The organism is Pseudomonadales bacterium (assembly GCA_024234165.1).
GTDB lineage: Bacteria > Pseudomonadota > Gammaproteobacteria > Pseudomonadales > UBA5518 > UBA5518.
Map to the genome: position 1 here is coordinate 1 of JACKOP010000004.1, position 57,671 is coordinate 57,671.

General features: G+C 63.2%; 43 protein-coding genes (1 of these 43 running past the window's edge). 23 read left to right on the forward strand and 20 right to left on the reverse strand.

The genetic code is table 11. The features are described from left to right. Together H7A12_12910 and H7A12_12915 are read right to left on the reverse strand one after the other, a co-directional pair. On the reverse strand, window positions 1–705 hold a 705-nt coding region (locus H7A12_12910), incomplete at its 3' end, for an NADP-dependent oxidoreductase (GenBank protein ID MCP5321705.1). A 24-nt stretch (window positions 706–729) separates the two neighbouring features. Further along, window positions 730–1,761, reverse strand: a complete 1,032-nt coding sequence (locus H7A12_12915) for a Dabb family protein (protein MCP5321706.1) — start codon at window positions 1,759–1,761, stop codon at window positions 730–732. Window positions 1,762–1,858: 97 nt separating this feature from the next. On the opposite strand from H7A12_12915, the gene H7A12_12920 reads away from it, so the two are divergent. From H7A12_12920 to aceF, 3 genes are all read left to right on the forward strand, one after another. Then, window positions 1,859–2,605, forward strand: coding sequence for a glucose 1-dehydrogenase (locus H7A12_12920; GenBank protein MCP5321707.1), 747 nt, complete (start codon window positions 1,859–1,861; stop codon window positions 2,603–2,605). Between the two features lie 69 nt (window positions 2,606–2,674). After that, complete coding sequence (aceE, locus tag H7A12_12925) at window positions 2,675–5,353, forward strand: pyruvate dehydrogenase (acetyl-transferring), homodimeric type (protein ID MCP5321708.1); 2,679 nt, start codon at window positions 2,675–2,677, stop codon at window positions 5,351–5,353. Window positions 5,354–5,364: 11 nt separating this feature from the next. Then, window positions 5,365–6,714: a dihydrolipoyllysine-residue acetyltransferase gene (aceF, locus tag H7A12_12930; GenBank protein MCP5321709.1), complete on the forward strand. Its 1,350-nt coding sequence runs from the start codon at window positions 5,365–5,367 to the stop codon at window positions 6,712–6,714. 67 nt (window positions 6,715–6,781) lie between these two features. On the opposite strand, the gene H7A12_12935 is transcribed toward aceF, so the two are convergent. Then, window positions 6,782–8,932 (reverse strand): FAD-dependent oxidoreductase, encoded by a 2,151-nt coding sequence (locus tag H7A12_12935; GenBank protein ID MCP5321710.1) that lies wholly within the window; start codon window positions 8,930–8,932, stop codon window positions 6,782–6,784. A gap of 204 nt (window positions 8,933–9,136) precedes the next feature. On the opposite strand from H7A12_12935, the gene H7A12_12940 reads away from it, so the two are divergent. Genes H7A12_12940 through H7A12_12950 form a run of 3 tightly spaced genes read left to right on the forward strand, consistent with a single transcriptional unit; the run spans window position 9,137 to window position 13,119 of the window. Then, on the forward strand, window positions 9,137–10,273 hold the full coding sequence (locus H7A12_12940) for an FAD-dependent oxidoreductase (protein MCP5321711.1): 1,137 nt from the start codon (window positions 9,137–9,139) through the stop codon (window positions 10,271–10,273). 42 nt (window positions 10,274–10,315) lie between these two features. Continuing rightward, on the forward strand, window positions 10,316–12,304 hold the full coding sequence (locus H7A12_12945) for an SDR family oxidoreductase (GenBank protein MCP5321712.1): 1,989 nt from the start codon (window positions 10,316–10,318) through the stop codon (window positions 12,302–12,304). Window positions 12,305–12,363: 59 nt separating this feature from the next. Continuing rightward, window positions 12,364–13,119, forward strand: coding sequence for an SDR family oxidoreductase (locus tag H7A12_12950; GenBank protein MCP5321713.1), 756 nt, complete (start codon window positions 12,364–12,366; stop codon window positions 13,117–13,119). A 13-nt stretch (window positions 13,120–13,132) separates the two neighbouring features. On the opposite strand, the gene H7A12_12955 is transcribed toward H7A12_12950, so the two are convergent. Genes H7A12_12955 through H7A12_12965 form a run of 3 tightly spaced genes read right to left on the reverse strand, consistent with a single transcriptional unit; the run spans window position 13,133 to window position 15,521 of the window. Then, complete coding sequence (locus H7A12_12955; protein MCP5321714.1) at window positions 13,133–13,801, reverse strand: molecular chaperone TorD family protein; 669 nt, start codon at window positions 13,799–13,801, stop codon at window positions 13,133–13,135. Further along, entirely contained in the window at window positions 13,798–14,880 is a 1,083-nt protein-coding gene (locus H7A12_12960; protein ID MCP5321715.1) for a Zn-dependent alcohol dehydrogenase, read from the reverse strand. The genes H7A12_12955 and H7A12_12960 overlap by 4 nt, the downstream gene beginning before the upstream one ends. After that, window positions 14,877–15,521 carry a TetR/AcrR family transcriptional regulator gene (locus H7A12_12965; GenBank protein ID MCP5321716.1) on the reverse strand — a complete coding sequence of 215 codons (645 nt, stop codon included), beginning with the start codon at window positions 15,519–15,521 and terminating at the stop codon, window positions 14,877–14,879. The genes H7A12_12960 and H7A12_12965 overlap by 4 nt, the downstream gene beginning before the upstream one ends. Before the next feature lie 112 nt (window positions 15,522–15,633). Between H7A12_12965 and H7A12_12970 the strand changes: the two genes are divergently transcribed. After that, on the forward strand, window positions 15,634–16,404 hold the full coding sequence (locus H7A12_12970; protein MCP5321717.1) for a glucose 1-dehydrogenase: 771 nt from the start codon (window positions 15,634–15,636) through the stop codon (window positions 16,402–16,404). 32 nt (window positions 16,405–16,436) lie between these two features. Continuing rightward, a complete protein-coding gene (locus H7A12_12975) occupies window positions 16,437–18,224 on the forward strand; it encodes a long-chain-acyl-CoA synthetase (GenBank protein MCP5321718.1) in 1,788 nt (595 codons plus the stop codon). Between the two features lie 514 nt (window positions 18,225–18,738). On the opposite strand, the gene H7A12_12980 is transcribed toward H7A12_12975, so the two are convergent. Continuing rightward, window positions 18,739–19,101, reverse strand: coding sequence for a hypothetical protein (locus H7A12_12980; protein MCP5321719.1), 363 nt, complete (start codon window positions 19,099–19,101; stop codon window positions 18,739–18,741). A 339-nt stretch (window positions 19,102–19,440) separates the two neighbouring features. On the opposite strand from H7A12_12980, the gene H7A12_12985 reads away from it, so the two are divergent. From H7A12_12985 to H7A12_13000, 4 genes are all read left to right on the forward strand, one after another. After that, window positions 19,441–20,259, forward strand: coding sequence for an enoyl-CoA hydratase/isomerase family protein (locus H7A12_12985; GenBank protein MCP5321720.1), 819 nt, complete (start codon window positions 19,441–19,443; stop codon window positions 20,257–20,259). Window positions 20,260–20,457: 198 nt separating this feature from the next. Continuing rightward, window positions 20,458–21,921 (forward strand): MmgE/PrpD family protein, encoded by a 1,464-nt coding sequence (locus H7A12_12990; GenBank protein MCP5321721.1) that lies wholly within the window; start codon window positions 20,458–20,460, stop codon window positions 21,919–21,921. Beyond that, window positions 21,922–23,529 (forward strand): AMP-binding protein, encoded by a 1,608-nt coding sequence (locus tag H7A12_12995; GenBank protein MCP5321722.1) that lies wholly within the window; start codon window positions 21,922–21,924, stop codon window positions 23,527–23,529. A 140-nt stretch (window positions 23,530–23,669) separates the two neighbouring features. After that, window positions 23,670–24,479: an SDR family oxidoreductase gene (locus H7A12_13000; GenBank protein MCP5321723.1), complete on the forward strand. Its 810-nt coding sequence runs from the start codon at window positions 23,670–23,672 to the stop codon at window positions 24,477–24,479. A 78-nt stretch (window positions 24,480–24,557) separates the two neighbouring features. Here H7A12_13000 and H7A12_13005 read toward each other — a convergent pair whose 3' ends face one another. From H7A12_13005 to H7A12_13045, 9 genes are all read right to left on the reverse strand, one after another. Then, on the reverse strand, window positions 24,558–27,092 hold the full coding sequence (locus H7A12_13005) for a TonB-dependent receptor (GenBank protein ID MCP5321724.1): 2,535 nt from the start codon (window positions 27,090–27,092) through the stop codon (window positions 24,558–24,560). Window positions 27,093–27,285: 193 nt separating this feature from the next. Beyond that, entirely contained in the window at window positions 27,286–29,535 is a 2,250-nt protein-coding gene (locus H7A12_13010) for a TonB-dependent receptor (protein MCP5321725.1), read from the reverse strand. Between the two features lie 48 nt (window positions 29,536–29,583). Further along, the gene (locus tag H7A12_13015) at window positions 29,584–29,754 is read right to left on the reverse strand and encodes a hypothetical protein (protein MCP5321726.1); all 171 of its coding nucleotides are present in this window, start codon (window positions 29,752–29,754) and stop codon (window positions 29,584–29,586) included. A 537-nt stretch (window positions 29,755–30,291) separates the two neighbouring features. After that, the gene (locus tag H7A12_13020) at window positions 30,292–31,389 is read right to left on the reverse strand and encodes a DUF1214 domain-containing protein (protein MCP5321727.1); all 1,098 of its coding nucleotides are present in this window, start codon (window positions 31,387–31,389) and stop codon (window positions 30,292–30,294) included. A gap of 35 nt (window positions 31,390–31,424) precedes the next feature. Beyond that, a complete protein-coding gene (locus H7A12_13025) occupies window positions 31,425–32,624 on the reverse strand; it encodes a sulfotransferase (GenBank protein MCP5321728.1) in 1,200 nt (399 codons plus the stop codon). A 29-nt stretch (window positions 32,625–32,653) separates the two neighbouring features. Next, window positions 32,654–35,563 carry a molybdopterin-dependent oxidoreductase gene (locus tag H7A12_13030; protein MCP5321729.1) on the reverse strand — a complete coding sequence of 970 codons (2,910 nt, stop codon included), beginning with the start codon at window positions 35,561–35,563 and terminating at the stop codon, window positions 32,654–32,656. Window positions 35,564–35,585: 22 nt separating this feature from the next. Further along, window positions 35,586–36,587 carry a respiratory nitrate reductase subunit beta gene (locus H7A12_13035; GenBank protein MCP5321730.1) on the reverse strand — a complete coding sequence of 334 codons (1,002 nt, stop codon included), beginning with the start codon at window positions 36,585–36,587 and terminating at the stop codon, window positions 35,586–35,588. An 88-nt stretch (window positions 36,588–36,675) separates the two neighbouring features. Next, entirely contained in the window at window positions 36,676–37,323 is a 648-nt protein-coding gene (locus tag H7A12_13040; GenBank protein MCP5321731.1) for a hypothetical protein, read from the reverse strand. A 179-nt stretch (window positions 37,324–37,502) separates the two neighbouring features. Then, complete coding sequence (locus H7A12_13045; GenBank protein ID MCP5321732.1) at window positions 37,503–39,599, reverse strand: DEAD/DEAH box helicase; 2,097 nt, start codon at window positions 39,597–39,599, stop codon at window positions 37,503–37,505. 259 nt (window positions 39,600–39,858) lie between these two features. On the opposite strand from H7A12_13045, the gene H7A12_13050 reads away from it, so the two are divergent. Next, complete coding sequence (locus H7A12_13050) at window positions 39,859–40,863, forward strand: NAD(P)H-dependent glycerol-3-phosphate dehydrogenase (protein ID MCP5321733.1); 1,005 nt, start codon at window positions 39,859–39,861, stop codon at window positions 40,861–40,863. A 21-nt stretch (window positions 40,864–40,884) separates the two neighbouring features. On the opposite strand, the gene H7A12_13055 is transcribed toward H7A12_13050, so the two are convergent. Further along, window positions 40,885–41,439 carry a cytochrome b gene (locus H7A12_13055; protein ID MCP5321734.1) on the reverse strand — a complete coding sequence of 185 codons (555 nt, stop codon included), beginning with the start codon at window positions 41,437–41,439 and terminating at the stop codon, window positions 40,885–40,887. Window positions 41,440–41,650: 211 nt separating this feature from the next. Between H7A12_13055 and H7A12_13060 the strand changes: the two genes are divergently transcribed. Next, complete coding sequence (locus H7A12_13060) at window positions 41,651–42,946, forward strand: NAD(P)/FAD-dependent oxidoreductase (protein MCP5321735.1); 1,296 nt, start codon at window positions 41,651–41,653, stop codon at window positions 42,944–42,946. Window positions 42,947–43,349: 403 nt separating this feature from the next. Here H7A12_13060 and H7A12_13065 read toward each other — a convergent pair whose 3' ends face one another. Continuing rightward, on the reverse strand, window positions 43,350–43,553 hold the full coding sequence (locus H7A12_13065; protein ID MCP5321736.1) for a DUF2892 domain-containing protein: 204 nt from the start codon (window positions 43,551–43,553) through the stop codon (window positions 43,350–43,352). A gap of 129 nt (window positions 43,554–43,682) precedes the next feature. Here H7A12_13065 and H7A12_13070 point away from each other — a divergent pair, with 129 nt between their 5' ends. Then, on the forward strand, window positions 43,683–44,432 hold the full coding sequence (locus tag H7A12_13070; GenBank protein MCP5321737.1) for an SDR family oxidoreductase: 750 nt from the start codon (window positions 43,683–43,685) through the stop codon (window positions 44,430–44,432). A 47-nt stretch (window positions 44,433–44,479) separates the two neighbouring features. Here the strand turns inward: H7A12_13070 and H7A12_13075 are convergent, their stop codons facing one another. Continuing rightward, the gene (locus tag H7A12_13075; protein ID MCP5321738.1) at window positions 44,480–47,599 is read right to left on the reverse strand and encodes a transglycosylase domain-containing protein; all 3,120 of its coding nucleotides are present in this window, start codon (window positions 47,597–47,599) and stop codon (window positions 44,480–44,482) included. 208 nt (window positions 47,600–47,807) lie between these two features. On the opposite strand from H7A12_13075, the gene H7A12_13080 reads away from it, so the two are divergent. The 4 genes from H7A12_13080 (at window position 47,808) to H7A12_13095 (ending at window position 53,536) form a co-directional block, all read left to right on the forward strand. Continuing rightward, window positions 47,808–49,604, forward strand: a complete 1,797-nt coding sequence (locus H7A12_13080; GenBank protein MCP5321739.1) for an aminopeptidase P family protein — start codon at window positions 47,808–47,810, stop codon at window positions 49,602–49,604. A 10-nt stretch (window positions 49,605–49,614) separates the two neighbouring features. Then, window positions 49,615–50,370 carry a hypothetical protein gene (locus H7A12_13085; protein MCP5321740.1) on the forward strand — a complete coding sequence of 252 codons (756 nt, stop codon included), beginning with the start codon at window positions 49,615–49,617 and terminating at the stop codon, window positions 50,368–50,370. A gap of 21 nt (window positions 50,371–50,391) precedes the next feature. Then, entirely contained in the window at window positions 50,392–52,287 is a 1,896-nt protein-coding gene (locus H7A12_13090; GenBank protein MCP5321741.1) for a potassium transporter Kup, read from the forward strand. Between the two features lie 115 nt (window positions 52,288–52,402). After that, window positions 52,403–53,536, forward strand: coding sequence for a phosphotransferase family protein (locus H7A12_13095; protein ID MCP5321742.1), 1,134 nt, complete (start codon window positions 52,403–52,405; stop codon window positions 53,534–53,536). Between the two features lie 78 nt (window positions 53,537–53,614). Here H7A12_13095 and H7A12_13100 read toward each other — a convergent pair whose 3' ends face one another. Then, complete coding sequence (locus H7A12_13100) at window positions 53,615–54,103, reverse strand: DNA starvation/stationary phase protection protein (protein MCP5321743.1); 489 nt, start codon at window positions 54,101–54,103, stop codon at window positions 53,615–53,617. Window positions 54,104–54,257: 154 nt separating this feature from the next. Here H7A12_13100 and H7A12_13105 point away from each other — a divergent pair, with 154 nt between their 5' ends. The 4 genes from H7A12_13105 to H7A12_13120 all read left to right on the forward strand — a co-directional run. Next, window positions 54,258–55,181, forward strand: coding sequence for a hydrogen peroxide-inducible genes activator (locus tag H7A12_13105; protein MCP5321744.1), 924 nt, complete (start codon window positions 54,258–54,260; stop codon window positions 55,179–55,181). A 142-nt stretch (window positions 55,182–55,323) separates the two neighbouring features. Beyond that, a complete protein-coding gene (locus H7A12_13110; GenBank protein MCP5321745.1) occupies window positions 55,324–56,307 on the forward strand; it encodes a MarR family transcriptional regulator in 984 nt (327 codons plus the stop codon). Then, window positions 56,304–57,431, forward strand: coding sequence for an HlyD family secretion protein (locus tag H7A12_13115; protein ID MCP5321746.1), 1,128 nt, complete (start codon window positions 56,304–56,306; stop codon window positions 57,429–57,431). The genes H7A12_13110 and H7A12_13115 overlap by 4 nt, the downstream gene beginning before the upstream one ends. After that, window positions 57,418–57,671: the start of a DHA2 family efflux MFS transporter permease subunit gene (locus tag H7A12_13120; protein ID MCP5321747.1), read on the forward strand. Its footprint extends 1,342 nt past the window's final position; only the first 254 of its 1,596 coding nucleotides appear in the window; its start codon is at window positions 57,418–57,420; the stop codon falls past the right edge of the window. The genes H7A12_13115 and H7A12_13120 overlap by 14 nt, the downstream gene beginning before the upstream one ends.

Below are 57,671 nucleotides of genomic sequence, written 5' to 3' on the forward strand. Positions count from 1 at the left end.
ACGACGCACCAGCTCGAGTCCGTTCGGCAGCGTGCTCGCGCCCACTGCGTCCATCAGGTAATCAAGCCCGCCGGGTGCCCAGGCCGCCACCGCAGCGGCGATGTTCTCGCTGCGGTAATCGATCACCCGCTCGACGCCGAGTTCACGCAGATAGTCGGCATTGGTGCTGCTGCAGGTCGCAGCGACGTGCGCTCCGGCCAGACGCGCGAACTGTACCGCAAACCCACCGACTCCACCGGCGCCGCCGTGAATCAGCGCGCGCTGCCCTGCCCGGATGTCGGCTCGCTCCATCACGCCTTGCCAGGCGGTCAGTGCCGCGACCGGCAAGGCCGCGGCTTGCGCGAAGTCGATTCCAGCGGGCATGCGCGCCACACGGTCGGTGGCGGCGATCACGAACTCGGCGTAGCTGCCCAGCCCGCCCTGTCCGTGGTTGGTCGGAGTGAACACGTGATCGCCCACCGTGAAATCCTCGACGCCCTCACCGAGCTTGTCGACCACGCCGGCGGCGTCGAACCCGATGATGTATGGAAAGGTGTAGGGCCGGAACGCAGCCAGGTAGCCTTCGCGGTTCTTCCAGTCGGCCGGGTTGACCCCGGCGTAGGCGACACGGATGCGCACTTCACCCGGCCCGGGCTCCGGCGTGGCGATCTCGCCGAGGCGCATCACCTCGGGGCCGCCCGTTTCGTTGATGATCATCGCGAACATGTCGTCGTCTCCTGCCGGCGCGCTTCAGCGCGTGATGATGGCGCATACCAGCGGCGAAAACGCATGGCATAGCGCGGTGTCGATGATCTGCACTCCCGACTCGGGGTCGAACCAGCGGTCGACGTGGGCCCAGTGGTGCGGGTGCGCCATGTAGGCACCGTTGAGACCATCGAGTTCGGCGAACTCCTGTTCCCACACGTAGCTCCACGGCGCAACGTCGCTCATATCCCATGCCAGCGTCACGGCACGGCTGAGGCGCCAGTTGCGAATCGCCGTGATGTACGCCGGCATGTCGAGCAGATCGCGCTCGAAGCGCGCACGGACCTCGGCGTCGACTCCCGGCAACAGACGGAACAGCGCGGTACGCTTCACGCCCCCGGCCAGCTCCGGATCACGCGCTCCCGCACCCAGCGTCTCCAGCCCCAGTGCACTGCGGGCTCTGCAGTGGCGATCGAGCGCGGGCAGCAACACGTCGCGCCACCACCGTCCCTGCTGCGCGCGGCGCGCCTCGTCACGGTCACGGTACAGAAGATCCCACGTGTAGTGCCCGCCACCGTAGTCGGCAGTCAGGTTCACGGCCAGGCTCGAAGCGACCAACCCGTCCAGCTCGTCCTCGGCGTGTCTCAGCACGGCTTCGAGTTCGGCGCGCGCCTTGTCGCCGATGCCATCGTGCAGGTACAACTGCGCCGTTTCGCGCCAGCCAGCAGGCGTGGTGGTGTACCCGGACACCTCGTCGGGCTGCGGCAGCCGTTCATCGCCCGTGAGTACGACGCGCTCGCGAGCGCTCGCGATGGCGTCGATCTGCGTCCAGAACGCGGCGACTGCCGGATCGCCGGCAGCCACACGCATCGCCCACCATGCGCCCAGATCCGGCAGCGTCCAGCGCAACCACAGGGTGGCATCGCCGTGCGTGAGCCGCAGCGGTGGCGACACGCTTTCATCGCCAAGCGTCATTGCGCGCGCGAGCGCTCCGGGCAGGTAGCTCTGATGCACCAACGCGCGCAACTGCGCCAGGGCATGCGCGGGCACTTCGATACGGTCCTGCAGCGTGATCATGCAACGACGGCCCTCCCGAAAAGGTTCAGGCGCCGTCTGCCCCGACGGCGCACCCCGCACTATACTGCCGCTTCCACGCCTGACAAGGACACCCCACATGAACGGCAACGCTGGCAGACTGCAAGGCAAGATCGCGATCATCACCGGTGCCGCACGCGGCATGGGCGCCACCCACGCACGCGCATTCGTCGCCGCAGGGGCCCGCGTGGTGCTGAGCGATCTGGCCGAGGACGAGGGGCGCGCGCTCGCGCACGAACTCGGTTCTGCAGCGCACTTCGTACGCCATGACGTGAGTCGCGCCGAGAGCTGGGACGAAGTCCTCGCTGCGACCCGCAACACCTTCGGCCCGGCCAACGTGCTGCTGAACAACGCCGCGATCTACTTCATCGGTCCGGTCGACAAGGCCGAGCCGGAGCAGGTGCGTCGCCTACTCGAGATCAACGTGTTCGGCAGTTGGCTCGGCATCAGCCGCATCGCACCGATGATGCGCGAAGCGGGTGGCGGATCGATCATCAACCTGTCGTCGCTGGCCGGGCTGCTCGGTTTCCCGTACCACGCGATCTACGGCATGTCGAAGTGGGCCATACGCGGTCTCACGCGCAGCGCGGCGAACGATCTGGGGCCCGACGGCATCCGCGTCAATGCGATCCTGCCCGGTGCCATCGCGGAGACCGGCATGGCGGGAACCGAACCGCTGGACGATGGCCAACTGGCATCGATTCCGCTGCGCCGTCGCGGGCGCAAGGACGAGGTGTCGGCGCTTGCAGTCTTCCTCGCCTCGGATGAAAGTGCCTACATCACCGGCGCCGATCACGTGATCGACGGCGGACGCGGGATCTGGTGATCCGGTTCCCCGACTGCACGAACACACGCTCGACGGCGCACTGCGCCACCAACGAACGAGGAGTCAGCGATGCCTGCACAGTCAAACAGCCTGCTGCTATCGGACCCGGACACGCAGGAAACCCGGGAATGGCTCGACGCCCTGAAGGCCGTCATCGAGCACGAGGGGCCGGAGCGCGCGCACTACCTGATCGAGCGCCTGGTCGATCTCGCGCGACGCTCCGGCATCAACCTCCCGTATCGGGCAACCACCGCCTACGTCAACACGATTGCACCCGGGCAGCAGACCCCGTCGCCGGGCAACCACGAGCTCGAACACCGCATCCGCTCCTACGTGCGCTGGAACGCAGCCGCGATGGTGGTGCGTGCGAACCGTGAAGACTCCAGCCTCGGCGGGCATATCGCCACCTTCGCCTCCGCGGCAACGCTCTACGACGTGGGCTACAACCATTTCTGGCACGCCCCTTCGCAAACCCACGGCGGCGATCTGGTGCTGTTCCAGGGCCATGCCAACCCGGGCATCTACGCGCGTGCCTTCATGCACGGCCTGCTGACGAAGGAGCAGATGAACAACTTCCGCCGCGAAGTCGACGGCGCGGGCATTTCCTCCTACCCGCACCCGTGGTTGATGCCCGCGTTCTGGCAGTTCCCCACGGTATCGATGGGCCTGGGTCCGCTGCAGGCGATCTATCACGCACGCTTCATGAAATACCTCAATGATCGCGGCATCATCGACGCCGGCAACCGCAAGGTGTGGGCCTTCATGGGCGACGGCGAGATGGACCAGCCGGAATCGATGGGCGCAATCAGCCTGGGCGGGCGCGAGCGTCTCGACAACCTGATCTTCGTCATCAATTGCAACCTGCAGCGCCTCGACGGTCCGGTGCGCGGCAACGGCAAGATCATCCAGGAACTCGAAGCCTACTTCCGCGGTGCCGGCTGGAACGTCATCAAGGTGATCTGGGGCAGTTACTGGGATCCGTTGCTGGCGCAGGACCGCAAGGGCTTGCTGCGCAAGCGCATGGAGGAATGCGTCGACGGCGATTACCAGAACTTCAAGTCGAAGGACGGCGCCTACGTGCGCGAGCACTTCTTCAATTCGCCCGAACTGAAGGCCATGGTCGCGACGTGGTCGGACGACGAGGTCTGGCGCCTGAATCGCGGCGGCCACGATCCGCACAAGGTCTACGCTGCCTACCACGCTGCGGTGAATCACAGCGGCCAGCCGACCGTGATCCTCACCAAGACGATCAAGGGCTACGGCATGGGCGAGGCGGGCGAAGCGCAGAACATCACCCACCAGCAGAAAAAGATGGGCACCACGTCGCTGATCTCCTTCCGCGACCGTTTCGGCCTGCCGCTGACCGACGAACAGGCCGAGAACCTGGAATACCTCGAACTCGACCCGGCATCACCCGAATACAGGTACATGATCGAGCGCCGTCAGGCGCTCGGCGGATTCCTGCCGCAGCGGCGGCAGAAGGTCGCGCCGATGGAGGTGCCTGCACTCACCGCGTTCGAGACGCAGCTCAAGGCCTCCGCCGAAGGCCGTGAGTTCTCGACGACCATGGCCTTCGTGCGCATGCTCGGCACGCTCGTGAAGGACAAGGTGCTCGGCAAGCACATCGTGCCGATCGTCGCCGACGAGGCACGCACCTTTGGCATGGAAGGCATGTTCCGCAGCCTCGGCATCTGGTCTTCGGTCGGTCAGCAGTACACACCCGAGGACGCCGGCGGGCTCGCGTTCTACAAGGAATCGAAGACCGGCCAGATCCTGCAGGAAGGACTCACCGAAGCCGGTGCGATGGCGTCATGGATAGCCGCGGCCACGTCCTACAGCACGCATGGCGTGCAGATGATTCCGTTCTTCATCTATTACTCGATGTTCGGTTTCCAGCGTTTCGGCGACCTCGCATGGGCGGCCGGTGACCAGCGTACGCGTGGCTTCCTGCTCGGCGGCACCTCGGGGCGTACGACGCTGAACGGTGAAGGCCTGCAGCACGAGGACGGTCACTCGCATGTGCAGGCGGCGCTGATTCCGAACTGCATCCCGTATGACCCCACCTTCTCGTACGAGGTCGCGGTGATCCTGCACGACGGTCTGCGCCGCATGGTGCAGGAGCAGGAAGACGTTTTCTATTACATCACGCTGCTGAACGAGAACTACGCTCACCCGGCACTGCCGGAAGGCATGGAACAGAGCATCCTCAAGGGCATGTACCTGTTGCAGAAGGGTGCGGCCAGCAAGAAGGGCCCGCGTGTGCAACTGCTGGGCTGTGGCGCGATCCTGCGCGAGGTGATCGCGGCAGCGCAGCTGCTGAAACAGGACTGGGGCGTGGACGCCGACGTCTGGAGCTGCCCGAGTTTCACGCTGCTCGCACGCGACGGCCAGGACGTCGCCCGCTGGAACCTGCTGCACCCGGCCGCAGCGCCACGTCTCTCGCACGTCGAACAGTGCCTGCACGACACACGCGGGCCGGTGATCGCCTCGACCGACTATGTGCGCGCCTTCGCCGAGCAGATCCGGCCCTGGGTGGCGCGCAACTACAGCGTGCTCGGCACCGACGGCTTCGGTCGCTCGGATACGCGAGAGAAACTGCGCGAATTCTTCGAGGTCGATCGTCACTATGTCACCCTGGCGGCGCTGACGGCGCTGGCCGATGAGGGCGCATTCGACAAGGCGAAGCTGAAGCAGGTGATCGCCAAATACCGGATGGATTCCGACAAGCCGAATCCGACCACCGTGTGAGGACAGCAGACATGCCGCTCATCGAAGTGAAAGTGCCCGACATCGGCAGCTTCAAGGACGTGCCGGTGATCGAACTGCAGGTCCGCCCTGGCGACACCGTGCAGGCAGAGGACCCGCTCGTCACGCTGGAGTCGGACAAGGCGACGCTGGAAGTACCCTCACCCATCGCCGGAACGGTCAAGGAACTGCGACTGAAGGTCGGCGACACGGTCAACGAGGGCACCGTGGTACTGCTGCTCGAAGCCGCCGACGCGCCAGCGGCCGCCGAAGCACCATCGGTCACACCCGGTCCGGCTCCGACCGCCGCACCCGCTGCGGCTCCGGCGGCGCCGCCAGTTTCCCCTTCGGTACCGGCACCGGCCCAACACGCACCTGCCTCTGCGCCACCGCCGCCACAGCCCGTTGCGCCTCCCCCTGCCACGCTGCGCGCCACCGCCACCGGCAACGATGAATCTGCCGGCAGCGGTCTTGCGCATGCGAGCCCCTCGGTGCGGCGCTTTGCGCGCGAACTGGGTGTCGACGTGGCACAGGTAAAGGGCACCGGACCGAAGCAGCGTGTGCTGAAGGAAGACGTGCAGCAATACGTCAAGACCGCCCTGGCACAACCGCCATCCACGGGTGGCGGTCTCGATCTGCTGCCCTGGCCCGAGGTCGACTTCGCCAGCTTCGGCCCGGTCGAAACACAGCCGCTGTCGCGCATCCGCAAACTCTCCGGCGCCAACCTCGCACGCAACTGGGTGATGATCCCGCACGTGACCCAGTTCGACGAGGCCGACGTCACGGAGCTGGAAGCACTGCGCGTGCAGTTCAACAAGGAAAACGCCAAGACCGGCGACACAAAGCTCACGCTGCTCGCGTTCCTGGTCAGGACCGCAGTAGCCGCACTGAAGAAGTTTCCCGAGTTCAACGCCTCACTCGACGGCGGGAACCTGATCCTGAAGCGCTATTTCCATATCGGCTTCGCGGTGGACACGCCGAATGGCCTGGTGGTGCCGGTCATCCACGACGCCGATCGCAAGGGGATACTGGAGATCGCACAGGAGATGGCGGCGCTGTCGGCAAAGGCACGTGAAGGCAAGCTGCGCCTGGCCAACATGCAGGGCGGCTGCTTCTCGATTTCGAGTCTTGGCGGTGTGGGTGGCACGGCGTTCACACCGATCGTCAATGCACCGGAAGTGGCGATCCTGGGCGTATCGAAGACGCAGACCAGGCCCGTGTGGGACGGCAAGCAGTTCAATCCACGGCTGATGCTGCCGTTGTCGTTGTCCTACGATCACCGCGTGATCGACGGCGCCCAGGCGGCACGCTTCACCGCCTACCTCGCACAGACCCTGGCGGATATCCGCCGTCTGCTGTTGTAAGCGCACCACCGGGGTTTTGGTCCGAACTGCGGGTGCCTCCTCTTGCCGAGGCACCCGCTTCCGGCATTCAGGAAGCCGCAGCGCCTGCCTGGTCCGCATTGATTGCATCGACCGCGCGCTGCGCACCGCGGATCGCACCTTCGATATAGCCCACACCGGTACCGTCACCCACCTCGTGCACGCGCAGACCCGCGGTGCGGAACGCGTCGGCCTGACGCGAATCACCGCTCGCCCCCTTGGCCACGATCACGTGTTCGGCGTCCACGCTGCGGGCAGCTCCGTCCTTGTCGGTGAAGCCGACGCGCCCTTTCTCGATGCGAATATCCTTTGCCTCTGCATGCAGACCCACGCCGTGCTCGCGCAGTTCCGCCAGGATGCGCATGCGGCGGACCAGCATCAGGCCGGCACCGAAACGCGGTGACTCATCGACGATATGCACCGTGCGACCACGCTCGCTCAGGAACTCGGCAAGCTCCAGACCAACCAGTTCGCCGCCAATGATCGCGACGCTCTTGCCAAGCGGCATCCACGCGTGGGTGGCCTTGCGAATGAATTCCAGGTTGCCGGTAAGTCCGGTGGCGGCGCCTGCCTTCGTGGCCAGCCGCGTGAACAGCGAGGTCTTGCGCTCCAGCTCCTGCGAACTCTCGCCGAGCACCAGACGACGCATGTCGTCACCGCTGTATACGTGTGCAAGATCGGCGCCCGGGATCGGCGGCATGCTGCGTCGCGCACCAGTGGCAACCACCACGTCGTCGGCCTTCCACTGCTTCAGCAGCTCGGCAGTTGCCGCGGTGTTCAGCCGCACTTCCACCGCCGAAGCCCCGAGCTGCACTTCCAGCCAATCGAGCAGCCGCTCGTTCGGCTGATAGGCGATCGAAGCGAAACGCAAGGTGCCGCCGAGACGCTCACCGCGCTCGAACAGCACCACTTCGTGCCCGTCGAGCGCCAGTCGGCGCGCTGCCTCCATGCCGCCGGGGCCACCGCCGACAACGGCGACCCGCTTGCGGCGCACCGGCTTCGGCAGGTTTGCACGCTGATACTCGAACCCCACTTCCGGATTCACCGCACAACGCGACCGTTCGCGCGTGTAGATGGCGCTGACACAGGTGTAGCAGTAGATGCAGGGCCGGACATCCGCCACCCGCCCCTCGCCGAGCTTGCGCGGCAGGTCGGGGTCCGCGAGCAGCTTGCGACCCATGCCGAGGTAGTCGAACTTGCCGCCGCGGATCTCTTCGTCCCCATGCTCCGGTTCGACACGCCCCGAAGTGATGATCGGGATCTTCACCACTTCCTTGATCGCGGCGGCAAACGGCAGGTTCGTATTCGGCTCGTGCGGGATGTTCGACGCCGAGTGCAACTTGCCCATGCCGACGTTGTGATAGGCGGAGACGGTGATCGCATGCGCGCCGGCTTCCTCGATCAGGCGCGCCGTGACCTTGGCATGCTCGATCGTGATGCCACCTTCCCTGCCCACTTCACGCGAATCGAGCTTGACGATGACCGCCATCTGGTTGCCGGCTTCGCGCAGCACCTCGCGCAACACCTCGAGCATCAGACGCGACCGGTTCTCCACGCTGCCGCCGTACTCGTCGGTGCGCTTGTTGGTTTTCGGCGACAGGAACTCGGACAGGATGTAACCGTGCCCGGCATGCAGTTCGACCGCATCCGCACCCGCCTGGCGCGCACGGCGGGTGGCGGCTGCATAGTGCTCGATCAGGGTCCGGATATCGTCCTTGGTCAGCACCTTGTAAGTGGGCACCCCGCCACCGGCGAAGGCTTGCAGCTCTGACGGCAGGAAACCGTCGGCGAAATCACCCTGGACCGGGTCCGGTATCGACGGACACCATTGCGGACGACCAGCGCGTACGTCGTCGCCGGCGACCAGTCCACCCTGGTGCAGCTGCACCGCGAACTTCGCCCCGTGCCGGTGGGCCCCTTCGGCAAGGCGTGCCATGCCCGGAATGAAGCGGTCGTCCGAGATGCCGATCTGCCACGGCTGCACCTGGCCGATCGGATACATCACGCCGCAGGCACCGGAGATGATCAGCGCGGCGCCACCGCGTGCATGCGACTCGTGGAATGCCACGATGCGATCACCGCTGACACCGTCGTCCTCGCCGAAGTTGACCCCCATCGCCATCAGAACGATGCGGTTGCGCATCTCCATGGGACCGATACGTCCGGGCGACAGCAGGTGCGAATATTGGTTGGTTGCCATTGTTGTCCTCGCGCTGTGTGGGGGGGGCGGTCGCGCGAGTATAAACGTCGTTCGCATCGCTGCGCACGCCCTGCCGTCGGCAGGTTCCGCCGTCGCAGGATCGATCCGCTCCGGACATGCCGGTCTTCGTGCGCCGATCTTCGTTGCAGGCGCCGGCGAATGCGGCGACCATTGATTTCCGGCAACGGCAAGGACTGGACTGCAATGAAAGACCCCGCCCGCATCACCATCGTCGGTTCCGGCTTCGGCGCGCTCGCGGCGCTGCACGAACTGCGCGCGCGTGATGCACGAGCCGAGATCACCGTGGTATCACCGCACGCCGAACTCCACTACCTTCCCGGCAGCATCTGGATCCCGGCCGGGCTGCGCAGCCGCGAACAGCTCGTGGTTCCACTGCAGAACTTCTTCGCACGCCAGCGGGTGCGTCACGTGGCAGCCAGCGCAACCGGACTGGATGCTTCGGCACGGGTGCTGCACACCACCACCGGCGACATCAGGAACGATGCCTTGCTGATCGCCAGCGGCGGGCGCTTCATCCGCAAGTTGCCGGGACTGGAGCACGCGATCATCCCGTGCGAGGGAATTGCCGCCGCCGAGCGCATCCGCGACCGCTTGCGCGAAATGCCGGGCGGCACGATCGCGATCGGCTTCGGCACCAACCCGGCAGAGCCGAATGCGATGCGCGGAGGGCCGATGTTCGAGTTCCTGTTCGGCATCGAACGCCAACTGCGTCGTGAAGGACGCCGCGAACGCTTCCAGCTCGTCTTCTTCAACCCCTCGCAGGAGCCGGGCAAGCGGCTCGGCGAAAGAACCGTGAGCCACCTGCTCGGCGAAATGCGCCGACGCGGCATCGCGACACGGCTGGGGGAAAAGCCGCTGCGCTTCGAAGCCGATCGCGTCGTGACCGACGCGGGCGAGATCGCGGCGCAATTGATCCTGTTCATGCCGGGCATGACCGGCGATGCCTGGCTCGACCAGACCACGCTGCCGCGCTCCCCCGGCGGTCTGATCAGTGCCGACATGCAGTGTCGCGTCGCGGGGCACGAGCACGTCTACGTCGCCGGCGACTGCGGCAGCTACCCGGGACCGGACTGGATGCCCAAACAGGCACACATGGCCGAACTGCAGGCGCGCGCGGCAGCACGCAACCTGCTCGACGTCCTGGCCGGAAGGCCGGCAAAGGCATCGTTCGAGGCAGAACTGATGTGCATCATCGATGCTCTGGACAACGGCACCCTGGTCTGGCGTACTGAGCGCCGCAACCTGATGCTGCCCTCGATGCGCGCCATGCACTGGGCAAAGCGCTTCTTCGAGAGGCTCTACCTCGCGAAGTACCGCTGAGACACTGCAGTGATTCGATAATGCCAACAATGGAGTACTAGCATGAACTACCTGATCACCGGCGGGACCGGCTTCATCGGCCGCTTCTTCATCGAAAACCTGCTGGCCCGCCCCGGCACGATCCACGTGCTGGTGCGCGAGTCTTCCCGGCACAAGCTCGACGAACTCAAGACGCGTTTTCCGGTAGCCGCCGAGCGCATCGTCGCGGTGATCGGCGACATCACGCGACCGGGGCTTGGCATCTCCGATCCGGACTGCGCGGCGCTGAAGGGCCGGATCGATCACTTCTACCACTTCGCTGCGGTCTACGACATGGCCGCCAGCGAGGAAAGCCAGCAGGCAGCGAACATCGCCGGTACGCTGTACGCGGTACAGACAGCCGAGACGCTCGGCGTGCGCTGCTTCCATCACGTGAGCTCGGTCGCCGTCAGTGGCCTTTACCGCGGCACCTTCCGTGAAGACATGTTCGACGAGGCGGAAAACCTCGACCACGCGTATTTCCGCACCAAGCACGAGTCCGAGAAGATCGTGCGCCAGCGCTGCAGGATCCCGTACCGCATCTACCGCCCCGGCGCCGTGATCGGCCATTCACGCACCGGCGAGATCGACAAGATCGACGGCCCCTACTACTCGTTCAAGACGATCCAGCGCATCCGCAACACGATGCCGAAGTGGATGCCGCTGGTCGGCGTCGAATCGGGCGTGAACAACGTCGTGCCAGTCGATTACGTGGTCAACGCGATCGACTACCTCTCGCACCTCGACGACCAGGACGGCGGCTGCTTCCACATCGTCGATACCGAGCACTACAGCACCGGCCAGATGATGAACATCTTCGCCGAGGCGGCGCACGCGCCGAAGTTCAGCGTGCGCTTCGATCCGAAGATATTCGACTTCGTGCCCACCGCACTGGTCGACCTGCTGAACAAGCTGCCGCCGGTGAAGCGCCTGAAGGCAGCGATCTTCGATCGTATCGGCATGCCCGAGTCGGCCTCGATCCTGACCAAGTACGAAACGAAGTACGACAGCCGTGTGACGCGACGCCTGCTGGAAGGCAGCGGTATCAAGCCACCGAAACTCGACACTTACGCATGGCGCATCTGGGACTACTGGGAGCGTCACCTCGACCCCGATCTCTTCGTCGATCGCACGCTGGAAGGACAGGTCAAGGATCGTGTGGTGCTGATCACCGGCGGCTCCGCAGGCATCGGCAAGGCCACTGCGGTCCGCCTGGCAGCGGCCGGCGCACGCGTAGTGATCACCGCACGTACCCAGGAAAAGCTCGACGAGACCTGCACCGAGATCACGGCGCAGGGGGGAACGGTATTCAGCTACATCTGCGATGGCGCCGATCTGGCGTCGGTCGACGAGGTGATGCAGCGCATCGAGACCGAGCACGGCGGTGTCGATATCCTGATCAACAACGCCGGCCGCTCGATCCGCCGTTCGGTTGCCCTCGCCTACGACCGCTTCCACGACTTCGAGCGCACCATGCAGCTCAACTACTTCGGGGCGCTGCGTTTCATCCTGCGCGCGCTGCCGGGCATGGACAGGCGCCGTCACGGGCACGTCATCAACATCTCGTCGATGGGCGTGCTCGGCCATCCGCCGCGTTTCTCGGCCTATATCGCCTCGAAGTCGGCACTGGAAGGCTTCTCGCTGTGCGCTGCGGCCGAGTTCTCGGACCGTGGCATCCACTTCACGAACATCAACATGCCGCTGGTGCGCACCGAGATGATCGCACCGACCAAGATCTACGAGTACGCTCCTGCGCTGGAAGTGAGCGAGGCGGTCGACATGGTCGTCGAAGCGCTCACGCAGAAGAAGATCCGGGTGGCGACCGGAATGGGCTGGCTGCAGCATCTCCTCGGCACGGCATTCCCGAAGTTCGCCGAAATCACGAACAACGCAACGTTCCGCATGTTCCCCGACTCGGACGCTGCCAAGGGCGTGGCGACCGAACCCAAGGCGCTGGAAGCCACGGCGGAGCAGGTCGCGATGGCGCAACTGATGAAGGGCGTGCACTTCTGAGACGCCAGGCCACAGCGACTCCGGCGGGTTTTTCACAACGACGACAGAGGGCTATCACGATGGGAATGCTCGACAACAGGGTGGCGCTGGTGACCGGCGCCGGACAGGGCGTGGGCCAGGGAATCGCGCTGGCGCTGGCTGCCGAGGGGGCGCGCGTGGCCGTGACCGGACGCACGCTGAGCAAGCTGGAGGACACCGTCGGGCAGATCCGTGCCCGCGGCGGTGATGCACTGCCGGTGGTCTGCGAGGTGAAGAGCCTGGAATCACTGAGCAACTGCGTACAGACCGTCGTCGGCCACTACGGCGGCATCAACATCCTGGTCAACAACGCGCAGGAGGTTCCCATCGGCGAACTGTTTGCGGTGAGCGACGAATCCTTCGAGGCGGGCTTCCAGTCAGGGCCGCTGGCCACATTCCGGCTGATGAAGCTCTGCTATCCGTACCTGAAGGGCGATGGCTCGATCGTGAACCTCGCGAGCTCCGCGACCAAACGCTGGGATATGTCGGGCTACGGAACCTACGCAGCCGTCAAGGATGGAATCCGCCAGCTCACGCGGGCCGCGGCCTGCGAATGGGGCAAGGACAACATCCGCACCAACGTGATCCTGCCGCACGCGACGTCGCCCGGGCTCAAGGGGTGGATGGAGCATAACCCCGCCGAGGCGGCCGCATTCTTCAAGACGCTGCCGATGGGGCGGCTAGGCGACTGCGAGCAGGACATCGGCCGCTTCGTCGCGCTGTTGTGCTCACCGAGTGCAGAGTATGTGAACGGACAGACGATCGGGCTCGACGGTGGCCAGGCAAATATCGGCTGATCGCGCGTCGCCATCAGATACCGTCGAACGGCAACTCCCCGGAAACCTTCAACGAGGCCGCGCCATGCGCGGCCTGCAGCCGTTGCAGCTCGTGATCGAGCAGTCGCTGCAGCAGTTCCGCCAGTGCAGCAAACAGCGGCAGCGGCGTCAGCGTCCCGAGCTTGCGTCGCATCACCGGCACCCAGCGACCGGGGTGGCGTGCGATGAAGTCGCGCTGCGCCAATTCATAGGCCACCGTCTGCTCGCCACGTGCCGCACGCGCCTGTTCGCCATGACTCAGGTAGTGCAGGAAATCGAGCTCGGTCGCCAGGTGATCGGGCAGCTCCTTGCGATCCTCGGCGAGCGTCAGGCCGAAGTGGTTGTAGAAGCGTACCGCCTCCTCCATGACCGTCATTTGCGGGCCTACCTGCAGCCCGCCGTTCAGCGCGCAGCTCGTGCCATGAGCGCCGGCGTCGAACAGGCGCGTGTACTCGACCGCCAGCGGTTCCAGCCGCATCGAGGCGTCTGCCAGCGCGCCCAGATCCAGCCCGGCGCGCAACTGCGGATCGACCGCATCGCACAGCTCGCCGATCAGCCCGGCCAGCGCACCGTCACGCACCGCTGCAACGAACTCCTCGTCCGGGTACGTGAAGCACTCGCCGATCAGGCCGTACAGTCGCGCACGCGCCTCGACGGCATTCACAGCACGATCACTCCGCGTGCGTTGAGGCCGCCCACCAGATCGTCGAAAGCCTGCGGAGCCTCGTCGATCGTGTAGGTACGCGTGATCATTGCATCCAGATCGAGCCGGCGCGCAAGGTAAAGATCGAGCAGGTTCGGCATGTCGACGCGGAAGTTCGCGTTGCCGTACATGCAGCCGACCACGGTCCGGCCGTCCGAGGGGAAACCGCAGGCGTTCAGCGCAAAGCTCTCGGTGTAGTGACCAAGGCCGATCATGCACACGGTCCCGCCACGGCGCGATGCGTTGTAGGCCTGGTCCATCACCACCGGCTTGCCGGTGACCTCGAAGCAGTAGTCGGCACCCCAGCCACCGCAGAGATCCCGCACGGCTGCCACCACGTCGCCATCGGCACGCACCGTATGCGTGGCGCCGAAGTGGCGTGCGTAATCGAGCTTGGTATCGAGCATGTCGATCGCGATGATGCGCCGTGCGCCGACCAGGCGTGCGCCCTGGATCACCGACAGCCCGACGCCACCACAGCCGAAGACCGCAACCGTGGAACCCGGCTTCACGCGCGTCGTCGTGGTTACCGCGCCAACACCGGTCATCACGCCGCAGCCGACCAGCGCAGCGCGATCGAGCGGGATGGCCCGATCGATCTTCTGCACGCTCATCGCCGGCACCACCACCTGCTCGGCCATGCAGCCGAGCATCGCCATGGCGCCGATCTCGCGCCCATCGAGGCGAACGCGCGAGGTGCCATCGGGCATCAGGCCTGCAGGCGAGCCGGCGATGCACAGATGCGGTTCATGATGGATGCAGAAATGGCAGTCACCGCAGGTGGGAATGAACGAGAGCACCACGTGGTCTCCGACTTCGAGCCCGCTGACTCCCGGTCCAAGCTGCTGCACCACGCCCGAGCCCTCGTGCCCGAGCACCATCGGCAGCGGCATCGGCACGGTACCGTTCAGCACCGACAGATCGGAATGGCAGACACCCGCTGCCGCCATGCGGACCAGCACCTCGCCGGCGCGCGGTGCGTCGAGCGTGACATCACGCACGGCAAGCTTGCCGTGTTCCAGAGCTATGACTGCCTTCATGTCTGCTTCTCTCCGTTGGTGGCCGCCGTCGGCGGATCGATGATGTCCTGCACGAACTTCTTCAGTACAGCGATTTCCTTGTGATAGCGCGGGCGTGACTGTGGCGAGATCAACCGCATGATCGACAGGCCATGCAGCGCCGCCAGCGTGACATTGCGCACCGTATCGAGCGTTTCGGCAGGAATGTGAAACTCGCCGAAGAAGCGTCCCCACATCGCTTTCACGAAGGCGTTCGACAACTCTTCCTGCTGGCGCTGGATGCGTTCGTCGTGCGTCGCCCGGTTGTGGATGATCAGCTCGTTGAACGCGAACGCTGCAGGCTCGTTGATGTACTGCCAGGTAACGTCGATCAGCGCATCGACGCGCTCGCGCGGGGTCGATCCCGCACGCCGGAGCGCGTCGGTGAGCAGCCCCGTGTACGTCTCCGCGTTGCGCTCGACGATGGCGTGCAGCAGCGAATCCTTGTCGCCGAACTGATGCACGATCGCGCCCCAGGTAACGCCGGAACGCGCAGCGATCCGCGCCGCGGTGGTCGCAGACAGCCCTTCCTCGACGATGCAGTCGATGGTGGCGCGAATCACCTTTTCACGCGTAATCGCGCTACGCTCTTCCTGCGTTCTGCGTTGCCTGGCTGCAGCCATGCGCATCGGGTCGATCCGTGTGGTTCGCACTGGTTCATGCTCAAGTCCGGCCATGCTATAGTCGCGATCAAAACAAAGCAACCAATCAAAATGTTTCCGGAGCACCCCACACATGAAAAACCCTGCAGAACTGTTCGACCTGAGCGGGAAGGTCGCTCTGGTCACTGGCGCGAGCCGCGGCCTCGGGCACGCCATCGCTCTAGGACTCGCTGCGGCAGGCGCCGACGTGGTGGCAGTCAGCCGCACGCGGGATGCCTGTGCCGAGGTGACGCGCGAAATCGGCAGCCTTGGTCGACGTGCGTTGGCGCTCGAATGTGACATCAGCAACTGGCAACAGGTCGAAGCACTGGTCGAATCTGCGTACGCGGCGTTCGGGCGTTGCGACGTGCTCGTGAACAACGCCGGCGTGACGCAAAAGATGACGCCGTTGACCCAGACCACCGAGCAAATGTTCGACCACACTTACGGCACCAACACCAAGGGACCGATGCACCTGTCCACACTGGTCGCCGCACGGATGGCGGAATCGGGAGGCGGCACGATCGTGAACATCGTCACCATGGGTGCGTTGCGCTCCTGTGGCCAGCTCGCGATGTATACCTCGAGCAAGGCGGCCATGGTTGCGCTCACGCGCAGCATGGCCGACGAATGGGCATCGGCTGGCATTCGCGTCAACGCGATTGCGCCGGGACCATTCCTGACCGATATGCTCGACGATCTCGCTAGTCAGATGCAGGGCTTCCTCGAGTATTCGGAGGCTGTGACGATGTTGAAGCGCTCGGGCCGTGCGGAGGAGATCGTCGGTCCGGTACTGTTCTTCGCCAGCGGCGCGTCCAGCTTCGTGACCGGCCAGACCCTGGCGGTCTGTGGCGGCGCGATCTGATTCCCCCTTCGGGCAACGGAGACACTGCAACCATGATCACGCGCGAACAGACCCAGGCCAAGCTCGATCGCATCTCGGCAGGCGTGATGAAACACACGCCGGAACAGGACTACACGGTTGCCGACCGGCTCGAGGAGCGTGCCGCAGCGGCCCCGGAACGCCAATTCCTGCTGTGGAACGGGCGCACCATCAGCTACGGCGAGGTGAACGCACAGGCAAACCGCTACGCGCACTTCGCACTCGCTGCGGGCCTGCGTGCGGGCGACGTCGCCGCGCTGATGATGGAGAACCGTCCCGAGTTCCTGTTCGCCTGGTTCGGATTGGCAAAGATCGGTTGCACCTCGGCACTGATCAACACCCAGGTGAGCGGCGACGCGCTGCGCCACGCACTCGCCACCACCAGCAGCAAACTGCTGCTCCTCGGCAGCGAATGCACGCCAAGGGTCGTCGCCACTCCGGGCGTCGGCAGCGATATGCCGGCATTCACGATTGCCGACGAAGGCGATATGTCGGTTCCGCCCGGATCCCGGCGTATCGATGCGGACCTTGCAGCACAACCCGACACAAACCCCGATCGCAGCGTGCGTGCCGGAGTGATCGGCGCCAGCACGCTATGCCTGGTCTTCACCTCGGGCACGACCGGATTGCCGAAGGCAGCGAAGGTCACGCAGTCTCGCTGGCTCGGCGTGGGCGAAGGCTGGTCGCTGCTGCTCGAGCTGGGTCCCGACGACGTGTTCTATTGCGTGCTGCCGCTGTATCACGTCGCAGCGCTGATGTCGCTGATGTCGAACGCCCTGGCGAGCGGCGGGCGCGTGGTGCTGCGCCGGCGCTTCAGTGCCAGCCGCTTCTGGAGCGACGTGCGCGAGTACGGCGTGACGGTGGCGCAGTACAGCGGCGAACTGTGCCGCTACCTGTTCAACCAGCCACCGCATCCGGATGACAGCAACCATCGGTTGCGCGCGATGACCGGCTCCGGGCTGAGTCCGGCGATCTGGCTCGCGTTCCAGGAGCGCTTCGGTGTGACACAGATGATCGAAGGCTACGGTGGCACCGAGATCAACGTCGGCCTGATGAACCTCGACAACCGCGTGGGCTCGTGCGGGCGCATACCGTTTCCGGAACGCAGCAATGCGCGCCTGGTGCGCTACGACCGCGACAACGACCGCCACCCGCGCAACCCCGACGGCACGCTGATCGCGTGCGCCGACGACGAGGTGGGCGAGATGCTCGGCATGATCCTCGCGTTGCCGGGCGTCACCGGCGGTCGTTTCGACGGTTACACCGATCCCGATGCCACCGAGAAAAAGATCCTGCGCAACGTCTTCCAGCAAGGCGATGCATGGATGCGCACGGGCGATCTGTTCCGTCGCGACGCCGACGGCTACTACTACTTCATCGACCGCATCGGCGACACCTTCCGCTGGAAGAGCGAGAACGTCTCGACCACCGAGGTAGCCGATGCGCTTGGCGATGCGCCCGGCGTGGAGACGATGACGATCTACGGTGTCACGATCCCCGGCAACGAAGGCCGCGCCGGGATGGCGACGATCGTGATGCAACCCGGCCAGTCCTTCGATCCTTCAGCCTTCTTCAGACTGGCACGCGAACGGCTGCCTTCGTACGCGGTACCCGTGTTTGTGCGCATCGCGGTCGATACCGACATCACGCCGACGTTCAAACTGCGCAAGGTCGACCTGCAGAAGCTCGGATACCGCCAGACGCCGGGCGACTCCGTGTGGGTGGCCGACCCGGCGGCAGGCAGCTATATCGAGGCAAACCCCGCCAACCTGCACCGGCTGGGAATTCCCCCGTCTCCGTGACCGGACCCGCCAACGGATTTCATGCGGGGAAGCGGGTATTCACCGGACTCGCTTTCCCGAGCGTGCCAGCGCTCTGAGAAGCCCCCACGACAGGCGCGCGTCCAGACGACGAAGTCCGTGTCATGAGACGGCGGCTGCTCCTGTTCTCTGGTGCCCGAAAATGCCGATCGGGATGCACCGGAGAGTTCCGCCGAAGCTGGAATCGAGGAACTCCTGGAGGACGTGCGGAACGATCAAATCAAGAACAAACACGTATACAGGGTCACAAACCGAAAGAATTCAGAACCGCAGGGACGCAAGGACACGGGAGCGGACCCACGTTGGCAGGCGGATTGGCCTTCCACTTCGTTCCAGGGCACCCCCGGAAGTCCCGTCAGCAGGAACAGGACCGAGTGCCAATTCATCTGCAAGGCCGCAACCAAGCTGTCAACCAGACGTTGGTTGCGTCGTTCATGCAAAGGCCGCAACCACGCTGTCAACCAAACGTTGGTTGCGTCGCTCATACAAATGCATTTCAACTCGCTCTTCTGAGGAAACCGCCATGTCCTTTAAAAAGTACCTGCCTCCCGTCATCCTGCTGTTCACCACAATGGGCGCGCCTGCCTGGTCGCAAGACCGAGGTGACGTCATCAACGATCGACTCGACGCACGTGGCGAGCGCATCGATGAGCGGCTCGACAACCGAGGTGAGCGCATCGATGACCGATTGGATCATCGCGCCAATAAGGCAGAGGCAAACGGCCACGAGCGCCGAGCCGACGCCCTGGATGCACGAGGAGATCGTATTGAGAATCGGCTCGACAGGCGTGGCGATCGCATCGAAAACCGTCTGGACCGTCGAGGAGACCGCATCAATCGGCGTTACGATCGTCGACACTGAGTCAGGATTTCTGAAAATTCAAATTCTTTGGATTCCATCAGAATTCGTTTCCGCCCATGACTCGTTCAAGGCCGACGCCGTAGCGGCGCGGCCTTGACTCCAACGCCGGAATCACCCGCGCCGCTCAACGCTGGCAATTGATCCGGGCTTCTCACACACAGAAGCCCCATCGGGCCTGCGAGTGTGCGAACCTTGTTGCACATCAACCCGGTACAGCGCACCACCAGAGGCGAAAACTGCTTGTGGGGGCATGTGATGTATGCTAGCGTCAGAATAATATAAAAATTCATTACCATTTGACAAATCCAGAAATCAAGAAAATCAAAAGGAAGCAATATGAACCTTTACGACTTAACGTATGAGAAGTCTGATCATATTGCGGTGATCACCTTCAATAATCCATCCAAGATGAATGCCATGACCGGCCGCATGGTTGAATCATTTTCACAGGCCATCAATGCGGCGCGTTCGGACGACGACGTGCGCGTCGTGGTACTGACCGGCTCCGGGCGTGGGTTCTGCGCGGGCGCAGACACTGAAATGTTGATCGCATTGGCCCTGGGCAAACCGGTGCCAGGAGCGGTCAAGGAATATGGGTGGATGAAGCGCCTTGAACCGGTAGGCTGGTTCGGCGCGGAAGTAGGACTTCTGGAGAAGCCAACGATAGCCGCGATCAATGGTTCTGCAGTAGGTGGAGGTTTTGCCATCGCCATGGCGTGTGATTTGCGAGTCATAGCGGAAGACGCTCAATTTGGCATGGCTTCAACGCACCGTTATGCCCTGCCACCGGAAGGCGGCATTACCTACACGTTGCCACGGATTATTGGCTTGTCCAAGGCCCTGGAGTTGCTGTTGACCGGAGATCTTGTGGATGGCGCCCAGGCTGAACGGATGGGACTGGTCAATTATGCGGTTCCGCGTGAAGAAGTGATTACCAAGTCATTCGAGTTGGCCACGAAGATTGCCAACAACGGACCAATAGGAATGGCGCTGACCAAACAGTTGGTGTACAGAGGACTGCATGAAGTCAATATCGGCACGCAGGTAGAACGTGAAGATGCGGCATTGGCGAAGGCGTTCAGAACGGAAGACTATGTGGAAGGAGCAACCGCGTGGTGGATAGAGAAGCGAAAGCCGGTATTCAAAGGCAAATAGACTCGCACTCGCGCCCACAACCTCGAGGCCGCCGCATCCTGCTCTGCGGTGCCCATTGCCGCCATGACTCGAGCGTCTACGAGCGGCGCATGGCCGGTGTCGGTCATCGCGGATCGAAGAACATCCAGCGCCGCGCCAGACCAGCCTCTGATTTGCGATGAAGCCGATGTGTGCATTTACCCCAAGTGAGGAAGCAAAATGTACCAACAGGAAAAATTTGCCGATTTCGCCTTGTCCATAAAGTTCTCCACCCTGCCCCCGGATGTGCTCGACTATTCCAAGATCGTATTCCTGGACACATTGATATGCGGGCTGGCCGCTTCACGGCTCGAGCGCAGCAGAATAAACCAGCGCGTGGCAAAAAGACTTGGAGGGCCGAACGAATCAACGGTTTTCGGCCTGCACCCGCTCGTCGCATCGTCCAACGCAGCATACGCCAATGCCGAAATGATGAACGCGCTCGATGCTGACGAAACCTTCTATAACGCCGCGCATTTTTCGGCCATCAGCGCTGCCGTGGCACTCGCCGAGGGCGAACGCCTGGATGCACCGGGTGCCGACCTGCTCTGTGGCTATGTGGCGGGCTTTGAAGTCAGCGCTCGCCTGAATCTGGCATCAAAACTGATCGTATACAAGGGAGACCAGTTCCAGTGGTCTTCTCTTGTGGGGACTGGAGCGGATTCCTTTGCTGCGGCAATGGCTGCCGGTTATCTGGCGAAGCTATCCAGAGAGCAACTCGTGCACGCCATGGGGCTTGTCGGGTGGACCGCCACGGCGCCCAAGTCAGCCAACATGCCGACACGCTCAGCATTCAATTCGTTCAAATATGCTCCTTATGGGATCGTGGCGCAAACGGGATTGATGGCCTCCATTCTCGCCCAGGAAGGCTACATTGGCGACCGGGATGTGCTTGATATCACACCTGGATTCTTTGAGGCACAGGGTTATTTTGGCGCCTACCGCGAGCTTTTGGATTGCAAGGATGACAAATGGTGGATTCTTGAAACATCCCTGAAGCCATACCCGTCATGTCGGTTCACTCACGCTGCGATCGACGCTGTATTGCATTTTCAAAGGGAGTTTGATCTGCCGTTGGAGGCGATCTCGAAAATCGAGATCAAGCTCAATCCGATTGCCTACTCCATGTATTTCTTTCATTCTCCCGCCTCGTCCATCCCCCCGGATCACCGCGCGCCTCTTCATGGTGCATTCAACATTCCGTATATTACGGCGCTTGCATTGCTTGGATTCAGGCGCGGACCAGGCTGGTACTCACCTGAAAATCTGTCTGATGCAGCCGTATGGGATCTGGCTTCCAGGATCACCACCTCGCAGGACGAGGAACTGTCGGTCGAGTGGCGGGATGCCGTTCTGAACACCCCCGTCCACCGCCCACGCTTCAATAGAGCCATCGTCTCCATTACATCCAATGATGGCAGATGCCAATCCTACGCTTCTGATTACAATCAAGGTGATCCGTGGAGTGATGACACCCGGGCGGACTGGAAGTGGTTGAAGAGCAAAATGAATGATTTCATGGAAGGAATCATGCCGGTGCGCCAGCAGGATGAGTTATTCGATATCTTCAGAAATCTTGAATCAGTCAGCAGCGTGCGGCGTGAAATATCTCCACTGCTGACCATTGGCACTGGGGATTCATGAATGAACAAGGTGCATTTCCCGGATATTGCAGAAAGACATCTGGGTCGGGCGATTCGCATGCAGGCAGCCCAGAATGGGGATACCCGCTTTCTGGTGTTCGACAGAAAGGCTTTTACTTATTATCAGACCAACTCCATCGTCAACAGGTTGGCGTGGGGGCTCAAGCAGCTTGGAGTTTCGCGTGGCGACAGAGTCGTATTTTATATGGCCAGCGCGCCAGAGATCATGTTCCTGGTGCTTGCCGTCAACAAGCTGGGTGCCGTGTGGGTGCCGATAAACACGGATTATAAAGGCGATTGGTTGCTGGAGACGATCAACCGTTGCCGGGCGGCTCTGCTGGTTACAGACGAAGGGCATGCCGAACGGATCGCGTGCATCCAGAAGGAAATTGCGGTAAACCATACTGCAGTTCTTGGCGACCCGAGCCGCTTGTCGGGATCGGTTCCATTCGATGCCTTGTATGAAAATGGGGATGCAGAGCCGGATATGTCGGATTTTGGCTACGGTGACACAAGTGCCGTTCTGTGGACGTCCGGGACCACTGGTCGATCGAAGGGAGTGATGCAGAGTCATAACGTCTGGTTTGAATCCGCTTTGGGCGGAGATGCCATGCTTGATACGCGTGCAGGCGATGTTGCGTACAACGTTTTGCCCATGTACAACTCCGGGGCGTGGGCGGCAACGTTGTTCCGCGCTCTCTTTGCCGGCATCACCCTGGCAGTCGATCCCGGCTTTTCCGTGGGAAATTTCTGGGAACGGGTCCGATTTTATGGTGCCACACAGGTTTTCACGATCGGGGCGATGCATATGTTTCTTTGGGCAGCCCCGGCACGCCCAGACGATGCAGATAATCCGGTTCGTGAGTTCCAGGCGGTTCCAATGCCCAGCGAAATCGAGGAAGCATTCCGTCGGCGTTTCGATGTGCAGCTGATTGGGCAAGGAATGGCACAGAGCGAAGCTCTTGTGATATTGCGACAGGACCGTAGATTGCGGAGCAGTTGGCCGCCCAATTGTTGTGGCAATCCAATCGAAAGCCTTGAAGTAAAATTGATGGACGATGGTGGCGAAGAGGTTCCTGTGGGTGAAGCCGGCGAAATCTGGGTCAGACCACGCAGGTCGCACGTGATTTTCAGCGGTTACTTTGATGACCCTGAAGCGACCACCAGGGCATTTGACGGTGAATGGTACAGAACCGGTGATATGTTGCGACGCGATGCGGACGACAATTTCTTTTTCGTCGACCGCAAGAAGGACGCTGTTCGCTACAAAGGTCGCAATATTTCGACGTTCGAGGTCGAGATGGTCGCACGCCGTCATCCTGCGGTTGCCGATTGTGGCGCCTTCGGAATTCCAAGTGAGGAACTTGAAAGCGAAGATGAGATCAAACTGAACGTCATACTGAAGCCGGATTCCGTTGTGACGGAAACGGAAATCGCGCGATTCATCAACGACAATGCGCCTCATTTTTTTGTTCCACGTTATATCGAGTTCGTGTCCGAATTACCCTATACACCAAATCAGAAATTGCAGAAATTCAAATTGCGTGAGCTTGGAGTTGGGCCTGCTGCCTGGGATGCACGCAAGGCCGGTTTCCAGGCGAAGCGTTGATCCCGGCTTCCGCACCTTGGATCGGAAGGCGGGCGTCCCGACGCCGTGGGACATGGGTAACCTGGCCGTGAATGCAACTACGCGTGCGAGTGCGTGACAACGACTTGCACACCGGAATTTCCACACACAAGGAGATGATGATGGCGACTGAACTTCATGGAAAGGTAGCGCTGATCACGGGCAGCAGCTCGGGCATAGGCGAGGCCATCGCGTACCGGCTGGCACGCGATGGTGCAACCGTGATCGTTCACGGACGCAATGCCGAGCGCGCCGAGCGTGTCGCGGAGGTCATCCGCTCGGAAGGCGGAAGCGCGTCTGTCGTTCTGGGCGATCTCACGGATGTTGCTGCCGCGAACACCGTAATCGCAACGATCTTTTCCGAGTATCCCGATGGCATCGACATCCTGTTCAACAACGCCGGTGGAGACACTGCCGCGGGGCCGAACGCAACCTGGTTCGATGTTTCACCCGAGGAGTGGCTCGGAACCTACGATTTCAATGTGCTGCCGGCTGTTCGCATGATTCACGCCTTTGCTCCCCTGATGAGGAAGCGTGGCTGGGGGCGCATCATCCAGATCAGCAGCGTCGTGGGACATCACCCGATGGCAACCATTCCCGACTATGGCGCCGCAAAGGGTGCGCTGCTGAACATGACGCGCAGTCTGGCCAAGGAGCTTGCGCATTCCGGCGTTACGTCGAACTCGATCAGTCCGGGCCTGATTCGTTCTCCCAGTGTGGAGGATTGGCTGCGTGGCCTGGCCAAAGAGGCCGGATGGGGTGACGACTGGTCTTCGATCGAGAAGAACGTCGTCAGGGATTTTGTGCCAAACCGTGTCGGGCGGATTGGCCGACCTGATGACATTGCCCATGCAGCGGCTTACCTGGCGAGCCCAAACTCCGGTTTCGTCACCGGTGTCGATATGCTCGTAAGCGGCTGGCAACCCGATTAGCAGGTCGCCCTCCTGCATGGCCGGTCGCCTCCCTCTGATTGAGAGGGCGACCGGCGGCGGGTCTCATCCCTGGCCTGTTCAGTCGTAGCTATAGACCACGTCCAGACCGTAAGTACGCGGCTCACCAAAGACCGCGCCAGACCAGCCCAGCGCACCGAAGTCGATACCCCAGTTGATGTATTCTTGATCGGTCAGGTTCTTGCCCCACAGCGACACCCGCAGCTTGTTGCTGTCGCTGCAGCAGCCACCGAGCCGGATGTCGTTCAGGCTGATGCGTGCATTGACCAGTGTGCGGCTGTCTGGCGAGTTCCATTCATTCTCGTACGGGTGGTATACGAAGCTGTCCTTGTAGGCAACGTCGACCCGTGCAGACAGCACGCCAAAGCTGAACGGCTCGAAATCGTACTGCACGCCGAGCGATGCACTGTTCTTCGGCGCCTCCGGGACCTTGGTGTTGCGCGCGATGTTCTCGAGCCGGCCGGTGCTCGCGTTGTACGACATGTATTCGTCGAACTTGGCGTCCAGATACCCGTAGGTGAAATCGATCGTCAGTCCATCAACTGGCACCGCAACGACGTCGAACTCGATACCCTGGATCGTCTCCTCGCCTGCATTGACCGTGCTCGCGGATGCACCACCCGAGCCCGCCTTGAACACGGAGACCTGCGCGTCGGTGTACTCGTTGCGGAACAGCGCCACGTTCAGGCGCAGGCGGTTGTCCAGCAGCTCCGACTTCAGGCCGAGCTCGATCGACTTGATCTCTTCCTCGTCATAAGGGGTTCGAAACTCCTCCGCACTTGCTGCGCGTGCCCCGAAACCACCGCCGTTGTAGCCGGTGGCGTAGGTCAGATAGGCGCGGATATCGTCGTTGAACGCGTAGTTGAGGTTCGCCAGGTAGCTGACGTTGTCCCAGTCCCCTTTGCCACGGACCGGGTTGTTGCGGCTGTGTGTGGGTATGGCGCGCACTATGTTCTGGTTGAACAGCCACGCCTTCTTGTCGTCTTCCGTGTAGCGGATGCCAAGCGTCAGGCCCAGTGCGTCGGTCAACGCATAGGTTGCCTGTCCGTAGACCGCGCGCGACCTGGCGTTCTGCCCATACGCAAAGTCGACCACACCAGGAGCGCCTGGGTCGTCACCGGGAATCGGCAGTCGTTGCGAACCGACACACAGATACCCGCCATACATCGCCGGACAGAAACCGGCTGCATCATAGAGCGGGCCCAGTGGATCCGAGAACGCGCCATTAGGCGCGACGAATGCGATCGGCAACGAGTAGGTTTGCGGATTATTCTCGAACACGTCCTCCTCGTACATGAAGATGCCGCCGGTGTAATGCAACCGATCGTCGAAGGCGCTGCCGATGATCTGGAACTCGTGCGAGTCCATTTCGACCTTGTTCTTCAAGCGGGAATGGAAAGCAGGCGTCTGGATCGGATCGTTGTTGCCCGCGTACACGCCGTAGAACAGATCGCGCACGTAGTACACGCCACCATCCAGTGCACTGCCATTGCCCTGTCTGGACCGACGCGATCCGAGCAGGTACTTCAGCGTAAGGTTTGGCGAGACATCCCAAGCGACGATGAAGGAATGCGCCTTGATCTTCAAGTATTCCTCGGTTTCCTCGTCGGACGTGAAGTGCTCCTGGCGCTTGTTGCGCGGGTACACGTTCTGCGCCATCTGGTCGAACAGCCCGCCTGGGCCGGTCAACATCCGGTAGTCGCGCGCTTCGTGCCCGAACCCGGTGCTTACGGAATCCTTGACCTTCAGGATCTGGAATGGTGCAGCAACGCCCGAGTTGTCGGTCTTGTCGAACGCATAATCGAAAGTCAGGTCTTCGCGCGGCGTCCAGCGCAGTGCGAAGCGGTACGCGTCGTTGTCTTGCGAGGCAAGATCCTTTTGCACCTTTTCGTTCGGCATTTGCGGCTGCAGTGGCACGCCCGTGTAGTGGTTGTCTGCCCAGCCGTCGGTTTCGCTGTGGTTGTACGAAATCTTGGCTGCCAGATTGCCGACTGCCGGCAGGTCCAGGCTGCCACCGTAGCGCAGGTAACCGAAGTTGCCGACCGACGCCGTTGCCTTGCCGCGCAGCTCACCGCTCGGCTTCTGGGTAGTCACACTGACCGCACCCCCAGTGGTGTTGCGTCCGAACAGCGTGCCCTGCGGACCGCGCAGCACCTCGATGCGTTCCAGGTCGGCAATATCGAACACGCCACCGATCGATTTGCTGATGAGGATGCCGTCGATATACAGCCCCACCTTGGGGTCCGCCGTCAATGCAGTCTCAGTGGTACCCATGCCACGAATTGCAATCGACATATTCGAATTCGACGACGACTGCTTCTGAATCAGCACGTTCGGCGCAAAATCGGCGATTTTCGAGACCTCATATACACCGAGACTGGCCAGTTTGTCGGCAGTGAACGCCGTGATGGCAATCGGCGTGTCCTGCAACGATTCTTCACGCCGCTGGGCAGTAACGACGATCTCCTCGAGTCCTGCTGCACGCTGCGAATCCTGGGCTGCGGCCGGGATGGCTGTTCCTGCTGCCGCTGCAATGGCTGCACCGATGGCAAGTACAGAGATGCGTCGCGCCGATATGCTTCGTGAGATTGACATGTTTGTGTTACCTGTTGTCGATGAAAGCTTGGTGATTGTTATTGCGTATGAGCATGATCGCCATGTGCCGTGGGTACACCCCCTCTGTAGCTGCAGTATGGAGTGTCATAGGCAATTCTGCTGGCTGATTCATGACTCGCCTCCGCCCTCCGGTTCGCTGGCTTGAGGACATACCCGTACATCACGGACCAGCTCAGTCGCCCCAGTTGTAGCGCAGGCGGGCACCATACATACGCGGCTCGCCGTAGATCGTTGCCCAGGAGCCGGTCGAACCCGCCTGGTACAGGTCCGTGTTCGAGATGCGGTAAGTCTCGTTGGTGAGGTTGGTGCCAAACACCGACAGATCGAAGCCCGAGCCATTGATGCGGCGCCATTCGAAGGTAGCGCCCAGCAGACCATAGGACTCCAGTCGCTCTCCGGGCTGGTTCCTTTCCAGCACCAACGCTTCGGTGTGCTGGTCATCGGACCAGCCGTAGTTGACGAACAGGGACACGTCGTCGCTGAAGTTCACCTGCACATAGACGCTTGCGATCCGGTCGACGAAGTACTGCATCGGCAAGCACGACAGATCCGCCCGACCACCATAAGGAATCACGGCGCCGCTGCAGTCCTGGTGGCCGAAGGGGCTCGTCACCTCGTATGGAAACTTCTTGTACTTCGCATCCAGAAGACTCAGGTTGGCGCCAATCTCGAGCGCATCGAGGGGCCTTATGACCGCCTCCAGTTCAAGCCCGCGGATTTCCGCACTGGCGCTGCTCAGCACGCGCGCACCGCTGGCATACGTGACGGGGTTGAAGTCACCGCTGGCTCGCTGGATCTTTTCGAAGTCAGTCTGGAACACGTCGGCATTCAGACGCACCGGCACATCGCCGATCGTGAACTCGGATTTCACACCCAGTTCGTAGGAAGTGACTTCCTCGGGACCGAATGTCTGTGTCTCGGGACGGACGGCGTAGGTGTTGAAACCGCCTGCCTTGTAGCCCTTGCTCACCTTGCCGTAAACCATCACGTCGTCGAGCACATCGTAATCCAGCCCCACGGTCCAGGTGGGCTTGCGGCTCTTCAGCCTGTCGGTGAACTCGCATTGTGCGGGATCCGCGACCAGCGCATTGGTGGTCCCGCATCTGTACGAACCTGAAGGATCCAGAGTGAACACAGTCGCAAAACCGTCGACCTCGTCCCATGTATACCGATACCCGGCAGTCAGGCGCAGGCCATCGAACGACGCGCCGAACCCTCCCAGATCGTACGTACCCTGCGCGTAGAGCGCCCTGGATTCGTTGGTCACGCCGTAGATGCCGCGTGTGTTGAACGTATTCAGCGAACCATCACCGGTGTAATTCATGCAGTAGGCAGCAAAACCTATGGGGCAGACGTTGACGCCGCCGTACTCCTGGCGACCAGTGGGCTTGCTCTTGTAGTAAAACCCGCCGAGCACATAGTCGAGTCGTCCGCCGAGCGTCGATCCCTGCAGTTGAAGCTCTTCGGAAACCTGCTCGAAGTCATCACGCGGGATATGGCGCTGGGTGAACGGATTGATGTCGTTCGCCGGCGCGAGGGAACCATCGCCGTCGTAACTGAAGTACAGCTTCATCTTCGAATAGCTGACGATGTTGCGAAGCGTCGCCTGCTCGGTGATCTCGAAATCGAGGATATCCGTCACGCCCCAGGTTTCGATCTTCTCGTAATCGTCCACACCGTGCGCCACCTTGCGCTTGCCGCGTGCGTTCTGTGCATCGGTGAGGTCCTGGTACAGCGAGCAAGGGACGTCCAGACCCGGCACGGCGCTGTTGTCACAGATGCCATACCCGGTCGGCCCGTAAGCCGCCAGGTTGAAGCCACGATTGATCAGTCCCGTGCCGTTGTTGCGTGACGAGGTGTTGGACACCATCAGGTAGTTTTCGATACCGTCGGTCGGACGCCAGGTGATGCCAAGCCGAGCGGTCCAGTAGTCCTTGTCGTCGCGATACTTGTTCCAGTTGATGTCCCTGGTGAAGCCTTCGCGATCCACGCTTTCGGCGGCCAGACGCACCAGCAACCTGTCTTCGATCACGGGGACGTTGATGACCGCCTGCAGTTCACGGTCCTCGTAGTTGCCGACCTGCGCCTGCACGTGCCCTTCCATCTGCTCGGTTGGCCGGTGCGGCGACAGCAATATGGCACCGCCCGTGGTGTTGCGCCCGAACAGCGTGCCCTGCGGACCTTTGAGCACCTGTACGTTCTCGAGGTCCAGAAAGATGCCGGGGCCACCCTGGGATGACAGTGTCAAGGCGGCCGGCAACGGCGCTTCCGCCATGTACAGCGCAACTCCGGGCGCAGCCTGGAACGTAGCGCCCTGGCCCCGGATCGTGGGGGAACCCACATTGCGCTGACCCTGTCCATTCGGGCCGACCACCAGTGACGGGACCCGGGACTGCAGGCCCTGCGTGTCCACGATATTCATTTGCTGGAGATTTGCACTGCTGAATGCGGTGATCGCGACCGGAACGTCCTAGCTGGATTCTTCCTTGCGGCGCGCGGTGACGAGGACTTCCTCCAGCCCTGACGCGGTGGCAGCAGGAGTTTGGGCGTGAACGATACCCGGGGGCGACAACACGGCCAGCAGCGTTGAGCCACGGATGATCGCCCGAGCCAGCGTGCGGGAGCGGACAGGGAATTTCATTTTTGATCTCCGGGGAGGATTTGAGGCGTTGAATGTTGTACAAGGCCTATCTGCACAGGTCGGGTTCCAACCCGACGGGTATAGGCACCAACCGTCGGCATGAATGCCGACCTACGCATACGCGCGTAGGTCGGGTTTCAACCCGACCGGTACGGGCACCGATCGTCGGCATGAATGCCGACCTACGCATACGCGCGCAGGTCGGGTTCCAACCCGACAGGTACGGGCACCGATCGTCGGCATGAATGCCGACCTACGCATACGCGCGTAGGTCGGGTTTCAACCCGACAGGTACGGGCATCAACCGTCGGCATGAATGCCGACCTATGCATACGCGCGTAGGTCGGGTTCCAACCCGACAGGTACGGGCACCAACCGTCGGCATGAATGCCGACCTACGCATACGCGCGCAGGTCGGGTTTCAACCCGACAGGTACGGGCACCAACCGTCGGCATGAATGCCGACCTACGCATACGCGCGCAGGTCGGGTTTCAACCCGACAGGTATGGGCATCAATCGTCGGCATGAATGCCGACCTACGGTAGCCGGATCAGCTTCGCTTCGATCTCGGGCACCGGCAGCGCAGTGCGCGACCAGCGGAAGATCATCGGCCCCTCGAGGTGGCCTCGCGTATTGATCCAGTTCGGCATACCGGGATCGCGCGCTGAAATCACGATGCGCACGCTGCCGTCGGCTTCGTAGCGCACCGTGCGGTTGTTGTAGTGGCTGCGATGGTCCATGTACGAGAGTGGTTCGAACCAGTAGTTGGTGGTATCGAGCCCCCAGTACGGCACATCCGCCGGCTTGAAACTGACCAGCAGCGCCTGATCGGGTTCGAGACGGAAATACCCCGACGAGAAGCGGTGCCCGGTCGGCATTTCCGGTGACTCGTCCGGGTCCTGCTCCACTTCAAACACGAAGAAGCGGTTCGGCTCGGCGGCACGACGCTGATCGACGATCGCAGCCCAGATATTGACCGAGCGCGACACATACGCACTGGTACGTTCGAGCGCATGACGCACCTCGGCAATCGTGAGCGGCGGGCGATCACCGGTGGCGCCGAGCTGCTCGATATCGAAGGTCGCGCCGCGCGTCTTCGACCAGTCGTGCGCATACTGGCGAATGAAAAGCACCGTGGACTCGGGCGTGGTGCGAATCCAGCTGCTGGTCCAGCCTGCCGGCTTTTCAGGTGCCAGCAGCAGTTCATAGCTGCCATCGGACTTCACCGTCAGCTCGTGCTCGGTCACCGCGCCCACCTGCGCGCTGGTCGCGTCGAGCCCGATCTTGCCGGCGTAGACGGTAAATTCGACGTAAGGTGCCTCGCCGCGGCTGCCGCTCAGGCGATAGCTCTTCGACCCGTCGATCATCACCTGGTAATAACGGGAATCCGAAGTTTCCCCCTCGCCCAGCGTCGTCGACGTGACGAGCTGGTAGACCTCGGGATGCTCGGTATTACCGTATTCGAGCGCCGCCTCGAAACCCATGCGGATCATGCGTACCAGCTTGCGCAGCCCCTCGGCCTGCGTCAGTTGATCTTCCGGCGTTGCGGCCCGTGAGAGCACGGCACCTGCGGGCTTCAGACTGTCACAAAACGCTTCCCAGGCCTGTACGCTCAGCTTCTTGTTGTCGCTCATTGGCATGTGCTCCTCCGCCGTGTCATGTCGTGCGCCTAGCCTTCGCTCGCAACCCCGAAATACTCCTGGTAGAAGCGGTAACGTTCGCGCTCGCGTACCGGATCAAGGCCAAAGTCCTCCAGACGGTAACGATGCACACCATGGCGTTCCTTGGGATTGCTGTCGATGAATTCGCGCATCCGTGCCTCGGTCGCAGCAGGCAACGGCAGCCCGAAGTGCGCATAGATGCGCCGGACCATCGCCAGCGGGTCGCGAACCAGTTCGGCAAAATGCATGTCGAAGATCGTCGCTGCCTCCGGGCGTGTGCGACGGAACTCCACGCCGTTGCGCATCGCACGCTCCCACGACACGCTCCACATCTCGCCGACTTCACGCTTGTCGACCTGGTCGCTGCCCATGCTGCACGCCATCGAGACCAGCGAGCAGTGCGAGGCGATCAGCTTCAGCGGGTCACGGTGCGTCATGATCACCTGCGCGTCCGGATAGACCGTGTACAGCGCATCGAGAGCGAACAGATGGCCGGTACTCTTCAGCACCCAGCGCTGCTTCGGGTTGTGCCACTGCATGTACTGCAACAGGCGCTTGTGCGTGCGGTAAACGGAAGTCTGGTCCCGGGTTTCCACCCACTCCTCGTAGGACGGAATACGGAACTGGTTCGCAAAGATCACGCTCCCGAAGTCGAATGCGTTCAGCATCAGACATTCCTGCGTGAGCTGTGCACCCATCTCGTGGATCGCCTGGAACTCCGGAATCAGCGCGCGCGAAGTCTGTTCGAAGTGCGCCTCGCAGCGGGCAATGCGCGGGTCGCTCTCGTACGTGGCGGCTTCCGCCGGCGGCGACATGTAGTGGGTTTCCCAGGTCATCGGCACGCGGCTGTCCGGGTCACGTGCCAGCAGATCGTGCAGGATCGTCGAACCGGTGCGCGGCAGGCCGACGACGAACACGGGCTTGCGGATCTCGACCTCGAGAATCGACGGGTTGCGGCGGATGTCCTCGGTAACCTGCAGGCGGTTCTCGAGGTGACGCAGCAACTCGCCGAAAGCAATGTTGCGACCGACCTTGTTCAGTCGCGCTTCATCGTTCAGCGACGCAAGCAGCCGCGTGAAACCTTCCTTCCACTCGGCTTCGTCACCGAAATCATCGAGGCCCGTGCTCTGCCGGGCAGCAGCGAGCAAGGCCGCTTCGCTCAACTCCACATCGGACAGTTCGTCACTGCCGGTCATTTCGCCATCCATCGCCTGCATCCTCTGTAGTTCATTCGCGTTCAGCCCACCTGCACCGCGTCGATGCGATCTGCAGCCGAAGCGACCTTTTCCACTTCCACACGTGTGGCGCGATCGGTGGAGCCCGGTGTGAACTCGGCCGGACGCGCCTGGATATGAAAGTAGCCTCCTGCCAGTTGCAGCGGGTTGATCGGGTTCGGCGTCACCGCGGTGTAGCTGACGCGACCCTTGCTCATGTGCGGCTCCCACGCGTGGTAGACCGTCACCTGTCCGGGGCGATGCGCCGCTGCAACCTTCGCCATCAGCTCGGTGGAAGAAACGTCGTTGAACAGCCGCACCTGGTCGCCGTCGGCGATGCCGCGTGCCGCTGCATCCTCCACACTGATGAAGATCACCGGCTGGCCACGATTGAGCTGCTGCATGAACCGCTGGTCACGCCAGCTCGAGTGAATCGACCAGCGTGTGTGTCCACCGGTGAGATGCAGCGGGTAGTTGCCACCAATCGCCGGCTGCTCCTTGTGTACCGGCAACGTTTCACCAAGCTCTTCGTAGAACGGATGGTCGATGCAGAACTGCATGCGACGGGTCATCGTCGGCCACGGCATTTTCTTCTCCGTATGCCACAGGCCTGCGGTGATCGTGTCGTGCTCGCTCACGTCGGTGGCGTTGCCGACCGTGAGGTAATCGTTTTCCGGCAGCGACGTGAAGCGCTGGAAACCCTTCTTCTTCAGTTGCTCCCAGTTCACGTCACCGACGTTGGTCGATACGTCGAGGATCAGATCGAGGAACTCCTCGATATTGCCTTCGTGGTAACGACCACCGAAGGTGAACTCGTCGTAAACGTCGAAGCTGCGCTCCTCTCCGTGGCGGTCACGGAAATGCGTCAGGCCGCGCTCGCCTGCGCGGCGCTGGATCGCCTTCAGCAACAGGCAATGGATTTCCCAGTCGGCCTTGGCCTCGCCGACCGGTTCGGCAGCACGCGTGACGACCTGCGAGAACGGCGACAACGGCGTCGCCCACGTGATGTCGTCCTTCTCGTACCAGGCCGCGGCGGGCAGCACGTAGTCGCTGTAAAGCGCGGTCGAACTCATGCGCCAGTCCATCGTGACCAGCAGGTCCAGCTTCGGCAGAAGGCGCTCGCGAGCCTTGTCGGAGGCGCGGAAGCGTCGCAGGATGTTGCCACCGGCTTCCATGAAGATGCGCGGACGGTGCGGCTGACGCTGCTGCCACCCCTTCTCGAGCGCCTCGTCCATATAGGACGCCAGCGGCCGCTTCATCTCCTTGTCCCACTTCTCGGTTTCGCCGTAGGTATCCTCCATCCCGCCCTGGTGATACATCCAGATCAGCGTTGCCAGGGAATCCCCCCCCCGGTAACTCCGACGCCCCATCTCGTACATGATCATCTCGGAGGTATAACCCTCCCATTTCAGCTTCAGGATCTCCGGCGCCATCTTCAGGCCGAGCGCAGCCAGCGCGATCTTCGGCGAACGCTGGCCGCTCGCCGCCGCCAGCGAACCGACGGCATCGACTGACATGTACGGGAAGCCCATGTAGCCGGCACCCTTGCGCCCCATCTGTCCGGCAAGGGCGAAACACAGGATCTGCGCGCGCTCCATTTCGATGCCGTGGTAGAACTTCGAGAAGTTCGATTGCGTGACACAGGTCGCGGCACGCGCCTTCGCAAGTTGGCGGGCAAGACCGCGGATCGTGTCGGGGCTGGTGCTACAGATCGTCGTTGCCTGTTCCGGCGTGTACTGCTGCAGGTGCTTGCGCAGGCGCGCAAACACCGGCGTCACGCGCAGTGTGCCGTTCAGACCAGAAACCTCGAACTCGCCCTCCAGGTCCGGATCGAGTCCGTCGAGCGCGAGCGTCTTCTGCTCCACCATCGTGACGCCCTTGCCGGCAGCATCATGCACGTAGAAGCGGTCTTCGGCCCCCTCCTTCACCAGGTCGGACTCGCGCAGGAAGCGTCCCGAATCGGTGTGCACCAGCAACGGCAGGTCGGTCTGCTCCTTCACGAAGGCGGCATTGTAGATGCCTTCCTCGATCATCACGTGCGCCATCGACAGTCCGAGTGCGGCGTCGGTGGCCACCTTGACCGGCACCCACTGGTCTGCGTGCACCGCCGAGGCCGAGAAGTCCGGAGAGATGGTGATGATCCTTGCGCCGTTGTAGCGCGCCTCGAGCATGAAGTGCGCGTTCGGAATCTGCGTGTAGATCGGATTGCCACCCCAGATCATGATCAGGTCGGAATGGAAGAGATCGTCCGAGGAGCTGCAGAACACCATCTTGCCCATCGTGACGGCAACCCCCGGGCGGTGATCGCCGATCTCGGTGTTGTCGTCGAGCACCGGCGTGTCGAGCACCAGCGTGGTGCGCAGCATCCCCAGCCCGGCGCCACCGTTCGTCTGCGCCGTGCCCTGGTCCCAGACGATCGAGCCCGGACCGTCGTCACTCGTCATGACGTCGATCATGTGATCGGCGATGTCGTTCAGCGCCTGGTCCCAGCTCACGCGCTGCCAGGAACCGGCGCCGCGCTCGCCCACGCGCTTCAGCGGGTAACGCAGGCGCGACTCGTCGTACATGCGCTCGGAATAGCAGGCACCCTTCTGGCAACCACGCGGGTTGTAGTCGGGAATCTTCGGATCAATCGGCTCGTAGGTACCGGCCTGCTCCTCACGCCAGACCACACCATCCTTCACGTAGACGTTCCAGTTGCAGCCGCGCTGGTACCAGCAGTTCACGAAGTGTGTTCCCTTCGCAACGCTGTCCCATTTCCACTTGCCCCGATAGACGTCCTCGAAGCCGCTGTAGGTAACCTCGGGGAAATCGAACGGGCTGGTCTCGGCCTCGGCCGCGTGTACGCCATTCCAGCGCAGATGCATCAGCGAAAGCGCCATCGCACCGCCAGCGCCGCGCAGGAAACCGCGTCGGGTGATCGTCGTGTTCATCGCTGCACTCCTCTTGCCGGTTTCAGAGCTCTGCGGGATCCACCGTGAAATCGGGGAAAATGTCCTCGGGCCACTTGTAGACGATCAGCGTGTCCATCAGCTCGGACGCTTCGCCGCGTGCCTTCTTTTCCTTCTCGGCCTTGATCAGTTCCAGCACTTCGTTCACGCGCGGGCCGAACAGGCCCTCGAGGTATTCGAGCGGAATGCGCGGCTTCGACGGATCGGCGTTGCCGTTGGCATCGATGCTCGGCGGCGACAGCGGTGGTACGTAATAGACGTTCGGCTGGGTGCCGTATTCCTCGTGCAGCGGCAGCGCGACCTTCCACTTGTGGACCAGCTTGTGGATCGGGCCGTTCTCGTCATCGAGGTAGCCAACGAAACGCAAACGCCCGGGGCACTGGCGTGCACACGCCGGAGCAACCCCCTTCTCGACACGCGGGAAACAGAAGATGCACTTCTGCGTGATGTCGCGCACGTGGTTGTAGTAGATGCGCTTGTACGGGCAGGCTTCCATGCAGAAACGGAAACCCTTGCACTGCTTGTCGTTGATCAGGACGATGCCGTCCTCGTCGCGCTTGTAGATCGCTCCGCGCGGGCAGGCCTCGAGGCAGGCCGGATGCGTGCAGTGGTTGCAGATGCGCGGCATATAGAAGAAGTGCGAATTCGGGTACTCGCCGCCGCCTTCGTCCTCGTCCCAGTTCGGCCCCCAGCCCGGCTTGCTGCCATCGGGGTTGGTCGGTTTGAGGTAGGTCTGTATTCCCTCGCCGCCGTAGAACACTTCATCCTTGTTGAACTGCCACGCATCGCCGGTCTCATCGCGCAGCGGAATGCGGCTCGGGTTCGGCTCGCCATCCGCCTTCCAGCCCCCCCCCATGCCTTCCCAGTCCTTCGGCGTTCCCTTGCCTGGCATCGTGTTCACGACCGCCCACCACTGGTGCTCCATCCCCTCCTCGCGCGTCCACTGCCGCTTGCACGAGATCGTGCAGGTCTGGCAGCCGAGGCATTTGTTGAGGTCGAAGACCATCGCCAACTGGCGTTTCGGCGTTACGACCTTGCCGCCGAGTCTGCGACCCGTGTTGGTTCGAGTGCTCACGTCGTACCTCCCCGGCCCCTCAGGCCTCGATTGCCAGTTCCAGCCACTGCGGGGCAAATGCCTTGATCCCCGCGCGCTCCAGGTTGCTGCCTTCCCACACCGCAAACGTGGTGCGCAGGTTCTGCCCGGCCTCGAGCTGCACCGACTCGGTCGCGTGCGCCTCGACACGCAGCGCCCGGCGCAGCACCACCGTCCAGTATTCGCCGTCGTGCACGGCACGGGCCGTGATCGCGGTGTCATCGACCACACGCGAACTGCCGATGCCATGCGCCACATCGCTGCGCGCACGTTCGGGATGATCGGCACGCCAGTACCAGAGGTTCACCGGCTGCCCCGATGCGCCCATGAACAATGGCGCATCGGCCACCAGCGGAAACAGCATCGCGGCTGCATCCGGGAAATCGGTGTTTTCGAAACGCGCCGCATTCTTTACCGGGTCGCGCCAGTGCAGCCGGAACGCGATCGAAGCACCATCGTGCGCTCCGCGCACCTCGAGTGCCGCAATCGATCCGTAGACCTGGTCGCGCCACTTGGTCGCGATATAACGGGTTGGCTGCATCGCGGCCGGCGCGGGCATCAGCTTCACCGTCTCCCCGGCGATATCACTCCATCCGGGCGCCCCCGGATCGGCCAGCGCGTCGACGGCGCTCGTCCTGCGGATCAGCATGGATTACCTCCTGTGAGCGGTCGGCAGCGGTCAGCCAAAAACACATAGCAAGCACTCGGTATTTTTTACCACGATTGCCATCCGCTGGCAATTGAGCCAGATCATCGTTTCAGCGAATCGTGGTGTTGGCGCGACCTGATGGCGCCGAGGACTCCGCTGCGGCCTACCCGAGTCGGCCCTCAGCCGCGCCGTGGCTTGCGGGCACCCGCGGAGCCGCGCGGACCCTTCGCTCCGTGTTCCTTCGCCGCGGATGTGCGCTGCGGCGTGCGACGCCGTATCGGGTCGTTACCGCTGCGCGATTCATCGCGCGGCTCACGTCGCGGCGGGCGGGCCTCATCACGCGATTCACGTCGCGGCGGGCGCACTTCATCACGCGGCTCGCGTCGCGGCGGGCGCGTTTCATCACGTGATTCACGTCGTGGCGGACGCGTTTCATCACGCGGGCGACGCGCGTCGGACCGAAAATCAGGTGCACGCGCCTTGCGCTGGCGCTCGGGGCGAACGGCCACTGCTTCGGCGTCCTCTCCGCTCGTGATGCGGCGCACCTCCAGCGCTTGCTGCATCACGCGCGTCTTGCGCAATACCCCAAGCACCTCATGTGGCAGATCGGCTGGCAGGCCGACGACGCTGTAGTCCTCGTGCAGATCGATACGGCCGATCTCGCGGCTCGAGAGCCCGCCCTCATTGGCGATCGCCCCGACGATCTCGCGCGGTGTGACCCCATGCACACGACCGACCTCGATCCGGTACGCGACCAACTCGCCATGCGGTGTGCGTTGTGGTGTGCGCCCGGCACGCACGTCCCTCGCGGGCGCGTCGTCTGCCGCACGCCGCACATCGCGCTTGTCCGCGAAGCGGCGCTGTACGGGCGCATCGTCGACATCGCGCCTGCGGCCCCGCTCGCGTCCATCGCCGGCATCACGGCGCATGCCGCCCCCGACCTCGTCCACATCGCGCTCGGCAAGACGCAGCGGCCGTGCCCGCTGCGCCATGAAGGCGAGCGCAGCGGCCACCCGCGTCAGATCACCGTCATGCTCGGCCGCGATCTGCTCGGCAACGTCGGCAAAAAAATCCAGCGGTTCGTTTGCGATCACCTCCGCGACCTGGCGACGGAACTGCAGAACGCGTCGCCCGGCAACCGCTTCACGACTCGGCAGCGTGAGCGGCTCGATCACCGCGCGCGTGACACGTTCGATCGTGCGCAGCATCCGGAACTCGCGTGGTGCGACGAACAGGATTGCAGTGCCCTCGCGCCCTGCGCGCCCGGTACGCCCGATGCGATGCACGTAGGCTTCGGTGTCGTACGGGATGTCGTAATTGATCACATGACTGATGCGTGCGACATCGATTCCGCGCGCCGCCACATCGGTGGCAACCACGATATCGAGCGCGCCGTTGCGCAACTGCTCCACCACCCTCTCGCGCATCTGCTGGTTCATGTCGCCATGCAGTGCCGCAACCGCATACCCGCGCGCACCGAGCCGATCGGCAAGCTCGTCAGTGGCAGTCTTGGTACGCACGAACACCAGCGCTGCATCCAGGTTCTCCTCGACTTCGAGGATACGCGTCAGCGCGTCGAGCTTGTTGGTGCCACTCACCTGCCAGTAGCGCTGGCGGATCGCCGCCACCGTACGCGTAGCCGCCTTGATCCGTACCTCGCAGGGCTCGCGCATATGCGTGCGCGCGACACGCCGGATCGGCTCGGCCATGGTCGCCGAGAACAGCGCCGTCTGACGCTCGGGTGGCGTGTGCGCGAGGATCCATTCCACATCGTCGATGAACCCCATGCGCAGCATCTCGTCTGCCTCGTCGAGTACCAGGGCAGCAAGCGCCCCGAGCTGCAGGCTGTTGCGCTCGATGTGATCCATCACGCGCCCGGGAGTACCCACGATCACATGCGCGCCACGACGCAACTGGCGCAACTGCAGCGACATGCTCTGACCGCCATAGACCGGTTGCACGACGAAACCGGGAAGGTGGTGCGCATACTTCTGGAACGCTTCGGCAACCTGGATCGCCAGCTCGCGCGTCGGCGTGAGGACCAGCACCTGCGGTTCACGCCGCGCGAGATCCAGCCTCTGCAGCAGTGGCAGCGCGAACGCTGCCGTCTTGCCGGTGCCGGTCTGTGCTTCGCCGAGCAAATCGCGGCCTGCGAGCAGCGGCGGGATACATGCCTGCTGGATCGGCGAGGGCGTTTCGTAGCCCACGTCAGCGAGGGCCTGCAGCAGGGGTGCGGACAATTCGAGCTCGGCAAACGAGCCAGTGACAGCGGTCATCGGGAAGATCTCTGGAACGGATGAACCGCACGGCGCAATGCCTGGTGCGGATGCGGGGGCGCAGAGTATGAACCACTCGCCCGCGATTGTTGACCACGGATGCGCCGACTTACTGCCGCCGCCACGCTCGACAGCAGTGCATATCGGGCATTGCCTTCCGTGGCAGACCCAGGCCCCGTCCCACCAGCACCTGTCCTTGCAGCCACACCTGACAGCGGGCAATACTGCGCCGAGAAGCCATAACGGATGACAGACAGGAATGAGACGGATGCGGGTCGGACTTCTGGGCGGCGGGTCGTGGGGCACCACGGTCGCATCACTGGTCGCTCGCAACGCACCGGCCCTGCTGTGGGCCCGCGATGCAGCCACCGTGGACGAGATCAACTCACGCCACACCAACGAGAAGTATCTGCCGGGGGCCCGACTGAATGATGGCCTGCGTGCAACCAGCGACATCGGCGAGGCGATCATCGATGCCGATGTGGTCGTGGTTGGCGTGCCGTCGCAGTACTTTCGCAGTGCGCTCGAGTCGATCCGCCCGCACATCCGGCCATGGGTGCCGGTGATCAGTCTCGCCAAGGGCCTCGAAACACCGAGCGGCAAGCGCATGACCGAAATCATCGCCGAAGTCCTGCCCGAGCATCCGGCCGGCGTGCTCACCGGCCCGAACCTTGCGCGCGAGATCATGGCAGGCTCCGCCGCCGCCAGCGTGATCGCGATGGAGGACCAGACGATCAACCGGGCACTGCAGCGCCTGTTCAGCAGCGGCCTGTTCCGCGTCTACACCAACGACGACGTGATCGGTTGCGAGCTCGGCGGGGTACTGAAGAACGTGATCGCGATCGCCGTCGGCATGGGCGACGGCCAGGGCGCCGGAGACAATACCCGTGCGGCCCTGATCTGCCGTGGCCTGTCGGAAATCACGCGTCTCGGCGTGGCGATGGGCGGCAAGCCGGCGACCTTTGCCGGACTCGCGGGCGTCGGTGATCTGGTCGCGACCTGCACCAGCACGCAGAGCCGCAACCGCCACGTCGGCCTGGAACTCGCGCGCGGACGCACGATCGACGACGTCGTGGCCGGCATGTTCATGGTCGCCGAGGGCGTCAAGAGTGCGCCGGTCGTGATGGCGCTCGCCGAGCGTCACGGCGTCGACATGCCGCTCGCGCGCGAGGTCCATGACGTGGTGCGCGGACGCAGTACCGCCCGCAAGGCGTTCCGCGGCATGCTGCGCACCTCAGCCGGCGCCGAATCCGAAGCCGGCTGAGCGAACCGTCACCAGCAGATCTCAGAGGGAACTGCGCTTGGCAGGCAGCATGCGCAGCAGCGTGTTGTCCTTCATGAAGTGATGATGGTACAGCGCGGCGACTGCATGCAGGCCGATCAGGTAATAGCCGAACTCGCCGACTGCCTTGTGCACGTCCTCGATCCGCTCGGCGAGCGCCTTGTCCGGACCGATCAAGGGCGGCAACTCCAGCCCGAAGAACGGCACCGGCTTGCCCTTGGCACTGACGATCAGCCAGCCGGCGATTGGCATGGCGATCATGAACACATACAGCGCAAGGTGCATCAATCGTGCGGCGAGCTCCATGCCGCGCCCCATCGGCGGCCTGATCTGCGGCGTGGGACCGGAGAAACGCGCCGCGATGCGTACGATGACCAGCAGTAATACCGAAATGCCGAACATGAAATGCAGCGCTTTCATCAGTTCGCGCGGATCGCTCCCCTTGGGGAAAAACTCCCGCAGCTCGATCAGCGCATAGACCAAGACAAGCAACAGCAGCATCAGCCAGTGCAGCCCGATCTGCAGCGAACCATAACGTTCCGTCGAATTTCTCCACATGCTTGCATCCCCTTTCCCGTTTTTTGAATCGCTGCCGATTATGCCCATATGACGGCCTGGGCAACCAGATGCGAAGTGAGCGCAATCGTGCACCGGGAGCATTAAGGCCCGATTAAGCAAGCACGCGCAGCCGGCCCCATGCGCGCCGTGCCGGCAAAGGCGTATCATCGAAGCCTGAATCGATAAGCGGCAGCGCGAGGAGGAACGGACAATGGCGAAGATCGTGGTACTCGGGGCCGGGGTGGGTGGAATGCCGGCAGCCTACGACCTGAAGCGCGCAGTTGGCGCCCAGCACGAGGTCACACTGGTCAACGCGAGTCTGCATTTCCAGTTCACACCGTCGAACCCGTGGGTGCTGGTCGGCTGGCGCAAGCCCGAACAGGTACTGGTGCCGATCGAGCCCGGGATGAGCAAGAACGGCGTGCGCTTCATCGCGCAGACGGTGACGCGAATCGATGCACAGCGAAACCGCCTCGTGCTCGGCAACGGCAGCGAGGAGGCGTACGACTACCTGGTGATCTGCACCGGACCACAACTCGCGTTCGACGAAATTCCCGGTACCGGTCCCGACGCGCATACCCACAGCGTCTGCACCACACCGCATGCCGAGCGCGCTGCAGCGGCCTACGAACGCTTCCTGCGCGACCCCGGACCGATCGTGGTCGGTGCGGTGCAGGGTGCGAGCTGTTTTGGCCCGGCCTACGAGATGGCGATGATCCTCGATACCGACCTGCGCCGGCGCAAGCTGCGCGATCGCGTGCCCATAACCTTCGTCACCAGCGAACCTTATATCGGGCACATGGGGCTCGGCGGGGTGGGCGATTCCAAGAGCCTGCTCGAGTCCGAACTGCGCCAGCGCCACATCCGCTGGATCACCAACGCAAAGGTTCAGGAAGCAACACCGACATCGGTGCGCGTGAGTGAGCACGACGACACCGGACAACCACGACGCGAACACGATCTGCCATCACGCTTCACCGTGCTGATCCCGGCGTTCCGCGGGGTCGAGGCCGTCGCCGGCGTCGAAGGCCTGTGCAACCCGCGCGGCTTCGTCCTGATCGACGAACACCAGCGCAACCCGACCTGGCGCAACATCTTCGCCGCCGGCGTCTGTGTCGCGATCCCACCGGTGGAAAGCACACCGGTTCCCACTGGCGCACCGAAGACCGGCTACATGATCGAGTCGATGACCAGCGCGATCACGCACAACATTGCCGCCGACATCGCGGGCAGCAGCGCAGACGCACGTGCCACCTGGAACGCGATCTGTCTGGCCGACCTCGGCGACGACGGGGTCGCCTTCGTCGCGGTGCCGCAGATCCCGCCGCGCAACGTCACGTGGGCCAAGCGCGGCAAGTGGGTGCACCTGGCCAAGGTAGCCTTCGAGAAGTATTTCATGCGCAAGATGGCAACCGGCAACACCGAACCGGTCTACGAGAAATACGTATTGAAGGTGCTCGGCATCGAACGCCTGAAGCCGGACTCGCACGACCAGAACCCGCACTGACGAAATAGTGGTCGAATGTCGCCGCTGGACGGGCGCCACCAGCGCGGCGAGCAGGCTGTCGGTAGCCACCACCTGCGATGGCGGGTGGCCGGTGTCCACGAAGTCAATGATCTGCGGTCCGTCTTGCTGGTTACGCAGAGATCCTGCACCAGCCCGATCAACCCCGGACGGTCGAAGCCCGCGAGCTTCGCCTTGACGTCGGACCAGGTGGGTTTGCTGCGCACAGTCATCGTCGGTCATCCTCGAACGGTGGGATCCAGGGCACCGGCTCAGGCATGAGCAGATTCCGCAGTGGAGCGGGTGTCGCGTACCAGGCGCACATACCGACGACGCAGCGCTGCATTTCGCACGCCCTGACCCGCACGGACGGCCACATCATCGTATCAATGTGGCACAACGGCGATCAGTGAAACGCTTGTCCTGGCGCGATGCCGAGCTTGCGTGCGGCCAGCGCGGCCGGGCAAAAGCCGGTAATCGAGGACTGCAGCAGGTTGAATCCGACGAAGGCCGTCAGCAAGTACCAGTACGGATGTACCCACGTTCCGAGCGCAAGGCTCAGCAGCACCATCACACCCGCAAAACCAAGAATGAAGCGATCGATGTTCATGACAGGCTCCAGTGGAATCGACGATGCGTATATTAGTGATTGCTAATATCAATGCAAGCGCTGCCCCGTCGCATGGCTGATCGGCCTCGTGTATAAGAGCGTGCAAATCCTTCTGTCGGAGTTCTCTCGATGCAGCGATTGCAAGACAAGCGGATCATCGTCACGGGCGGAGCCGGTGGCATCGGCAACGCGGCGGTGCGCCTGTTCGCGGCCTGCGGCGCGCGGGTCGCAACCACCCATCACGAACGCACGCCCGAGTTGCCGGCCGGCGTAGTCTCGACGCACTGTGACATCACGGATCGTGCCGAAGTCGCACGCGTATTCGACGAACTCGCCGGAGCGCTTGGTGGCCTGGATGCGCTGGTACACGCAGCAGGCCGCCACGGCAGCACTCCCGCACATGACGTGACCGACGAGGACTGGGACACCCTGTTCGACGCCAACGCGCGCGCCACGGCGTGGACCAACCAGGCAGCGTTCCAGCACCTGCGCGAACGCGGCGGCTCGATCGTGAACATGGGTTCGGTGGAAGGCGTGCGCGGCTTCGCAGGCAACGCGGTCTACGCGGCCTCGCGCGGTGCCGTGATGGCCTGGACGCGCAGCGTCGCGCTCGAATGGGGGCGCTGTGGCGTACGCGTGAACTGTGTGGCACCCGCGATCCATACCGAAATCTTCGAGCGCCAGCGCGCCGCACTTGATCCGGCAACGCTCGCCGCAATGGACGCACAGCTTGCGGCGATGATCCCGCTCGGCGGCAGGATGGGCGATGCGCTGCGCGACCTCGCGCCGGTGCTCGTGTTCCTGGTCAGCGATGATTCACGCTTCGTGACGGGCCAGACGCTGGCGGTAGATGGCGGCCTGATGATGCTCGGCTCCTGAAAGGCCGGTGCACAAGGTGCGACCTGACTGCAGGCAATGACGAAGGGTCACTCGCTCACGGGGGCGTCGAGCAGCGGGGCCAGCGTCGGCATCAGCGCGCCGAGCACGCGCACCGGCAGCCCGCTGGTGAATTCGTAGCGCGCCGCCGCAGCGCCGGGGACAAATGCGGTGATCGTGCCGAAGAAACGATCGTCGATCAGGAACACGAAGGTGGCCACGCGATTCACCACACGCGATTCGATCAGTCGACCTCGTCCCGCGTAGACTTCGAAACGGTGATCACCGGTACCGGTCTTGCCGCCGACCAGATGCCGCGAACCGTCGGGGCGCCCCAGAGAGGACTGCAGCGCACGCGCAGTGCCGCTGGCAACCACGTCGAGCAGCGCAGCATGCACTACCGCGGCGACTTCCGGGCGCAGCACCGCTCGGCCGGGATCCGGCTGCACCGAGTGCACGACCTCGTACGGCGTGTCGGCAGCGAAATGCAGGCGCGTGACCACACGCGACGGGTAACGCACACCATCGCTCACGATGATGCCCATCAACTCGGCGAGTGCCGCGGGGCGGTCGCCCGAGCTGCCGATCGCCGTGGCGAGCGACGGCGTCAATGACGCAAACGGATAACCCAGTGTGCGCCACTGCGCGTGCAGCTCCTGGAACGCTTCGATCTCGAGCAGGTCGAGGATGCGCCGGTCCTGGGCACGTCGGCGGCTGGTCTTCATCAGCCACGCATAGACCTCCTGACGAACCTCTGCGCCGGCTGCCAGCATCTGCGCCTCGCTGGCGTCCGGGTGCTGGCGCAGATAGTCGATCAACCACAGCTCGAGCGGATGCACGCGGGCAAGATAACCGCGATCGTTGAGATTGAATTTTTCCGGTGCGTAACGCTCGCTCAACGTCGCCAGTTCCGCCACCGAAGGCACGTCATCCGGCAGGTGACGTTCGAACCACGGTCGCAGGCCTTCGGCATCCAGCTCCGGGTGCACCGAACGTACGCTCACGATCAACGCACGTTTCGTGACCCGCACGCCGTCGAGCAGGGTGCGCAGCGCTTCGTCACTGCTCTTGCCACGGTACTTGTTGTAGAAGCGGCGCAGGAACACGGTTCCCTCACGATCGGCGAAGCGGTGCAGGTACTCATCGCGTCCCGGATCGCTTGCATTCTCCAGCAACCGTGCCGTGGTCGACGGTGCGCGATACATGTAGTGATCGACGATCTCGCGCATCATGCGTATGAACACCAGGTTCACCGAGCGGCGCATCGCTTCCGCAACGTCGAGTACCGCGTTGTTGTCACGCCGCTCGAAATTCCCGAAACGGTGCACACCGCCGCCGGTATAGAACGCCTGCCCCGTCGACGCCGAATAGCGCCGATGCATGGCCGCCTCCAGTGTGTCGCGCAGCGTGGCATGCGGGTTTGCTGCCAGGTACTCGTACACCCAGATGCTCAGGCGGTCGCGCGGGTGCAACGCGGCGCGCGCCTGCTGCAGATCTGCAGCCGCCGCAGCCTCGCTCCACGCATCGGCGATCAGCCCGAGCCAGCTCACCAGCGTGCGCAACTTCGCGGTAGAGCCAAGGTCGAGTCGCGCGCCGGAGTTGATGTCGAGCGGCTGGTCGAGGTTGTCGGCATTGATCCGCAGACGATTCATGCCGCTGCCGCGTTCATAGAGCGTAAGGCTGTAGATCACTCGCGTCGGGTCATTGGCCCGCAGCAACCGTTCGCCGTCGAGACCGAGCGCGCGGATCCGCTCCGGATCCGCCAACCCGTGCAGGAACTCGGTGACTTCGCGCTGTACTCTGGCATCGAGCGTGGTCGTGGCCACAAGATCGAGGCGATCGAGCTCGTACAGACTGCTCACGCCGAGCAGCGACAGCAGCTTGTTGCGCGCCAGGTTGAGTCCCTTCTGATGCGTGAAGTCAGGCACCGGGGAGTCCGCCACGCGCGCCTGCAGGTCGAGCGACACGCGCTGTGCAGCGGCCGCCAGCTCAGCCGGTATCACGCCCTCGGAACTCATACGCCGCAGATAGCTGTTGGCAAGCGCCTCCAGTGCTGCGCCGTCGCCGCCAAGGTAATGGCTTGGCCGGCGTACCGCGAGAATCAGCGCCAGTACCCGCTTGTAGTGCAACGCACGCGCTCCAAGTGGCGCAGCCGCATCTGCAAGCACACGGTTGCTCTGCGCGAAGTCGCCACCGAACCACGCCTCGATGCCGTCGCCAAGGCTCGAGACCTCGCCGTAACCACGCTGGGCGGCGAGCGGCAACGCGTTCAGGTAATCGAGCACCAGACCCTGGCGGGCCGCCAGGGTCTGCTCGCCCTGACGATAGACCCGCAGGCTGGCCGAAGCCATCTGCAGCAGTTTGTCGCGTGCATCGTGCGTGATCCCGTCAGGCGAGTGCCGGAACTTCTCCAGTTGCGTGGCGAGTGTGCTGGCGCCGACCACCTTCTGATCGCGTCCCAGTGATTTGGCTGCCTGCTGTCCGATCGCCACCGCCATGCGTTCCCAGTCGACGACCGGATTCAGATTCGGGCGCGAGGGATCGAGCAGTTCACGATCCTCGACGTAAAGCAGCGTGCGCGCCACCAACGGTGGAATCGCCGAAAATCCGGGATAGACGTTGCGAGGGTACAGCGCACGCTGGATGTGCAGACCCGCGGCATCGTCGAGCTGCAATCCTGCCCGGGTCTTTTCCGGGTAGACGTTGAACAGCCCCTGCGCCGCGAGTTCGCTCATGCGCCTCGACGGCACCGCCTGACTGGTGATCGCAAAGCCGGCCCGCTCCAGGCGTTGCCCGAACCCAGGAAGCCGCGCATACCCAAGGCGTACGTCATAAGGACCCCGATCAGGAGGTAACGGTTCACGCGCCGGACCAGGCTGGAGCCGGTAGCTGATCGAAGCCGCGAACTCGCTCAGCCAGTGCGCCTGCCAGCGCGAATGGCGCATCTCCTCATGACCGAGCCGGACGAGCACAACGAGCGCACCGAGCAGGATCACACCCGAGGTGATACGCAGCAGCGAGGCCAGCACGCGCAGCCACCGCCGCCTGCGACGAGGCGGGGCGACGAAAGGTTTGCTCGCCGCCGCCCGGCGCGGCAATGCCACGCCGTGCTGGTCCAGCAGTGGAACCCGGTACAAGCGTTGGATCGATCCGATCACGGGCACGTGCATCCTGCTGAGTAGCTCCACGGCAAGTCTAGTACGCGTGTGGCACGGGTGCCGGCCGGCAGCGACGCTTCGTCAACAGCGGCGCCCTTGTCAGCAGCGGCGCCTTTCACGAGCCCGGCCGCTACCGCTACACTCCGCGACCCCACTTGGCAAGGATCCGGGCAATGATCGGGCTGCTCGACACCATGGCCACCGGCACGGATGCAATCGCATGAAAGATACGATCGCGATGCGGCTGGCGGCGGTTCGCGCAGCAATGCGCGAGGAGCGCATCGACGCCCTGGTGGTACCGCACGCCGACGAGTATCTGGGCGAGTACCTGCCCGAGCACAACCAGCGGCTGCGCTGGCTGAGCGGATTCGACGGTTCGGCCGGAGTCGCGATCGTGCTGGCAGATGCCACCGCGATCTTCGTCGACGGCCGCTATACGGTACAGGTACGTCAGCAGGTACCCGGCGAGTTGTTCGAGTACCACCACCTGCTCGACGAACCGCCCGTCGCATGGCTGGCCGAACACCTGCCCTCGCGCGCCGGCGTCGGCTACGACCCGCGCCTGCATACCGCCGCGTGGCGCAACGCCAGCGAGACAACCCTGACGCGTCGTGGTGTACGGCTGCTGGCGCTGCAGGGAAACCTGCTCGACGCCTGCTGGCACGATCGGCCGCCGGCGCAGGCACGACCGGGACTGCTGCTCGGCGACGAGCTCACCGGTCGATCAAGTGTTGCCAAGCGTCGTGACGTGGCAGCAACGCTCGCAGCGCACGGTGCCGACGCGGCGCTGATCTTCGCCCCCGACTCGGTGGCGTGGCTGCTGAACATGCGTGGACACGACGTACCGAACCTGCCGCTGGTACTCGCGCATGCACTGCTGCGCGCGGACGCGAGCCTCGAGCTGTTCGTCGATGTGCGCAAGATCCCGGCGGGTTTCAGCGCCCACGCCGGTGACGGCGTGCGTGTACTGCCCGAGGACGCACTGGACGCCGCGCTGCAGCGCCTTGCCGGCAGGCGCGTCCTGCTGGACCCGGAAACCACAAATGCATGGTGCCGGCTGCGCCTCGAAGCACACGGCGCGACCATCGTCGAAGCGGCCGATCCTGTGTTGCTGCCGAAGGCCTGCAAGAATGCCGCCGAGATCGCCGGCATGCGCGCCGCCCACCGCCGCGACGCGGTTGCGATGGTACGCTTTCTGGCCTGGCTCGACGCCGAACTCGACGCCGGCCACCTGCACGACGAAGCCACCCTCGCCGAACGGCTGTACGCGCTGCGAGCCGCGGGCGAGCGTTTTCAGGGCCTCAGCTTCGACACCATCTCGGCGGCTGGTGCCAATGCCGCGCTCTGTCACTACCGGCACAGCGACAACACGCCCGGCCGCCTGACTATGGACACGGTCTATCTGCTCGACAGCGGCGCCCAGTACCTCGACGGCACCACCGACATCACGCGCACGATCGCAATCGGCAATCCAGGCAGCGAGGTACGTCGCCTCGCGACGCTCGTCATGAAGGGACACATCGCACTCGCCTGCGCCCGTTTCCCGCAGGGTACCAGTGGCAGCCAGCTCGACGTGCTCGCACGACAGTTCCTGTGGCAGCACGGCTTCGACTACGACCACGGCACCGGCCACGGCGTGGGCTGCTTCCTCAGCGTGCACGAGGGGCCACAGCGCATCGGCAAGGCCGGCAACACGGTGGCACTGCGCCCGGGGATGGTGCTCAGCAACGAGCCGGGGTATTACCGCGAGCAGGAATTCGGCATCCGCCACGAAAACCTCCTGCTCGTCACCGCAGGAACCACTCCGGCGGACGGAGAGCGTGCGATGCACGGCTTCGAGACGCTGACGCTGGTGCCATTCGAGCGCCGTCTGCTGGAATCCGGACTGCTGACGGAGCACGAAACAGCGTGGCTGGATGACTACCACCGGCGGGTACGTGAGGCACTGATGCCGCTGCTCGACGCAACCGACCGCCAGTGGCTGGAGCGTGCAACGCGCCCGCTCGGGTCAGCGTGAACCCGCACTGATGGAGTCCTGTCCTCGTTGTGGCCATCGGCGCAGTCGCACCGACGACCACGTACACCCCGGCGTCTGCCCCGCCTGCGGCATCGCGTACGCAAAGTGGCAGCGCACACACAGCAGCCAGCGAATCGGAGAAAACCAGCCTCCAGTGCCACTCCGCCAGCAGGAAGCCGGCGCCGAGGCAACGCTGCTCGAACGTCTGCGACTGCAACTGAGCGAGGTGCCGGAGACGGTCGACACCCTGGCGTTCGCCGCACGCGCGCTGTTGCTGGCTTTCCTGGCTGCCTGGAGCGTGTGGTTTATCGTGCACGGCATCGACGCAGTCACGATCGGCAACTCCTTCCTGCACGGTGTGGACCTCGCATTTCACGAGTTCGGACACCTGTTCTTCCGCCCGTTCGGCGAGTTCATGACGATCCTCGGTGGCAGCCTGTTCCAGATCCTGCTGCCGCTGACGTTGCTCGCAGGATTCGTGCTGCGGCAGCGCGACAATTTCGCCGCTGCCGTGACCCTGTGGTGGTGTGGCCAGAACTTCATCGATCTCTCGCCTTACATCCGCGATGCCGAGTACCGCGTGCTGCCCCTGGTAGGTGGAGGCGAGGAAAGCCACGACTGGGGCAACCTCCTCGAGCGCCTCGATGCGATCGGGAGTTGCCATATACTGGCGCGCAGCAGCTTCACGATCGGCACGCTGCTGATGCTGCTCGCACTCCTCTGGGGTGGCTGGCTGCTGTGGCTGCAGCGGGTGCGCCTGCATTGAACACCACCGGGGAATGAACGGATGGCCGAAGCAACAACCCCTACCGAACGGCAACAGAGTCTCGCCGCCATGTCGGTGGCGGCGATGGGTGTGGTGTATGGAGACATCGGGACCAGCCCGCTGTACACGATGAAAGAGGTATTCTCGAACTCGCACCACCCGGTGCCTGCCACGCCGGACAACGTGCTCGGCATCCTGTCGCTGGTCTTCTGGGCGATGACGATCACGGTCTCGCTGAAATACGTCGTTTTCATCATGCGTGCGGACAACCGTGGCGAAGGGGGCATCATGGCCCTGACTGCGCTGGCACTGCGCGTGGAAGACCTGCACCCGCGTGCACTCGGTGCACTGTCGCTGCTCGGCATCTTCGGCGCGGGGCTGTTCTACGGCGATGCGGCGATCACGCCGGCACTGTCGGTGCTGTCGGCAATCGAAGGCCTGGAGGTCGCCACGCCGGCGTTCAAACCCTACGTCGTGCCGATCGCCATCGGCATCCTGATCGCACTGTTCATGTTCCAGCGTCGGGGCACCGCGAGTGTTGCCGCGTTATTCAGCCCGGTGATGCTGTTCTGGTTCGCGACGCTGGCGCTGCTCGGACTGTGGAACATCGCCGAACACCCTTCGGTGCTGATCGCGATCAACCCGTGGTACGCGCTGCACTTCTTCAGCACCAGCCCGATGACTGCATTCCTCGCGCTGGGCGCGGTGGTGCTGGCAATCACCGGCGGCGAGGCGCTGTATGCGGACATGGGACATTTCGGTCGGCGCCCGATCAAGGCCGCGTGGCTCTATTTCGTGTTTCCGGCGCTCTACATCAACTACCTCGGCCAGGGCGCGCGAATCCTCGCCGAGCCCGCCGCGATCATCAATCCTTTCTTCATGTCGGCCCCCGCGACGCTGATCTATCCGCTGGTCACCCTCGCCACCGTCGCCGCGATCATCGCCTCGCAGTCGGTCATCTCCGGCGCCTTCTCGATGACCAGTCAGGCGATCCAGCTCGGCTACGCACCGCGCATCGGGATCCGGTATACATCGGCACAGGAAAAGGGCCAGATCTACATCCCCAACATCAACTGGCTGCTGCTGATCGCCGTGCTGTCACTGGTGCTGATGTTCCGCACCTCCTCGGACCTGGCCTCGGCCTACGGGATCGCGGTCACGATGACGATGATGATCGATACCATGCTCGCCTTCGTCGTCGTACGTGCACTCTGGGGCTGGTCGTGGTGGCTCGCGGTGCTGTTCCTGGCATTTTTCGTCAGCGTCGACTTCGCATTCTTCTCGGCCAATGCGGTCAAGATCCTCGACGGGGGCTGGTTCCCGCTGGTTCTCGGCTCTGCGGTGTTCATCCTGCTCGCAACATGGAAGCGCGGGCGCACGCTGCTTTACGAGAAACTCATGCAGGATTCGATGCCGCTCGATGCGTTCATCACCAGCCTGTCCTACGGCAGCCCGCACCGCGTCGAAGGCACCGGGGTCTTCATGACGGCCAACCCGGACGGCGTACCACGCGCAATGCTGCACAACCTGCTGCACAACAAGATACTGCACCGCACGATCGTGCTGCTGAACGTGTTCGTCGAGGATGTGCCGTACGTTGCGGAAAGCGAACGCGTCAGGGTCGTCGCACTGCCCGAGGGCTTCTACCAGGTGCTGGTGTGGTACGGCTTCAAGGACGAACCGAACATTCCGGCTGCACTGGAGAAATGCGCGGCATACGGATTGAAATACGAACCCATGGAAACCTCGTTCTTCCTCGGTCGCGAGACGATCGTGCCTCGCGCACGGGTAGCGCGCATGCCACGCTGGAGACAACTGCTGTTCACGTTCATGTTCCGCAACGCCGAACCGGCGACCGCATACTTCAAGATCCCGCCGAACCGCGTCGTCGAACTCGGCACCCAGATCGAACTCTGAACTGCAGGCAGATCACGCGAGCGGCGACACAACCCCATTACGGTTTCATCAGGATTGCCCCGCCAGCACGGGTTCGGCACTATGCTTGGCTTCCAGCGCCCCTGAGCCGGAGACCCTGTCCGTGGAGTTCGATCCCAACGCCGCCCGCCCAAAAACCTCGACGCGCAATCGCGAGCATCTCGAACAGAGGCTGCGCACGTGGCTGCACCACAAGCTCGGCCCCGACGCGCAACTGTCGGAGTTCTCGTCACCGCAAGGAACCGGGATGTCGAGCGAAACGCTGCTGTTCGATCTCACGTGGCGCGAGGGCGGAGCGGCGCATTCGCTCAGCTGCGTGGCACGGCTGCCGCCGGACGCGGGTTCGGTGCCGGTCTTTCCGGAGTACGATCTGGCGAAACAGTTCGAAGTGATGCGGCTCGCGCGCGAACGCTCGGAGGCACCGGTACCACGCGTACTCTGGTACGAAGGCGATGCATCGAAGCTTGGCGCCCCGTTTTTCATCATGGAGCGCGCTGTCGGTGAAACACCGCCGGATATTCCACCGTACGTATTCGACTCATGGTTGCTGCGCGCCGAGGCAACGGACCGCAGTCGCCTGCAGCACAACGCCATCGACGTGCTGGCAAAACTGCATGCAATCGAACTCTCGGCAACGGATCTCGCGTTGCTGCGTCCACGCGAATCCGGAGCTTCGCCACTGCATCGACACGTAGCCGCACAACGCGCCTATTACAACTGGGTGACTGCCGACGGGATCCGTTCTCCGCTGCTGGAGCGGGCGTTTGCATGGCTGGAACGACACTGGCCGCACGAAGAGGGGCCGGAAGTCCTGAGCTGGGGTGACGCACGCATCGGCAACATGCTGTTCGTGGACTTTGCACCGACTGCGGTGCTCGACTGGGAGATGGTCGCCACTGGCCCGCGTGAACTGGACCTCGCGTGGATGGTTTTCATCCACCATTTTTTCCAGGACTTTGCGCCCATGGTCGGCGCGCCCGGACTGCCCGACATGATGCGCCTCGACGAAGCGGCCGACTGTTACGAAAGACTGAGCGGACACCGCCCGCGCGACATGGAGTTCTACACGCTGTATGCGGCACTGCGTCACGGGATCGTGATGTTCCGCATCGGGCGCCGCCAGGCGCACTTCGGTGAAGGAACGATTCCCGCCAACCCCGACGAGATGATCCTGCACCGACGCGCGATCGAGTCGATGCTCGAAGGCAACTACTGGGACACGCGCCGCTGAGCAGCGCTGCGCCGACGCGCTGCGCTGCTCGGGCTGTCGTGGATCAACGGTCCCGGCACGCGAGGCGCGCGTCATCCTTCAATCGAGCAGACTGCGCAACATCCAGGCCGTCTTCTCGTGTACCTGCAGCCGCTGCGTCAACAGATCCGCCGATGGCTCATCGTGGGCCCCGGCCGCCAGCGGAATCAGCCCGCGTGCAGTGCGGATCACGGCCTCCTGACCATCTACCAGCTTTGCGATCATCGTCATCGCGTCCGGCGTCGCGGTCTCCTCTTCGATCGACGTGAGTTCCAGGAACTCGCGGTAGGAACCTGGCGCGCGATGACCAAGCGCCCGGATGCGCTCCGCGATCTCATCGACGGCAAGCGCGAGTTCGTTGTACTGCTGCTCGAACATCTGATGCAGCGTGTTGAACATCGGCCCGGTGACGTTCCAATGGTAGTTGTGCGTCTTCAGGTATAGCGTGTAGGTGTCGGCCAGCAGCCGTGACAATCCGGCGGCAATCTCGGCACGCCGCGCTTCCGGAATGCCGATATCGATCGATCTTGCAGATACCTTCCTGCTCATGGCGGTTCTCCTCCATTCATGCATGCACGCACGAAGGTGCGTAGGCACGAGCGCATGATGACAGCAGGCAATAAAAATGTGAAACAGATTGTGTTTATACTTTCGTTTCATTGAATCAATGAATCAATGAATCAATGAATCAAAGGATGCCGACATGAGCTATCTGCCGACGCTGCGCCAGTTGCGTTACTTCCTTGCACTGACCCGCCACAAGCATTTCGGTCGTGCTGCCGATGAGTGCAATGTCTCGCAGTCGGCATTCTCGATTGCAATTCGCGAGCTCGAGACCCAGCTCGAACTTTGCCTGGTCGACCGCACTTCGAAGCGTGTGACCATCACGGCGACCGGACAGGAAATCGCGACGATCGCGCGCCACTGCCTGAACGACGCAGAGGAGCTCGTCGAGTTCGCACGCAGGGAGCGGACCCCGCTCGCCCGTCGCATCCAGCTTGGGGTCATCCCGACGATCGCACCATTCCTGCTGCCCCGGCTGATGCCGCAAATAGCCGGGGCATTCCCGCAGATGAAACTGTACCTGCGCGAGGACATGACGGAAAACCTGCTCGCTGCACTGGCCGAGGGTCGCCTCGATGTACTGCTGCTCGCTCTTCCCTGGGACCTCCCGCACGCGGAAATCCTGCCTCTGTTCCGTGACCCGTTCCGGCTTGCCTGCCGTAGCGGTTCATCCCTGCTCGAATCCGGGCGCGTCCGCGCCGACCGGCTTCCGGCGGAAAGCGTGCTGCTGCTGGAGGACGGGCACTGCCTGCGCGATCACGCGCTGTCGGCATGCCGGCTACGGCAACCCGATCGCCTGAACCGGTTCGCTGCCAGCAGCCTGTTCACGCTGGTACAGATGGTCGCTGCAGATCTGGGAGTGACCTATCTGCCAGCCATGGCAGAGGGTTCGTCGTTGCTCGATGGCACCGGCATCGTCACCCACGCCCTGGACGCCCGAGCCTACCGTGATATCGGCCTGGCATGGCGCGAGGGCAGCGCCCGCGCAGACGAATTCCGCGAACTCGGCACGCTGATCAACGCCTGCCGACCGGCTGGGGTACTGGATCTGCCTGGCCTCTGAGCGGATTTCCGGCAACACGGGTTCCGGGCAACCGAGGCCCTCATGCCATCCAGCCTGTTGCACAAGGATTCCAAAATGTAACTCGACTATATAGTCACCTATGTATATCGTATACATAAGTTACTAATCACCTGCCAACCATATGGCCCACCCTGAACTGGACCACAGTTGCGGATTCCTGATCCACGACACAGCCCGACTGATCCGGCGTCGCTTCGATCTGGCGATTCGCGACATTGGTCTGACCCAGGCCAAATGGCGGGTGCTCGCGACGCTGCGTGACAACCCCGGCATCTCACAGTCCGAACTGGCCGAACGACTCGATATCGAACGCGCACCGCTCGGTTCGGCACTGGCCTGGCTGGAACACGCTGGCTGGATCCGGCGTGCAGCCGATTCCGGGGATCGCCGCATCCGCCGCGTCCACCTGCTCGAGGAAGCCGGTCCGACCCTGGACCGGATGAACGAGCGCTTTCGCAGCGTTGAAAACCATTATCTGCGTGGCTTCGACAGCGACGAGATCGCCCTGATGCTCGCGAATCTGCGCCTGATTCGCGACGGCATGCGTGGTCCCAATCCTGCGGATCGCCCGCAGAGCACCATCACGCCTCTTCAAGCGAGCACATCGCAGTCCGATACTGCACAGGCACAGCCAGCCGATGCGACCGGGGAGACTTATATCCGTCTGCTGTTCGAATGTGCACGACTGCTGACCCGGCGTTTCGACGTGCGCCTGGCCGAGCTGGGATTCACACGCAACCAGTGGCTGGTGATCAATACCGTGTACCGTCATGAAGGCCTGCGACAATCGGCAATCGCCGAAGCCACCGAGATCCGCCCGGCAGCGCTGGGCCGCCTGATCGATTCGCTGCAGTCCGATGGCTGGCTCGAGCGACGGACCGACCCCCGTGACCGTCGCGCCAACCGTCTGTTCCTCAGCCCGCGTGCCCGGCACCTGCTCGCCGGCATGCACAAGCGCTTCGAACTGCTGCACGCAGGGCTGATGCGCCCACTTGGCGCACTGCGCCAGCAACATCTCGCCGCAACACTGGCCTGGATCCGCCAGCGCCTGCTCGAACAGACCCCGCAAACCCACGAACCACGACGCGCCGGAGCCGAACGATGACCACACCGACACCTGAGCCGCAGGCAGCCGCGACCGGGATGATCGCGAGCAACCGTGCCGTACGCCGACGCCGCCTTGCCATCGCCGCGATCGTGGTCTGTCTCGTCGGGGGCGCCTGGTGGGTCCACCAGCGCTACACGCACATCTACAGCGAGGATGCCCGCGTCGCAACCGACATGATCGAGGTCAGCGCCAAGCTCGCCGGACAGATCACGAACCTGGCGGTGTCGCAGGGTGATCGGCTCGAACCGGGCATGCTGATCGCCCGGACCGACGATCGCGCGGCGCAGTTCGCACTCGGCGAACTGGAAGCCCAGCATCAGACGATGCTGTCGACCTCCAGGCGACTCGAAGCACAGATCGATATGGTCGATATCGAGTCGGGAGGGCGACTCAGTGCAGCGCGCTCGCAACTCTCCGCTGCCGAAGCCTCGCTGAAGTCCGTCGCATCGGATCTCGACTTCAAGCGCAACGAATGGGAACGAGCCCAGTCGCTGCGTGCGCGCCAGATCATCTCGCAGCAGCAGTGGGAGAACGCACGCAACGCCTTCCACCAGTCCGAGCAGCAGCACCAGCGTGCACTGGCGGAAGTGGCGAGCGCGCGCGCCAACGTGACTGCGACCGAGGCATCGCTGGGCCAACTGAAAGTGTTGCGCAACGAGCTCGACGGCAGCCGGCATGAACTCGAGCGCATCACGATGTCGATCGACAGACAGAAGGTGATCATCACGGATCTGCGCGTCACCAGCTCGGTCGGCGGCATCGTCGACGAGACCTTCGTGCACCAGGGCGAATTCGTCGTTCCCGGTCAACGGCTGCTGCTGATGCACGACCCGGCGAACATCTGGATCGATGCAAACATCAAGGAAACGGACATCCGCCATGTCGTGCTTGGTGCACCGGTCGCAATCAGCGTCGACGCCTACCCCAACCGCAAGTTCAACGGCCAGGTGATACGCATTGGCAACGCGGCCACCAGCCAGTTCTCGCTGCTGCCGAACACCAATCCGAGCGGCAACTTCACAAAGGTCACACAGCGCCTGCCGATACGGGTATCCATCGAGCAGTCCGGCGAGTTGCTGCGCCCGGGCATGATGGTCGAGGTGGCGATTGAAATCCGCTGAAACCCTCGAAAGCTACCTTGCGACGCTGCCGCCGAACCCGGCGTTCAGCGAGCTTTTCCGCACCTGGGGAATCCATTACCGCTGGTTCGCGGTGGGAACCATCGTCGCCGGCAACATCGCAGCGATGCTCGCCGGCACGATCATCAACGTCGCGATTCCGAACATCATGGGCGCCTTCGGCATCTCGCAAACCGATGCCCAGTGGCTCTCCACGGCCAACCTGACCGCATCGACGGTCGC

Excerpts from the sequence above, each read along its gene's own strand:
- H7A12_13060 (MCP5321735.1), top strand. The coding sequence starts at position 41,651 with ATGGCGAAGATCGTGGTACTCGGGGCCGGGGTGGGTGGAATGCCGGCA.
- H7A12_13105 (MCP5321744.1), top strand. The coding sequence starts at position 54,258 with ATGAGCTATCTGCCGACGCTGCGCCAGTTGCGTTACTTCCTTGCACTG.
- H7A12_13050 (MCP5321733.1), top strand. The coding sequence starts at position 39,859 with ATGAGACGGATGCGGGTCGGACTTCTGGGCGGCGGGTCGTGGGGCACC.
- H7A12_12975 (MCP5321718.1), top strand. The coding sequence starts at position 16,437 with ATGATCACGCGCGAACAGACCCAGGCCAAGCTCGATCGCATCTCGGCA.
- H7A12_13005 (MCP5321724.1), bottom strand. The coding sequence starts at position 27,092 with ATGTCAATCTCACGAAGCATATCGGCGCGACGCATCTCTGTACTTGCC.
- H7A12_13080 (MCP5321739.1), top strand. The coding sequence starts at position 47,808 with ATGAAAGATACGATCGCGATGCGGCTGGCGGCGGTTCGCGCAGCAATG.
- H7A12_13035 (MCP5321730.1), bottom strand. The coding sequence starts at position 36,587 with ATGGTCTTCGACCTCAACAAATGCCTCGGCTGCCAGACCTGCACGATC.
- aceF (MCP5321709.1), top strand. The coding sequence starts at position 5,365 with ATGCCGCTCATCGAAGTGAAAGTGCCCGACATCGGCAGCTTCAAGGAC.
- H7A12_13065 (MCP5321736.1), bottom strand. The coding sequence starts at position 43,553 with ATGAACATCGATCGCTTCATTCTTGGTTTTGCGGGTGTGATGGTGCTG.
- H7A12_12990 (MCP5321721.1), top strand. The coding sequence starts at position 20,458 with ATGTACCAACAGGAAAAATTTGCCGATTTCGCCTTGTCCATAAAGTTC.
- H7A12_12985 (MCP5321720.1), top strand. The coding sequence starts at position 19,441 with ATGAACCTTTACGACTTAACGTATGAGAAGTCTGATCATATTGCGGTG.
- aceE (MCP5321708.1), top strand. The coding sequence starts at position 2,675 with ATGCCTGCACAGTCAAACAGCCTGCTGCTATCGGACCCGGACACGCAG.
- H7A12_13025 (MCP5321728.1), bottom strand. The coding sequence starts at position 32,624 with ATGGATGGCGAAATGACCGGCAGTGACGAACTGTCCGATGTGGAGTTG.
- H7A12_12940 (MCP5321711.1), top strand. The coding sequence starts at position 9,137 with ATGAAAGACCCCGCCCGCATCACCATCGTCGGTTCCGGCTTCGGCGCG.
- H7A12_13055 (MCP5321734.1), bottom strand. The coding sequence starts at position 41,439 with ATGTGGAGAAATTCGACGGAACGTTATGGTTCGCTGCAGATCGGGCTG.
- H7A12_12920 (MCP5321707.1), top strand. The coding sequence starts at position 1,859 with ATGAACGGCAACGCTGGCAGACTGCAAGGCAAGATCGCGATCATCACC.
- H7A12_12960 (MCP5321715.1), bottom strand. The coding sequence starts at position 14,880 with ATGAAGGCAGTCATAGCTCTGGAACACGGCAAGCTTGCCGTGCGTGAT.
- H7A12_13070 (MCP5321737.1), top strand. The coding sequence starts at position 43,683 with ATGCAGCGATTGCAAGACAAGCGGATCATCGTCACGGGCGGAGCCGGT.
- H7A12_12965 (MCP5321716.1), bottom strand. The coding sequence starts at position 15,521 with ATGGCTGCAGCCAGGCAACGCAGAACGCAGGAAGAGCGTAGCGCGATT.
- H7A12_12995 (MCP5321722.1), top strand. The coding sequence starts at position 21,922 with ATGAACAAGGTGCATTTCCCGGATATTGCAGAAAGACATCTGGGTCGG.
- H7A12_12945 (MCP5321712.1), top strand. The coding sequence starts at position 10,316 with ATGAACTACCTGATCACCGGCGGGACCGGCTTCATCGGCCGCTTCTTC.
- H7A12_13090 (MCP5321741.1), top strand. The coding sequence starts at position 50,392 with ATGGCCGAAGCAACAACCCCTACCGAACGGCAACAGAGTCTCGCCGCC.
- H7A12_13085 (MCP5321740.1), top strand. The coding sequence starts at position 49,615 with ATGGAGTCCTGTCCTCGTTGTGGCCATCGGCGCAGTCGCACCGACGAC.
- H7A12_13015 (MCP5321726.1), bottom strand. The coding sequence starts at position 29,754 with ATGAAATTCCCTGTCCGCTCCCGCACGCTGGCTCGGGCGATCATCCGT.
- H7A12_13020 (MCP5321727.1), bottom strand. The coding sequence starts at position 31,389 with ATGAGCGACAACAAGAAGCTGAGCGTACAGGCCTGGGAAGCGTTTTGT.
- H7A12_13110 (MCP5321745.1), top strand. The coding sequence starts at position 55,324 with ATGGCCCACCCTGAACTGGACCACAGTTGCGGATTCCTGATCCACGAC.
- H7A12_13010 (MCP5321725.1), bottom strand. The coding sequence starts at position 29,535 with ATGAATATCGTGGACACGCAGGGCCTGCAGTCCCGGGTCCCGTCACTG.
- H7A12_13040 (MCP5321731.1), bottom strand. The coding sequence starts at position 37,323 with ATGCTGATCCGCAGGACGAGCGCCGTCGACGCGCTGGCCGATCCGGGG.
- H7A12_12970 (MCP5321717.1), top strand. The coding sequence starts at position 15,634 with ATGAAAAACCCTGCAGAACTGTTCGACCTGAGCGGGAAGGTCGCTCTG.
- H7A12_13100 (MCP5321743.1), bottom strand. The coding sequence starts at position 54,103 with ATGAGCAGGAAGGTATCTGCAAGATCGATCGATATCGGCATTCCGGAA.
- H7A12_13000 (MCP5321723.1), top strand. The coding sequence starts at position 23,670 with ATGGCGACTGAACTTCATGGAAAGGTAGCGCTGATCACGGGCAGCAGC.
- H7A12_12935 (MCP5321710.1), bottom strand. The coding sequence starts at position 8,932 with ATGGCAACCAACCAATATTCGCACCTGCTGTCGCCCGGACGTATCGGT.
- H7A12_12950 (MCP5321713.1), top strand. The coding sequence starts at position 12,364 with ATGGGAATGCTCGACAACAGGGTGGCGCTGGTGACCGGCGCCGGACAG.
- H7A12_13075 (MCP5321738.1), bottom strand. The coding sequence starts at position 47,599 with ATGCACGTGCCCGTGATCGGATCGATCCAACGCTTGTACCGGGTTCCA.
- H7A12_13115 (MCP5321746.1), top strand. The coding sequence starts at position 56,304 with ATGACCACACCGACACCTGAGCCGCAGGCAGCCGCGACCGGGATGATC.
- H7A12_13045 (MCP5321732.1), bottom strand. The coding sequence starts at position 39,599 with ATGACCGCTGTCACTGGCTCGTTTGCCGAGCTCGAATTGTCCGCACCC.
- H7A12_12915 (MCP5321706.1), bottom strand. The coding sequence starts at position 1,761 with ATGATCACGCTGCAGGACCGTATCGAAGTGCCCGCGCATGCCCTGGCG.
- H7A12_13030 (MCP5321729.1), bottom strand. The coding sequence starts at position 35,563 with ATGAACACGACGATCACCCGACGCGGTTTCCTGCGCGGCGCTGGCGGT.